This is a genomic window from uncultured Maribacter sp. (genome assembly GCF_947495965.1).
In the GTDB taxonomy this organism is placed as follows: Bacteria; Bacteroidota; Bacteroidia; order Flavobacteriales; family Flavobacteriaceae; genus Maribacter_B.
Genome location: NZ_CANMBB010000003.1, coordinates 288,357 through 341,403, shown reverse-complemented (window position 1 = coordinate 341,403; position 53,047 = coordinate 288,357). Strand labels below are relative to the sequence as shown.

Sequence of the window (53,047 nt, the reverse complement as noted above, 5' to 3'; positions counted from 1 at the left end):
AGGTACAAACGATATAACCGTTACTAATGATGGAAATGGGAACTACACAGTAGATTATACCGATGGCGATAGTGATGATGAGAACGAGATTCAAGATTTAAATTACGATGCTAGTACACAGATATTAACCATTACGAATAATGGAAGTGCTACGAATATAGATTTAAGTGGGTTGAATGATTCAGGGACAGACAGCCAAACATTATCAACAAATGGAAACCCTGGTCATATAGCAATAACAGGAGGTAATGCTATTACTCTTAATGTTAATGATGCCGATTCAAATATTGGAAATGAATACAATACAGCTTTTGGAATAGTTGGTAATAATTTAAGATTATCAGATGGTGGTGGAGACAGAGATGTACCATTAGCTTCTTTAGGTTCGGACGATCAATTTGATGATGAAGTAGAGTTAAGAGCTCCTATTGATGTAGATGATGCAGGAAAATCTGCAGCACAAGGATTTACAACAGAAACTAATGTTCAAGAAGTTATACAGGCAATAGCACCAATTACTTCTAAAGCAGCTAGAATTTTCTATCCGCCATCAATAGAAGTAGATGCTTCTACAACAGGTACACAAACAATTGATTTATATGCACAATATACAGCTCAGTTTGGAACACCTTTAAGAGGAAGTACAGGTGCACCAACAGCAGTGCCTACTTATGGTGCAACAGAATTATATTATTATGTTACGTACGCGGATCCAACTGTTTTTGATACCACATCTACAACAGGTCCTACGGCTATGGTAATAACTGCTGATGGAAAATTAACACTAACTGTAGACGCTCCGCCAACAGATTACAATTCCTTAATCAACGTGGTATTCGTAGTTAAATAATGTATAGAGAAACGACCCAAATCCAATTGAAACATAACCTAACATATAAGTCGTTATTCTTAAGTATTGCTTTTGCATTACTAGGAATGGTTACATCTAATGCACAATATGTATTACAAGCTCCTAATACTACCGATGAAACTAATTATCGCTGGTATGAAGCTTCGGATACAAGTACGGTATTAGGAACAGATTCTTTTTTAGAAGTAACAGAAAGAGGGGTTTATTTTGCAACCTATGATGGTACTATTTGTGGATCTAATGCAACAGGGTATTTTATTGTAACCAACTGTAACTCTCCTTTTAATGAAGTTACCTTAGATGTTTCTAATAATGTTTCGCCAAATGCCACAATAAGTTGGAATCCGCCATTACCAGGAGATCAAAATAGACCAACAGTAATTGCAACACAGACAGTAGAAAAATATACAGCAATAATTACAAAAGCAGGTAATGATAGCGCATTACCAAATTTTACAGTAGTGTGTATTAACGAAGCAGCCAATTTAGTAGATGATGTTGTAAGTACAGATGAAGACCAATCGGTAATAGTTCCTATCTATGATAATGATTCGGACTTACCAACAACAGGAAATTTAACAATAAGTACAGAACCTACTAACGGAACTGTTGCCATAAATAATAATGGCACCCCAAATGATCCATTGGATGATATAGTTACCTATACACCCAATGCAGATTATAATGGACCAGATACTTTTAACTATACGGTTTGTAACACTTTTGGAGATTGTAGCACAGCAACTGTAGATATAACAGTGCTGCCAATAGTAGATGCAATAGATGATTCTATTGCTACAGAAGAAAATACACCAGTAGCTATTGCTATACTAGATAATGATAATGATTTACCTAGTATTGGTACATTAACTATTGCTACACCGCCAACGAATGGTACTGTAGTAATAAATGATAATGGTACGCCTAACGATCTATCAGACGATACGGTAACCTATACTCCAAATGCAGATTATGTTGGTAATGATACTTTTGATTATACGCTGTGTGATAACGCAGGAAATTGTAGTACAGCTACAGTTACAGTATTAGTAACAGATGCTACCGATTTAGATGCCGATAATGATGGAATTTTAGACAGTTTTGAAGATTTAAATGTTGATGGCGATAATGATCCGGCAACCAACCCAACAGATACGGATAATGATGGTTTTGCAGATTATTTAGATATAGATGCGGATAATGATGGTATTCCAGACAATTTAGAAGCACAAACTACAGCAGATTATATTGCGCCTAGTGGTGTAGATGCAAATGCAAATGGTGTAGATGATGCGTATGAACAAAACGGAAATCTAGGTATTATACCAGAAGATACGGATGGCGATTTAATCCCAGATTATGTAGATGAAGATAGTGATAATGATAATGTCCCAGATTATATAGAAGGTAATGATCACGATCATGATGGTATACCAGATGTAGTATTAATTGGTTCTGATAAAGATGATGATGGTTTAGATGATGGTTTTGAAGGTGATTCTACCATAGATTTAGATGTAAATGATGAATTAGATGATCCATATAATGATTTACCAAATACAGATGGCGATGCAGAGTCTGATTATAGAGATACTGATGATGATGATGATGGTATAGAAACTATAGACGAAGATTTAAATGGTGATGGAGACTATGCCAATGATGATAGTGATGGCGATGGTACCCCTAATTACTTACAACCAGATTTAATAGTTAATGAAAATGAAGTAGAAGTATTTAATGTACTTACACCAAATGGCGATGGAGTGCACGATGTGTTAACTATTTCTGGGTTAGAAAATTTCCCAAATAATTCTATTCGAATTTATAATAGATGGGGTGTATTAGTGTACAGTACAAATGCATATAATACCGAAGGAAATATTTTTGATGGTACATCATCAGGTAGAGTTACTGTTAATGTAGATAATAAACTACCAGTAGGTACTTACTTCTACATATTAGATTATGAACAATCAACTGGAAATATGAAATCTCTGTCAGGTTACATATATATAAACAGATAAATGATATTTATGAATAATATCCATAAAGAAATTAAAATTCCTCTCTGGATTGTTAGGGGTATGGTGGTGTTAGTATTTTTGGTTACAGGAATATTACAATCACAACAAGATGCGCAGTATACACAGTATATGTATAATACGGTAAGTGTAAATCCGGCTTATGCAGGATCTAGAGGGCAAATGAGTATTGCTGCTTTGTATAGAGCGCAGTGGGTTGGTCTAGAAGGGGCACCTACTACACAAACTTTAAATGCACATTCTCCTATTGGATATAGGGGAGTAGGTTTGGGGGTATCTATTGTAAATGATAAAATAGGACCAACCTCAGAAACCAATTTTGATGTAGATTTTTCATATACCGTATGGACCTCTACAGAAGGCAGGTTAAGTTTTGGACTTAAAGCAAGTGCAAATTTATTAGATGTTCGTTTTTCAGAATTAAATCAATTTACTACAGATCCTAATTTACAACAAAATATAGATAATAGATTTTCACCTAATATTGGTGCAGGAGTATACTATCATACCCAAAAGTTTTATGCAGGTTTATCTGTTCCACGTTTTTTACAAACCTCTCATTTTGATGAGTCTACCTTATCAACAGCAAAGGAGCAAATGAATTTTTATTTAATTACTGGATATGTTTGGGATTTAAATCCTAATTTAAAATTTAAACCAACAATACTAGCAAAATTAGTGCAAGGAGCTCCATTACAAGTAGATTTATCGGCAAATTTTATGCTAGTAGATAAGTTTATTGTAGGTGCTGCATACCGTTGGGATGCTGCTTTTAGTGGTATGTTAGGGTTTAATTTGTCTAACAAATTTCTTATAGGATTGGCATACGATCGTGAGGTAACGGAGTTGGGAAATGCAGCCTTTAATGATGGCTCTTTTGAAGTTATTTTAAGGTATGACTTTATTCATACAAAGGATAATTTAAAATCTCCAAGATTCTTTTAAAAAGCATATTCTCTTTATATATTCTGTAAAGATGTTATTTTTACAAAATGAAAGAGGAAGAAGTTATATTAGTGAATACTAATGATGAGCCAATTGGTACTATGCCAAAAATGGAAGCGCATGAAAAAGCGGTTTTACATAGAGCATTTTCTGTTTTTATTATGAATAAAAATGGAGAAACAATGCTCCAACAACGTGCCGCGCATAAATACCACTCTCCTTTGCTATGGACAAACACATGTTGTAGCCACCAAAGAGTAGGAGAAAGTAATATACAAGCAGGAAAAAGAAGATTGCAAGAAGAAATGGGATTTTCTGCAGAACTACAAGAAGTAACTTCTTTTATTTACAAAGCCCCTTTTGATAATGGTTTAACAGAACATGAACTAGATCATGTTATGATAGGTAGTTATAATGGAGAACCAAAAATAAATCTTGATGAAGTAGAAAGCTGGAAATGGATGAAGCCAGTTGATATTAAAAAAGATATTGCAATTAACCCAGAAATTTATACGGTGTGGTTTAAGATTATTTTTGAAAAATTTTATACGCATATAAATCAAAATAGAGAAGAACTATGAAAGTTAAAGTGAGTAGAAAAGCACATTTTAATGCTGCACATAGACTTTATAGAAAGGATTGGGATAATGCAAAAAATGCCGAAGTATTTGGTAAGTGTAATAATCCAAATTTTCATGGTCATAATTATGAATTGGTGGTAAGTGTATATGGAGAAATAGACCCAGAAACAGGATTTGTAATGGATATGAAGGTTCTAAAGAACCTTATAAAATTACACATAGAAGATGCTTTAGACCACAAAAATTTAAATATTGAAATTGCAGCTTTTAAAGAGGTAAACCCAACCGCAGAGAATATAGCCGTTTTTATTTGGAACACTTTAAGACCTTTTATAGATAAGGAGAAAGATTTAGAGGTAGTTTTATATGAAACGCCCAGAAATTACGTTACTTTCTGTGGATAGTATTAAATTTTTAATTTAAAGTTTTAATACTATTTTGTAAGAAAAATCGTTCAAGTTAAGATAAGATAAATATAATTGTAATTATGAAACTTTACCCTTTAAAATTCCAACCAATATTAAAAGAACGTCTTTGGGGCGGAACAAAGCTAAAAGATGTTTTAGGGAAATCTAGTGAAAGCGAAATTACAGGAGAAAGCTGGGAACTTTCTGGCGTGCCTGGAGATATCTCACAAGTGTCTAATGGAGAATTACAAGGAGTTTCTTTGCAAGAGTTAATTAACGATTACCCAGAAGAGTTATTAGGCAAGAGTGTTGTGCAACGTTTTGGTAAAGAATTTCCTATTCTTATTAAGTTTATAGATGCTAAACAAGATTTGTCTATACAATTACATCCAAATGATGCTCTAGCAAAAGAACGCCATAATTCTTTTGGAAAAACAGAAATGTGGTATGTTATGGATGCAGATAAAGAAGCTAACTTAATTGTTGGTTTTAATAAAGATGTAACCAAAGAGGAGTATAGTAAAAGCTTAGAAGATAATACTTTATTAGATTTATTAAACTATGAAGATGTGTCAGAAGGGGATACGTTCTTTATAAATACCGGAAAAATTCATGCTATAGGAGCAGGAGTTTTACTTGCAGAGATACAGCAAACATCGGATGTTACGTATAGGGTTTTTGATTTTAATAGAAAAGATAAAGAAGGTAACTTAAGGGAATTACATACAGAAATGGCTTTAGATGCTATGGATTATAAGAAGAAGGATGATTTTATTGTAAATTATGCTACCCAAAGTGACCAAATAAATACCATGGTAGATTGCCCGTATTTTAAAACTAATTTTATTGAAATAACAGAAGATTTAACCCAAGAAGTTACACAAAGAGATTCCTTTACAATATATATGTGTGTTGGCGGAAAAGTTGAAGTAACTACACAAGTAGGTTCTGCTATAATAGAAAAAGGAGAAACAGTATTAGTACCAGCAAGTAGTAACATGATAACCTTGAGTGGTTCTAATGCTAAATTATTAGAAGTAACTATTTAAGATATTCTTTTATATAGGTTAATTTTAAAACCTTTACTTTTGCTAAAAAAATAGAATAATGGCAAGTATTAAAGATTTAAAAAAAGATATTAATTACGTTTTAGGAGATATTATAGAAGCTGTTTATATCGTAGAAGCTGCAAATAATAAGCAAGATTCTAAAGAAGGAGCTTCAATAATAGATAATGCAATTGCTACTTTTGATGATTTAATTGCAAAAGTAAACAAAAGAGGTGTTGAGGATAGAAAAGCGCATCTTAAAGCGGTAAAAGAAGAATTAGAAACTAAAGCAAAAGGTTTGGTAGAAGAACTAAACAAATTGGGTTAGTAAGAAAAATGAATATTAATGAAAAAGTCCACCATTGGTGGACTTTTTTTATGCTTTTTATTTAGGCAGTTTGTCTAAATATTTTTTTAAGGCTTTACCGTATTTTGAGGAAGACACCTCTGGAGTTAAAGAGTTATAGATAGAATCTAAATATATTCTATTTGCATCAGGGACTTCATATAACGCTACATATGGAGCTACTGTAGAATTTGTATTTGTAAGCGCAAAGTTAATGGCATATGCATAACTTCTTTTAATGGTTTTATCACTTAGTTTCTGTACAGAGTCTATTTGTAAGGAATCTAAAGCAACTTTGGAGTTTTGTGCATTTTGTATAATTCCAATATTTTTAATACTAAAATCAGACATGATTTTTCGGTATTCGTTGTACTTTATATTACTCTCAGAACCAGTAATTTTAGCATTACGATCAAAAGTATCCCAAGAAGTATTTATGGTTACAACTCCAGGTTCACCAAAAAAAGTAATACGGTCATTGTATTCATTAAAATCTTCTTTTTTTAAATATAAATTATATATTTCTGGGCTTTCCACTTCGGTTTTAAAAGTGAAAGAACCGTTACCATCAACTTTTAAAGAATCTAAAGTAATTAATAAGGAATCTTTAAATTTTTGAAGATATAAATTTCCTTTTTTTAAACCTTTTACATTTCCAGTTACGGTCATTGTATTTTGTGTGTCGCCACCACAAGAAATTAAGAATACGGTTAAAGTAAGTGCAAGTGCTATTTTTTTCATGTAGTAATTTTATTGCGGCAAATATCTTTATTTTTTTTTATTTGCACTTATTAAAGAATAGAAATTAAAAATATAAAATAATGTTTTTCTTTAGAGGGTAGATGCTATTTCCATAAGGTAAGCACATAAAAGTGCACCGCCAGTACCCACTACATAACCAAAAACGGCAAGCAATACACCTACCGATGTTAAAGAAGGATGAAATTCTGCTGCAACAACAGGAGCAGAAGCTGCGCCACCAACATTGGCTTGGCTGCCTACTGCTAAGAAAAAATAGGGCGCTTTAATTAGTTTTGCAACTACTATTAATAATACGGCATGTATACTAATCCAAATAAAGCCTATGGCTATAAGTCCAGGATTTTCTAGAACCCTACCTAAATCTACCTTCATACCTATGGTAGTAACCAGAATGTATATGAACATACCACCAATTTTACTGGCCCCAGCTCCTTCATAATTTTTAGCTTTTGTAAAAGATACTACTATGCCAACAACAGTAGCAATTACTACCATCCAAAAGAAACCAGAACCAAGAAAGGATAAAAAATTAGTTGTATCAGCAATTGCAGAGACATTTTCTTTAAGATAAGTACTTATATTACCTCCTAAAAAGTGTGCAATACCTACTCCAGTAAAGGCTAAACCTAGCATTAGCATATAATCTCCTAAAGTTGGTACTCTTGTAATTTTTTCTGTAAACTCTGTTACTTTAATTTTTAGTTTTTCAATAGCTGAAGTATCTGCCTTGAGCCATGCATCAATTTTTTTAGTCTTACCTACACCTAATAATAGTATAGCCATCCATACATTTGCAACAAAAATATCTACCAATACCATACCTCCATATTTTTCTGGAGTGTATTTAAATATTTCATACATAGCAGCTTGGTTAGCATTACCACCAATCCAACTTCCTGCAATAGTAGAAAGTCCTCTCCAAATAGCATCAAAATCATTACCTCCTACAGATTCTGGTGAAAATATAGAAACAATTAAAATAGCTATTGGTCCGCCTATAATTATACCAGTACTACCAGTTAAAAATAGGATTAAAGCTTTAGAACCAAGATTGCTAATAGCTTTTAGGTCTATACTTAAAGTCATTAGTACTAATGCCGCAGGTAATAAGTATCTACTGGCCATATAATATAATCTAGAACTATGCTCCGTAACATTTCCTAAGGAATCTACTACATGCCATTTTTCGGCAACTACACCAAAGGAAGATAATAGAGCAGGTAATAGGTAGCACATTAGCACTGCAGGAATAATTGAATAAAATTTTTTCCAAAATCCAGTTTTTATAGAAGAGGTATAGAAAATAAAACCTAAGCATAAAGCAAGTAAACCAAATATAACAGTATCCTCTGTAATAAGCGGTTGGGGTAATAACTTTTGAGTCATAAATAAAGGGTTACATCTTTTTCAAATATAACCAAATTAAAGATGTTGTTTTATATAGTGTGCAACACCATTTTCCGTATTTTTTAAGGTAGTTGCATTTGCTATTCTTTTTACTTCTTCTCTTGCATTACCTACAGCAATACCACAACCAGTATGTTGTAACATATCTATATCATTATAATTATCTCCAAAAGAGATAACATTTTCTAGAGTCTCATTTTTCTTTAGAAGTTCTTTTATAGCCGATAGTTTAGAAACGGATTTAGGAGCAAGTTCTATTAGTGTATCATTAGAGCGGTATATGTTTAGTACCTTAGAAAGAGTTTTTTGCAATTGAGAAAAGGCAATATCTGCGCTTTCTTTTGTTCCCATTAGCATTACTTTATGTGCTCCTGCTTCCTTTTTTTGCCATTCCTTAAGAACAGTGTCTATATTTTTAAAAACTGGGGCTACTTTAGTGTGTTTTTTTTCTTTTTGTACACGTTCAGAATCCTCCTCTACATACCATTCATCTTTATAATAAAGACCTAGTTTTATTTGTTGTTTTTTGGCTAAGGTGTAAATGACTTCTAATTGGTTGGTAGTTATTATTGTAGAAGAAATTTCTTTATCGCCCTCTAAAATTAAAGCACCATTATAACAGATAATAGGTTCTTGTATAATACCAAGGTCTTTTTGGATATACCGCATAGCTTTTGGCATACGAGCAGAAACAAGAATAATTTGAGTTTTGTCTTTTATTCTTTCTATTTCTGAAATAGTTATTTTTGATACATCACTTTTTGTTGTAAGTAAAGTACCATCTAAATCGGAACATAATATGGTATAAGTCATATATTTTATATCTGTTAAAATACAAATTTATGCTATATAGGATTGCAAACCTATTAAGGTTAAATAGTAACAATGCCTTAATCTTGTAATTCTTAATTTTGAAAAAATTTATAAAATGAGAAAAATTACAATTCTATTCTTTTTTATAGTTCAGCTTTCTTTTGGAAATTCTATTTTTTGGTCAAAAAAAGGGCATAGGGTAGTAGGAGAAGTAGCTCAGAAGTACCTAACAAGAAAGGCTAGGAAAGAGATAAGTAAGTTATTAGATGGTCAAAGTTTAGCTTCTGTTGCTAACCATGCAGATTTTATAAAGGCAGATAAAAGATTTAGAGAGTTTAGTGCTTGGCATTATGTTAATTTTCCGGAAGATAAAAAATATACCGAAGTAGAGCCTAGTAAATATGGAGATGTAATACAGGGAATAGAAAAGTGTGTGTCTATTATAAAGAATAAAAAAAGAAGTAAAGAGGATAGGGCGTTTTATTTAAAACTATTAGTTCATTTTATTGGAGATTTGCACCAACCATTACATGTTGGTAGGCTAGAAGATAAAGGAGGGAATGATATACAAGTGCAATGGTTTTCTAAAGGAAGTAATTTGCATAAAGTTTGGGATACTAATATGATAGAAGATCATGGTATGAGTTATACTGAGCTTGCAAATTCTTTACCAAAAATTAATAAAGAAAAAAGGAAAGCTATACAAGAAGGTACTATTTATGATTGGGTAGAAGAATCTCAAGACCTAGCAAATAAGGTTTATGAATCTGTAGAGATAGGTGAAAAACTAAGTTACAAGTATAGTTATGTATGGTGGACAACGGTAGAAAAACAATTACAAGTGGGTGGTGTTAGACTTGCAAAGGTTCTAAATAACTTGTTTTAAAAGTTTGGCATGAGGTTTGATTTATAATATACAAATAGTCTTACATGAGAATATTAATAGATTTTACCTAGCTATTAAAGATAGTGTTTGGTTATTATAAGGTATAAAAATCGGTTCCCACGGCCGATTTTTTTAATGTAGTAAAGTTTTTAATTCATTTCTATAATCAGAAGGACTTTGCCCAGTAAACGCTTTGAATGATTTATTAAAATGCGAAAAGTTATTAAAGCCACACTCAAAACAAACCTCTGTAATGCTTAATGGTTTTTCTGCAAGTAATTTAGAAGCATGAACCAAACGATATTCATTTACAAACTGGGTAAACGTTTTATTCGTTATTTTTTTAAAATATCTACAAAAAGAAGGAACCGTCATACTAACCATATTAGATATTTGGTCTAAGGTAATTTCTTCGGTAAAATTATTTTTTACATGGTTAAAAACAATATTAATACGGTCATTGTCTTTAACATCTGTCTGTAAAGAAAAGCCTTCTGCATTTAAAAATATAGTTTCTGTAGAGTTTGCTAATTGGTTTAATATACTAAGGATAGATAATAATCTTTGAAAATCTGTTTGGTATTCTAAGACTTCAATTTTTTCTCCAAGTTGTTTTTTTGTTTTTCCAGAAAAAGCAATACCACCATTTGATGCATCAAAAAGGCTCTTTATTTTTTTCATTTCTGGAATTTTAAAAAAATCATTCCCTAAAAAGTCTAACTTCATTTGCACAACGGTTTCACTGGTATTTCCAGTTAAACTATCTGTAAGTCCGCAATGTGGTAAATTACTACCTATAAGTATTAAGTCGCCATCCGAGTAATAAGATACATGACTTCCTATTTGCCTTTTTCCAGAACCACCGTTAACATACACCAATTCTATTTCTGGATGGTAATGCCATGAAGTATTATTATTTACATGATCTTCATCAAACTTCTGGTAGGTAAAAGAGTTCCCAAAATTAGGTTCTATAGCTTCAAAAGCAGGTTTTTGTGTAAACATTTTATTTTATTTGGTAGTGTAAATATAAGTAACTAAAAACAACAATTGTTTGCTAAATTAACTATAAAATATGGTAAATTACCTGTTAACTGTAAATTAACTTTCTAGATGGGTAAAATAAGACATAAATAGGAAAAATGAGTTGTAGTGTATGGGGTAAAGCTGGTGTATGTTTGTAGTGTCGTTAATTAGTAATTTAAAATTAGACATTATGAAAGCACTTTTAAAAATCACAACCGTAGTTGCCTTTATGTTTATTGCAGCAATAAGCATGGCAAAAGAGCCAAAATTAATTTTGACAGCTTACAGTGAAGCTAAAATGTTAGTGTTAGAATTAGAGAATGTATCTAATAACACCTACATTAAGTTTAAAGATGCCCAGGACAATGTCATTTATGCAGAGAGCGTATCTGATGATTTGTATTTTAAGAAATTTAATCTTAAAGAGTTAACAGATGGTACTTATTTCTTTGAAACCGATGGAGCGTTTAAATCTACAATTTATTCCATTAAAGTAGAGAATAATAAATTAATTATTCTTGATAAAAAAGAAATAGTAAAGCCATTTTTTAGAGAAGTAGATTCAAGAGTTTTTCTTAACCTATTAAATTTAGAGAAGAAAGATGTAATGATAAAAATTCATGATCAAGAAAGTAGGTTAGTTTTTGAAGAAAAAGTAACAGAAGAAATGATAGTAGAAAAAACTTTTAATTTTTCTGATGCTTATGAAGGAAACTATACAATATCTGTATTATACGGAGATAAAAGTTATGATAAAGACTTCGTAGTTAATTAATACTTAATTATATTAAACTAATAGGGGAGGCCATAGGCCCAGTCATGGTCGGAAGAAATTCCGACCATTTTTTTTTATGTTTCAAGATGGTCTAAATTTCCATCACAAATGACCACGATCATAGCGATAGCTAAATTCCTGAGTTCTATTTTAAATCTTCTTTTGGCAGTTTTATAGCCAATATTGTTAGCTTTTTTATAGATTAAGATTAGCATAGCTACAATTAAAGTCATGTATAACATAACTTCTATTCCGTTTTTATTTAATGATACAAGATGACTTACGTTTAATTCTTGTTTGATAAAACGAAAAAACACCTCAATATCCCATCGTTTTCTATAAGCTTGAGCAATTTCTTTTGCTGATAAATCAAAGTCATTTGTAATAAACCAGAATTCTTTTGGATTGTCTTGTTTTGTTCTCGCTACAATTAAACGAAAAGGAGATTCTACCAACTCTTCTCTATAATGAATGTTTCCTTTTTTATTATGGATTGGTTTTCCTGTATAGAGTTGCACTTTACTATCTTTGATAAGTGTTAATTCTCCTAGATCTAAATTTTGGGCTTGCTTAATTAAAGATTGTAACTCTATATGTTTTCGATTTTCTTTTGCTCTAGCAATAAAAGTAATAGCATCATTAGTAAATGAGTTCATCGTTCTTGTAGATTGAAGCCCTCTATCTATGACATAGATATTTTGATGATGTCTTTCTTGCTTTACATGATTCATTATAGCCTCAGGTAAAGCTATATCTTCACTAGAATACTTGACCTTTGTAAATACTTCTAAATGACAAGGCAACAAACCATCAAAAGCCATACTGTATTTAACAGACTTCTTTCCGTTTTTATGGTCAATACCCTTTAATAATTTCGAAGAAGCCTCACTGACCATAGAGCTATCTACATGAATTAAATGATGTTTTTCCTTGTCCTTATCAGGATAGGCATCTTGAAATTGCTGATAAACACACTGGTATATTTGACGGAAGTAATCGGAATCGATTTTAGATAATCTTTCAGAGATAGAACTTCGTCTTATGGTTTCGGATTTATCTAAATCAAAAAGCGTTTTAAATAGATAGTCATTAAAAGTATCCTCTAAAGTGCGTTGACTTAATTTTTCATTCTCTATAATGCCATAAAGAAGTAAATAGAACATTTTCTTACCATGAAGAACTTTGGTATAGTAATCAACTTTAGTTGTTAATGATAATTTGGATAAAAGTGCTTCTGGTATAACACCTAATAATTGATTTACAGAAATTTTGTGGCCTTTAAACACTGACATAATTAGTTGATTATCAGATAAAAAGATACAAAAAATTAATCGCAAAAACAATATAAATAACTGACAATCAAACAACTAAAACAAAAAAGTCGGAAGAAAAATCTTCCGACCATGACTGGCCATAGGCCTCCCTTTTTTGTTTAAAAGGTTTGTTTTATTATACATCTTTTTTATTAGTATTTAGTATTGTTTTAGATGAAGCTAAAAAGTATGGTTTAAAGAATAGTCGTAAAGTTCATTTTTTTAATAGTATTATAGGTGCTTAGTATTAGATAGTAATTTATAAATTTCATTTTATAGGTTTATTAATAGGGAATACTATCTATGAAATTACCTTTTTATTATGTACCTCTTCATAGTGTATACAGGAGCTAAATCCTTTAATTGTTTGGTAAATTGCCTGTTAACATTAAATTAACCTACTACTAGGGTAATATAGCACATAAATAGGAAAAATGTGTTGTAGTATAGGGTATAAAGCTGCTGTATGTTTGTAGTGTCTTTAATAAGTAATTAAAATATAGACATTATGAAAGCATTTTTAAAAATCACAACCGTAGTTGCCTTTATGTTTATTGCAGCAATAAGCATGGCAAAAGAGCCAAAATTAATTTTGACAGCTTACAGTGAAGCTAAAACGTTAGTATTAGAGTTAGAGAATGCATCTAACAATACATACATAAAGCTTAAAGATAATCAGGGGAATGTTATTTATGCAGAAAGTGTATCTAATGATTTGTATTCTAAGAAATTTAACCTTAAAAACTTAGAAGATGGTGTTTATTTCTTTGAAACAGAAGGAGATTTTAAATCTACCTCTTACTCTATTAAAGTAGAAGATAATAAGTTGGTAATTCTTGATAAAAAAGAAGTTTTAAAGCCATATTTTAAAGAAACAGAAGAAAGTATTTCTATTAATCTTTTAAATCTAGATAAAGAAGACGTAATGATAAAAATCTATGATGAAGATAATAGAGTAGTTTTTGAAGAAGATGTAAAAGATAAAATGGTAGTAGAAAAATCTTTTGATTTTTCAAAAGCATACGAAGGTAACTACACATTATCTGTTACATACGGTGAAAAGAGTTATGAAAAATTTTTTATAGTTAATTAAGTTGGTTTAAGTTAATTTTTTTAGGGAGGCTGGAGAGTCTCCCTTTTTTGTTTTAAAATAATATAAGTTAAAGATATTTCTTTAACTTTTCTTTTTTGTATTCAGGAAGCGTAGAATTACTAATTGCTGTTTTTATAATTTTTTTATCTTTAACTTTAGCATATAATAAATTATAAAACTGTTGTATGGTTAAAGAATTATCTGATTCTTCCACTAACTCAAAACTATCACCAGTTTTTACATTACCTTCTTTTAAAACTTTAATGTAGGTTCCAGGGGATTGGTGTTCAATAAATTCTTTTAAAACTTTTTGAGTACCAAATCTAATACCAAGTTTATAGCAAGGCTCTCTAGGTTGCGTAATTTGCACTTTGCATTCTCCTACTTTATAAATATTTCCAATCCTTAAGGTAGATTCATTTAACCCCTCTACGGTAATGTTTTCTCCAAACATACCCCAGTTCCAATCTAAATTAGGGTATAGGTTTTTCCAATACTCATAATTATCGGCAGAAAATAAATAGCAGGCTTTGTTTACACCACCATGGTGTTTTCTATCTATAACAGTATCCTTTTCAACATCAGACTTTCCTAAAAAAATAGGTTCATTTACAGGATATTTATAAATACCTGTTTGTTCTTCTTTACCATTCCAAACAATAGTAGTGGGTTTAGATATATTTGTAGCAATTACTTTCATATTTTAAAGATAAAAAACCCCTTAGAATAATTATTATCCTAAGGGGTTTTATTTTTACGTGTTAATTGAGATTATTTACAAAAGAAATAGCTTATTTCACCATATCATAACTTCGTTTTATAAACTCAGTTAATTCGGCACCTTTTAATAAACCTTTAGATAGTTTTGCTAAATCTAAAGATTGATTAATTAAGCGTTCTTTTTTCTTAGCTGTTTTGGTGTTTAGAATTTCGCTTACCAGTTCATGGTTCGTATTTACCACTAAGTTGTACATTTCTGGCATATTACCCATTCCAAACATACCGCCACCACCGGTTTGTTGCATCTCTTTCATTCTGCGCATGAATTCTGGCTCTGTAATAATAAAAGGAGAGGCAGAACTATCCATAGCTTCTAATTGAATAGTATAACTTTTACTTTCAATAGTCTTTTCTAAATCGGTCTTTAAAGTTTCTTTTTCCTCATCAGAAAGCTTAGAAATTTGATTTTCCTCTTTTTTAATTAAGTTATCTACATGATCAGAATCTACTCTAACAAAAGTGATATTTTCTTTAGAGCCTTCTAATTTTTGCATTAAGTGCGCAATAATTGGAGAGTCCATTAAAAGAACTTCATACCCTTTAGTTTTTGCAGCTTCAATATAACTGTGCTGTGCTTCTTTGTCTGATGCGTAAAGGATAACTAATTTATCATCCTTATCTGTTTGGTTCGCTTTAATTTTCTCTTGTAACTCATCAAAAGTAAAGAAAGAACCATCTACAGTTGGGTAAAGAGCAAACTTGTCTGCTTTGTCAAAGAACTTATCTTCAGAAAGCATACCATACTCAATAACAATTTTAATATCGTTCCATTTTGCTTCAAAATCTTCTCTATTATTTTTAAATAAAGAAGAAAGTTTATCAGCAACTTTTCTAGTAATGTAAGAGGATATTTTCTTTACTGCACCATCTGCTTGTAAATAAGACCTAGATACATTTAAAGGTATATCTGGAGAATCTATAACACCACGTAACATGGTTAAAAACTCTGGAACAATGCCTTCTACATTATCCGTAACAAATACTTGGTTTTGGTACAGCTGAATTTTATCTTTCTGAACGTTAAGATCGTTTGTTAATTTTGGAAAATAAAGAATACCAGTTAAGTTAAATGGGTAGTCTACATTTAAATGAATATGAAACAAAGGCTCATCAAATTGCATAGGGTACAATTCTCTATAAAAACCTTTATAGTCTTCATCTTCTAAGTCTGCAGGTTGTTTTGTCCATGCAGGGTTAGGATTGTTTATAATATTATCTACCTCTTGTGTAGGCGCTTCATCTTCTTCTTTAGCACCTTCAGGCTTTGGTAAAGTTTCTGTTTTTGTTCCAAATTTTATTGGAACAGGCATAAACTTATTATATTTATTAAGTAACTCTGTAATTCTACCTTCTTCTAAAAACTCAGTAGAATCTTCAGCAATATGTAATATTATTTCGGTTCCGCGATCTTCTTTTTTACTTTCTTCTAAAGTAAAGTTTGGAGACCCATCACAAGACCAGTGGGCAGCAGGTTCCTCTTTAAAACTTTTAGTTATAATTTCTACTTTTTCTGCAACCATAAAAGCAGAGTAAAAACCAAGACCAAAATGACCAATTATACCTGTATCTTTTGCACCGTCTTCATATTTATTTAAAAACTCTTCTGCACCAGAGAAAGCAACTTGGTTTATATATTTTTCAACTTCATCAGAAGTCATACCTAAACCTTGGTCAATAATATGGATTTTTTTACCTTCTTTATCTACTTTAATTTCAATCTTAGGATTACCATATTCTACTTTGGCTTCACCAATAGAGGTTAAGTGTTTTAATTTTAAAGTAGCATCTGTTGCATTAGATATTAATTCACGTAAAAATATTTCGTGATCACTGTATAAGAATTTCTTTATAAGTGGAAATATATTTTCTACGGATACATTAATTTTACCTTGTGACATTTCTATATCTCATTTTAATTGTTAATGATTGTAGCTAGTCAAAAAAAATACCATTCTACATTATAGTGACAAAGTGGCATTATTATTTTTGTTTAAAAATAATTAAAAAAAGTTAAACATTTTGTATTTTTGTATTGTAAATCAAACATTTAATGTATGGCAACAAAAACATCAAGAGAAGATATTATTATAGAAAAGTATATGAATTTTGTTTTAGAACATGAAATGGTTCCTAAATCCATATATAAATTTTGTAAAGCAAATAAAATTAAGGAAGAGGAGTTTTATAATTTTTTTGGTTCTATAGATAGTATTCAAAAAACTATTTGGAGTAAGTTTTTATCAAATACAAGAGAAGTTATTGATAGAAACAAAGACTATAAAGAATTTTCTAATAGGGATAAACTTTTAACTTTCTTTTTTACTTTTTTTGAAATGTTAACATTAAACAGAAGTTATGTATTATTTATTTTAAATAATCGTAATGGCGTTTTAGAGAATATGTCTCAGATTAAGGATTTAAGAGTAGGTATTAAGGCTTTTTCTAAAAGTTTAATTACGAATAGTGCTAAAAAGAAAAATCCTATTTTACTACCTAATTCCTCAAAAATATTTTCGGAAGGAATATGGTTTCAATTTTTATTTCTTTTAAAATTTTGGATGAAGGATACTTCTGCTGGTTTTGAAAAAACAGACATTGCAATAGAGAAATCTGTAAATACCATTTTTGATGTTTTTAATACTACACCCCTTGAAAATATACTAGATTTTGGTAAATTTTTATACAAGGAAAAGTTTGCTTAAAAAAATTGGTGCTATTAATCTTTAGAAAATTTAAATGAAAACATTAGATAAGATACCTACAGGAAAAATTGAGCGTGCTAGTAAACTTTTAAAAACTGGAGTTAAAGTTGGAGGTAACTACGTAAAATATTACAGTGAACGTTTAATAAACTCGGAATTAACTACAGATAAGCTAAATAAAGAAAATGCAGAAGATATTTATGATGGTTTAAAAAGTTTAAAAGGTAGCGCTTTAAAAGTAGCCCAAATGCTTAGTATGGAGAAAAATATGCTTCCTAGTGCATATGTTGAAAAATTTTCGCTTTCACAATTCTCTGTGCCACCATTATCAGCTCCTTTGGTTAGGAAAATATTTAAAAAATATTATGGTAAATTTCCAGAACAAGTTTTTGACACTTTTGATAAAAACTCCATAAACGCGGCAAGTATTGGTCAAGTTCATAGAGCAACAAAAGGAACTAAGAAACTAGCAGTAAAAATTCAATACCCCGGAGTTGCAGATAGTATAAGTAGTGATTTGTCATTGGTGAAACCAATAGCAATTAAAATGTTTAATATTAAGGGTAAAGACTCTGATAAATATTTTAAAGAGGTAGAAAATAAATTAGTAGAAGAAACAGATTATTTATTAGAAATAAAACAAAGTAAAGAAATAACAGAAGCTTGTAGAGCAATACCTAATATATTGTTTCCGGAATATTATCCTGAATTATCTAATGAAAAGGTAATAACTATGGATTGGATGTCTGGACAGCATTTAAGTGAGTATACTAAAACAAATTTTGATACTAAAACAGGAGATAAGTTAGGGCAAGCATTGTGGGATTTTTACATGTATCAAATGCATGGTTTAAGAAAAATGCATGCAGATCCACATCCAGGTAATTTTTTGGTAAGTGATGATGGATTATTAATAGCCATAGATTTTGGTTGCATAAAAGAAATTCCTAGTACTTTTTATGTTCCTTATTTTGAATTAGCGAAAAAGGAGAATATTGAAAATGAAGTTATTTTTTTAGAGAAATTGTATGAATTAGAAATCTTATCGGATAAAGACTCTGAAGAAGAAATAGAATATTTTAAAGAACTATTTAAGGAAATGCTATCCATTTTTGTTAGCCCTTTTTTAAATGAAGAGTTTAATTTTGGAGAAGAAGATTTTTGGAACAGAATTGCAAATTTAAGTGAACGATATTCTAAAGATCCCAAGATTAGAAAAATGAATGGTAATAGAGGTTCAAAACATTTCTTATACATAAATAGAACATTTTTTGGCCTATATAATTTGTTACATGACTTAAAGGCTACTATAAAAGTTAACAGCTTTATGAGTTATATGTAATTACAGTTTTATTTGCCTAAATAAAAATCAATTCTTTTTTACTTATATTACATTTTTAAATTTTTTAAGTAAATATTAAAAGACTTAATTTTGGAGTCTTTTTCAATAAAATTTATATGTACAATTCTAAAATTACTGGGTTAGGATATTACGTTCCAGACAATGTAGTAACTAATGACGATTTATCTAAGGTAATGGATACCAATGATGCTTGGATACAAGAAAGAACAGGCATACAAGAACGCAGGCACGTAGCTTCTAAAGAAGACACCACAACGTCTATGGGAGTAAAAGCAGCTAAAATAGCTATTGAAAGAGCTGGAATAGATAAGGATGATATTGATTTTATTGTTTTTGCTACTCTAAGCCCTGATTATTACTTTCCTGGTCCTGGAGTTTTGGTACAGAGAGATTTGGGAATAAAAACAGTAGGAGCTTTAGATGTTAGAAACCAATGTTCTGGTTTTGTTTATGGTATTTCTGTAGCAGACCAATATATAAAAAGTGGTATGTATAAAAATATACTAGTTATTGGTTCTGAAGTACACTCTCGTGGTTTAGATATGACAACAAGAGGCAGAAGTGTTTCTGTAATATTTGGAGATGGTGCTGGAGCCGCAGTTTTAAGTAGAGAAGAGGATACTACTAAAGGAATACTTTCTACGCATTTACATTCTGAAGGACAGCATGCAGAAGAACTAGCATTACTTGCACCGGGAATGGGAAAAAGATGGGTTACAGATATTATTGAAGAAAATAACCCTAATGATGCATCTTATTTTCCAGTAATGAATGGGCAGTTTGTATTTAAAAATGCAGTAGTTCGTTTTAGTGAGGTAATTATGGAAGGACTGTCTAAAAATAATTTAGAACCAACAGATATTAATATGTTAGTGCCGCACCAGGCTAATCTTAGAATAGCACAATTTATTCAGAAAAAATTTAATTTGAGTAATGATCAGGTATTTAATAATATAATGAAGTATGGTAATACAACAGCTGCTTCTATTCCAATAGCTTTAACAGAAGCATGGGAACAAGGTAAAGTTAAAAAAGGAGACCTTGTTGTTTTAGCTGCTTTTGGCAGTGGCTTTACTTGGGGTAGTGCTATTATTAGATGGTAAGTTTATTAGATTATAAAGGTTTATAAAATTCGAAACCCCAACATTGCTGTTGGGGTTTCTTCGCTGATAGACTATACTAAACACTAACCATTAACTATAAACATATAGCGTAATCAACGACATAGCTTTTATTTATTTTTAAACAATCCAGGTATTTATTAACTAATAGACGCTTTTTTATCGAAAAAGTTACAATTTAACAAATATTTAACTCTCTAATAAAATTCCTTCCATGAAGAAAACATTAGTAATAGGAGCATCATTAAATCCTAACCGCTATAGTAATATAGCTATTCATCGTTTAGTTGAAAATGGAACTCCAACTGAGGCCTTCGGTTTAAAACTTGGGACTGTTTCTGGTGTCCAAATTAAGACTAAATTTATTCATTTTCAAAATATTAACACTATAACTTTATATTTAAATCCAAAACGGCAAGAAGCGTACTACAAAAACATAGTGGATTTACGTCCAGAACGTGTAATTTTCAACCCGGGAACTGAGAACCCTGTGTTTTACTCTATCTTAGAAGAAAATGGTATAAAAGTAGAAGTAGCTTGCACCTTAGTATTGTTAGCTACAAATCAGTATTAATTAAAACTTATTTTTTTATTCTAATAAGCCATAATCCAATAAAAGTTAAAAGGCCGTTTATTGGTAAAAGTTCATACCCAACTTTATAACCTCCTAAACTTTCTGAAGGAATATTAGAAAAACTATAAATTAGAGCTACAGATAGTATAGCAACTAGCCAAACATATTTGTCTTTTACTTGGTGATTAGTGAAAATGCCAAAAGAAAATAAACCTAATAAAGGGCCATATGTATATGCGGCTACCTGTAAAAGACCATCTATTACATTGGTGTCTAATACATGTTTAAAAATTATAACCACTATAATTAGTAAAACACTCATTCCAACGTGTACAAGTTTTCTTGTTTTTTTTTGATTTTCTTTCTTTTCTAATTCTAAAAAATCTACACAAAAAGAAGTAGTTAAGGAGGTTAACGCGCTATCTGCGCTACTGTAAGCTGCAGCAATGAGTCCCAGCATAAAAGTAATGCCTATTACAGAGCCTAGACCACTATTTAAAGCAATTTCAGGGAAAAGTAAATCGGTTTTAGCTTTGCCGTCTAAAAGAGGTATGGCAATATTCATTTTACTAGCGTAAATAAATAAAAGAGCACCCAAAAGAAGAAATATAAAATTTACAACAACAAGAACTATACTAAAGGAAACTACATTTTTTTGCGCATCTTTTAAAGATTTGCAAGTTAAGTTCTTTTGCATCATGTCTTGGTCTAAACCAGTCATGCATATTGCAATAAATAAACCTCCTAAGAACGATTTTATAAAATAATTTTTACTATAAAAATCTTCTGAGAATATAATTTTATTGTAGTTTGTTAACTCTTTAGAGTTTAAAAAGTCTATAAAACTCCAGTTTAGTTTATCTGTAATAAAGTAGATAGATAAAATCACAGAAGTTAGCATAAAAAGAGTTTGTAAAGTATCGGTCCAAACAATAGTTTTAATCCCTCCTTTAAAGGTATATACCCAAATTAATAAAACAGAGAGTGCTACAGTAATTTCAAATCGAATATTTAAATCATCAAAAACAAATTGCTGTAAAACAAGAGCCACTAAGAATAAACGAAAAGAAGCTCCTAGTACTCTAGAAATAAAGAAAGAGATTGCACCTACTTTATAGCTGGTAGCTCCAAAACGCTGATTTAAATATTCATAAATAGAGGTTACGTTTAATTTGTAATAAATAGGAAGAAGAACGTAAGCAATTACAAAATACCCAACAAAATATCCAAAAACAACTTGCATATAGCTAAATTCTGAAGCAGCTACCCATCCAGGAACAGAAATAAATGTGACACCAGAAAGAGAGGCTCCAATCATGCCAAAAGCAACTAAATACCAAGGAGATTTTTTGCCCGCTTTAAAAAAATCGGTATTAGTATCATTTTTACCAGTGAAATAGGAAATTACTAAAAGAAATAAAAAGTAAATTGTAATAAGAATAAGTATATAGGAGGCGGTCATAGAAATAAATTTCCAATGCAAAGTACAAAAAGTAAAAATAGTATGTAATTTTGTAGGTATGGATTTTTCTTCTAAACTTTTAGAGAATGCGGTGTATGAAATGTCTCAATTGCCGGGAATAGGTAAGCGCACGGCATTGCGTTTGGTTTTGCATTTGTTAAAACAACCAGACCAAAGAACAGAGAGTTTGGCTAGTTCTTTATTAGACCTAAAAGAAAAGATACAGTTTTGTAGTAATTGCCATAATATATCAGATACATTGCTATGCGAAATTTGTGCAAATACAAAAAGAGATTCCTCATTAGTTTGCGTGGTAGAAGATATTAGAGATGTAATGGCAATAGAGAATACAGGACAGTTTAGAGGAACTTACCATGTTCTTGGTGGTAAAATATCTCCAATGGAAGGAATAGGGCCGCAAGATTTAACAATAAACGCATTAGTTACTAAAGTAAAAAAAGGAGAAATAAAAGAACTCATTTTTGCGTTAAGTTCTACAATGGAAGGCGATACCACTAATTTTTATATTTACAAACAAATTTCGGGATTAGGAGTAAGTACCTCTACAATTGCAAGAGGTATAGCAGTAGGAGATGAGTTAGAATATGCAGATGAGGTAACTTTAGGAAGAAGTATACTTAATAGAGTACCTTTTGAAGGTTCTTTAAAGTCTAATTAATAGGTTAAATATATTAAAAATTCAGTTTTTTGCTTTAATTTTTGTTATTTTTGCAAAAAATTTAGCTAAATAAGCTTAGTAGATAGGAATATGGCAAAGTTTGAATTAAAGTTACCGAAAATGGGAGAGAGTGTTGCGGAGGCAACATTAACAACTTGGTTAAAAGAGGTAGGAGATGAAATTGAAATGGATGAAGCTGTTTTTGAAATAGCTACAGATAAAGTAGATTCTGAAGTGCCGAGTGAGGTAGATGGGATTTTAGTAGAGAAACTTTTTAATGTAGATGATGTTGTTAAGGTAGGACAAACAGTTGCAATAATTAGTACGGATGGTGATGCTCCTGAAGAGGTTTTTATAAAAGAAGAAGCCGAAGAACAAATAGAAGCATCTGTACAAGAAATAGAAGAAACTATTGTGATTGCTAAAGATTCTGTGCAAGCACCAGTACTAGGGCAAAGCTCTACAGATCGCTTTTATTCTCCACTAGTAAAAAATATAGCTAAACAAGAGGGAGTTACCATTGAAGAATTAGATGCAATTCCTGGAACAGGTAAAGAAGGAAGGGTTTCTAAAAATGATATAATTAACTATGTAGCTTCTAGAAAAACTAAAAATAAAGCTCCCGAAGTTGTTTTAGAAAAAGTTTCGAAAAGTACGGAGTCTATTCCTGTTTCTAAACCACTAGTGAATGTTGTTAAACCAGCGGCAGCAGAAACTAATAAAGCAGCAGAAACTAATAAAATAGAAAGCTCTAGTGGGCATGAGGTTATAGAAATGTCTAGAATGGGAAAACTTATAGCTAAGCATATGGTAGATAGTGTTTCTACATCTGCACATGTTCAAAGTTTTATAGAGGTAGATGTTACAAACCTTGTAAACTGGCGTAATAATGTTAAAAAAGCTTTTGAAGAACAAGAAGGAGAAAAATTAACCTTTACACCAATATTCTTAGAGGCAGTAGCAAAAGCTCTTAAAAAATATCCTTTAATGAATATTTCTATTCAAGGCGATACTGTTATAAAAAAGAAAAATATTAATATAGGTATGGCAGCTGCTTTGCCAGATGGTAATTTAATTGTGCCAGTAATTAAAAATGCAGACCAATTAAATTTAGTTGGTATGGCAAAGGTTGTAAATGATCTTGCAGTACGTTCTAGGAATAATGCTTTAAAGCCAGATGAGGTTCAAGATGGTACGTACACTGTAACAAACGTAGGGACTTTTGGTAGTGTTTTTGGAACACCAATTATAAACCAGCCTCAAGTTGGTATTTTGGCATTGGGTGCAATACGTAAAATACCATCTGTTATAGAAACTTCAGAAGGAGATTACATAGGTATACGTAGTAAAATGTATTTATCGCATAGCTATGACCATAGAGTGGTTAACGGTGCGTTGGGAAGCATGTTTGTAAAGGCTGTTGCAGATTATTTAGAGGCTTGGGATATAAATAGGGATTTTTAAATTGTAATTAATTATAGGTTTCCATTTTGCTTAATCTTTCTAACACGTATCTTTGTTAAAATTTTAAACAAAACCATGGAGTTAAAGCTAACAAGGCCTATTTGTTTTTTCGATTTAGAAACAACAGGAGTAAATGTTGCAAAAGATAGAATAGTAGAAATTGCAATCCTTAAAATTTTTCCAAACGGAAATAAAGAAAGTAAAACTTGGTTAGTTAATCCAGAAATGACTATTCCTGCTAATGTAGTAGAGGTGCATGGTATAACTAATGAACAAGTTGCTAATGAACCTACATTTAAAGAACTTTCCAAAGAAATTTATAATATGATAAAGGATAGTGATTTGGGTGGGTTTAATTCCGACCGTTTTGATATTCCTTTATTGGCAGAAGAATTACTACGTGCCGATATAGATTTTGATATGAAAAACACAGTTTCTGTAGATGTGCAAACCATTTTTCATAAAATGGAAAAAAGAACTTTAGAAGCAGCGTATAAATTTTATTGTGATAAAAATTTAACGGATGCCCACAGTGCAGCAGCAGATACAAATGCTACTTACGAGGTATTATTGTCTCAATTAGATAGGTATCCAGAATTAGAGAATAATATAAAAAAACTGTCAGAATTTTCAAGAAGAAAGCAATCTGTAGATTTTGCAGGTTTTATTGCTTTAGACGAAAACGGAGAAGAAATTTTCTCCTTTGGAAAGCACAAAGGAAAAAAAGTACATGATGTTCTGGAAAAAGAGCCTGGTTATTTTGGTTGGATTTTAAATGCAGACTTTCCATTGTATACTAAAAAGGTTCTTACGCAAATTAAACTTAGTAAGTTAAATAATAAGTTAGGTTAACAAATGCGATATATATTTTTTTTGTTTGCTGTTTTTCAGTTGCAAGCTCAGGAGGTTTTATTTGAAGGTCATGTTTATGATCATAAAACAAAAGAGCCTATTCCATATGTAAACCTTAGTTTCTTAAATACCTTAAAGGGAACCTCTACAGATGATGATGGTCACTTTTATATAGATGTTCCTAAGCCATATTTAGAAAAACAATTACATATATCCTCCTTGGGATATAAGGACACAATTGTGGTAGCAAATGATATTCATAAAACAAAAAAGTTTCATTTAGTAGAAGAGTCTTTTGAGTTAGATGAGGTGGTTGTTACACAATCCTTAGGTAACTCAGATGTTTTAAATCCGGTAAGTAGTTACAGTTTAACAAGCGGGTTCTCATCTTCATCAACTCCTTGGGTATTGGCTTTGTATTTTCCAAATATTGGAGCGCAAAAGAAATTTGTAAATAAGGTAACTGTATTTTTTCAAAAAAATAAAAACTTTAAAAGACCAAGTTCTAAATTTAGAATACGAATATATGGTGTGGATAGTAAGACCAAAAAGCCAAGTATAGATTTATTAAGAAAAAGTATTGTCTTGGAAACGCGAACAGATAAAGATTATGTTTCTATAGATTTAAAAGCATTAAATATAAAAGTGCCTAAAGAAGGTGTTTATGTTGGTTTAGAATGGTTGTTTGTGCCTTATAATTGGTATACTACAACTACAATTCATCCATTAACTAATAAGAAAATTGTAGAAGATCGTTTTGCTCCAACCTTTGGAGGAGTGTATAATAAGAATCAGAATTATAAGGCAATGGTATATGGAATGGGAGATTGGACAGATTTCACTGTAAAATCTAAAGACAAGTCTAAGAATTTTATCCCAGCTATTAGTCTTAAGGTTTCTAAAGAATAATTATTATGAAAATAATATGTATTGGTCGTAATTATACAGCACATATAGAGGAACTCAAAAATGAAAGACCAGAAGATCCAGTAGTTTTTATTAAACCAGACTCTGCAGTTTTACCTAAGGAACAAGATTTTTATATTCCAGAATTTTCTAACGATGTGCATTATGAAGTAGAAGTACTAGTGAAAATAAAAAAAGTAGGAAAACATATTCAACAGAAATTTGCACACAAATATTACGATGAAATTGGTTTAGGAATAGACTTTACAGCAAGAGATTTGCAGTCTAAATTAAAAGAAAAGGGACTGCCTTGGGAAAAAGCGAAAGGTTTTGATGGTGCAGCTGTTGTTGGTAATTGGCTTCCAATAAATACTTTTAAGGATATAAATGCAATAAATTTTGAATTGCAAAAGAATAAGGAGATAGTCCAGAAAGGAAATACAAGTTTAATGTTGTGGAAAATAGACGAACTAATAGCTTATGTGTCTCAATATTTTATGTTAAAAAAAGGAGATATAATTTTTACGGGTACACCTGCGGGTGTTGGTAAAGTAGAGCCAAATGATTATCTTACAGGAGCAATTGAAGGTAAAGAACTTTTTTCTTTAAAAATTAAATAATAATAATGATATACAGTTTAGATAAAATAAATGAAATGGCAGAAGGTGATGAGGAATTTATTGTTTCTGTAATTTCTGTTTTTTTAGAAGAAGTCCCAGTAGATTTAGAAGCTTTAGAAAAAGCTTTAACAGAGATGAATTATGAACAAGTTTACCAATTAGCGCATAAAATAAAACCTAATGTAGATTTATTAGGAATGGAACAAACAAGAGCTGCTGCATTAGAAATAGAAACTCTTGGTAAAAATGAAGCTAATATGGAAGAAATAAAAAAAGTATTTCCAATACTTAAAACCGATGTAACACAGGTAGTTTCTGAACTTAAAAAAGATTTTAATCTTTAATGAATGCAGAAATAATTACTATTGGTGATGAAATTCTCATTGGACAAATAGTAGATACTAACTCTGTTTTTATTGCTAAAGAGCTTAATAAAATTGGAGTATCGGTATACCAGATAACATCTATACAAGATGATAAAGAGCATATTCTTAACGCTCTTAAAGAAGCAAAAAGTAGAGCAAAAATTGTAATAATAACTGGGGGTTTAGGGCCAACAAAAGATGATATTACAAAACATACTTTGTGTGAATTTTTAGAAGATACCCTTGTAGAGAATAAACAAGTTTTAAAGCATGTAGAAGGGTTATTTGCTAAATATTATAAAGATAAACCACTTAGTCAAATTAATAAAAACCAAGCATTAGTACCATCTAAAGCAGAGGTGCTACAAAATGATTTTGGAACAGCACCAGGAATGTGGATGGTACATGAGGGAACTGTTTTTGTTTCTCTTCCTGGGGTGCCTTTTGAGATGAAAAATCTTATAAGCACCCAAGTTGTGCCTAGGATAATTGAGCAATTTGAGTGTCCGTATATAATGCATAAAACAATTGTTACTTACGGTATAGGAGAAAGTGCTTTAGCAGAGAGGTTAGAAGATTGGGAAGTTAATTTGCCAGACTTTGTTAAGTTAGCATATCTTCCAAGTTTAGGTAAGGTTCGTTTGCGTTTAAGTGCAAAAGGAGAAAATAAACAAGAGTTAATAGATGCTATAGATAAGGAGTGTGCAAAGCTTAATCGTTTAATTAATGATGTTGTTTATGGGATGGAAGATGAAGAAAGTGTAGAAATGGTTGTAGCATCATTATTAACAAATAAAAAAAGGTCTTTAGCAACAGCGGAAAGTTTTACAGGAGGAAAAATAGCTAATGTAGTAACCTCTGTACCAGGAGCATCTTCCTATTTTAAAGGAAGTGTTGTTAGTTATGCTACAGAAGCAAAAGAAAATGTTTTACAGGTGCCTAAAGAGGTAATAGAAAAACATTCTGTAGTTAGCGAAGCGGTGGCAAAAGAAATGGCTTTAGCTGCAAAAAAAATGTTTAATTCAGATTTTGCAATTGCAACAACAGGAAATGCTGGGCCTACTAAAGGGGATTCTAATGCGGAGGTAGGAACTGTTTTTATAGCCATTGCTACACCCAAAGAAGTGGTTTGTGAAGAATTTATGATGGGAGCTCAACGAGAAAGGGTGGTAGAGAAGTCTGTAAATAAGGCTTTTGAGATGCTACAAAAAGAAATTTTAAATTTCTGAAAAAGAAGTTTGCCAGTACCATAAAAAAGATATAAATTTGCACCCTGTTTAAAAGAAAAATTCTGCGCAATGTCAAAAGTTTGTGAAATTACTGGAAAAAGGGCTATGTTTGGGAACAACGTATCGTTCTCAATTAATAAGACCAGAAGAAGATTTAATGTAAACCTTTCCAAGAAAAGATTTTACATTCCTGAAGAAGATCGTTGGGTAACCTTAAAGGTTTCCGCTAAAGCGTTGAAAATTATCAACAAAAAAGGTATTTCGGCTGTTTTAAAAGACGCCAAAGCTAATGGATTAGTTAAGTAATCCTAAAATTCAACAAAAATGGCAAAAAAAGGCAATAGAATTCAGGTTATATTGGAGTGTACAGAGCATAAAGAATCTGGACAACCAGGTACATCTAGATACATAACAACAAAGAACAAGAAGAATACTCCGGAAAGGATGGAAATTAAAAAATTCAACCCTATCCTTAAGAGAATGACAGTTCATAAAGAAATAAAATAGTAAGTCATGGCAAAGAAGACGGTAGCAAGTTTACAAACAAGTTCTAAGAGATTGACTAAAGCCATTAAAATGGTAAAGTCACCTAAGACAGGAGCATATACTTTTGTAGAATCTGTTATGGCACCAGAATTGGTGAACGAATGGATTGCAAAAAAGTAACTAACTAACTTAAATTATTTTTTAAAGCCTCTTTCTTATGAAAGAGGCTTTTTAATTTTTTATATTTGAGTAACTATAGGTAAGATATGAGTTTATTTAAAAAAATATTTTCTTCTAAAAAGAAAGAAACCCTAGATAAAGGGTTAGAAAAGAGTAAAACTACTTTTTTTTCTAAATTAGGAAAAGCAGTTGCTGGTAAATCTAAAGTAGATGATGATGTTTTAGATAATTTAGAAGAAGTTTTAGTTTCTTCGGATGTAGGGGTAGATACTACATTAAAAATAATTGATAGAATAGAAGCTCGTGTTTCTAAAGACAAATATTTAGGTACAGACGAATTAAATGTAATTTTAAGAGAAGAAATTGCAGGACTATTATCAGAAACTCACTTAGGAGAAGAAACAGAATATAGTATTCCAAAAGATAAAAAGCCATATGTAATCATGGTTGTAGGAGTTAATGGGGCAGGTAAAACTACTACTATTGGAAAACTAGCGCATCAATTTAAAAAACAAGGTTTAAAAGTTGTTTTAGGAGCAGCAGATACGTTTAGAGCAGCAGCGATAGACCAGTTGCAGGTTTGGGCAGATAGGGTAGATGTGCCAATTGTAAGGCAAGATATGGGAAGTGATCCTGCTTCTGTAGCTTTTGACACCTTAAGTTCTGCAGTAACGCAAGATGCAGATGTTGTAATTATAGATACTGCTGGGCGTTTGCATAATAAGGTGAACTTAATGAATGAGTTAACTAAAGTAAAGCGTGTTATGCAAAAAGTTGTAGCCAACACTCCTAATGAAGTACTTTTGGTTTTAGATGGTTCTACTGGGCAAAATGCTTTTGAACAAGCTAAGCAGTTTACAAAAGCAACAGAGGTTACTTCTTTAGCAATCACAAAATTAGATGGTACTGCAAAAGGTGGTGTTGTTATAGGTATATCGGATCAATTTAAAATTCCAGTAAAATATATTGGAGTTGGGGAAGGAATAGAGGATTTGCAAGTTTTTAATAAATTTGAATTTGTAGATTCCTTCTTTAATTTAAAGTAGCTTTCCTAAAAGAATACTATAAAAGCCCTTTAAAATAATGCTATTTTAAAGGGCTTTCTTAATATAATTTTTTTTACCAACAGCAAACTACTCAATAACAGCATTAATTTTAAGCCATAATTCATTGTCAAAACTAGAAGGGCCTAATTGCATTTCTTCTGCGCTATCTCCACATCGTACAACAACTAAATCTTGGCTTGGAATAACATATATTTTTTGGTCATCTGCACCTAAAGCAGCAAACATATCTTCCGGAGCACTAGGTACTAACGATCCTTGTTTTACAATTTGCGAGGTAGTACCCATATAGCTTTCCTTCCCATTAAGCCACCATAAATAACCATAAGATTTATTTAGGTCTTGAGAAGTATTTACCATTGCATCATAATAACTTTTGCTAATAATGGTTTCGGAGTCCCAAACACCTTTGTTTTCAATTAATAGCCCCCAACGTGCCATAGTTCTGGTGTTACTAGAGTAAAGAGTTAGTAAGGTTTGTTCGTTCCAAGAGCCAGTCATGCCTATTTTATCTCTTATTTTAGAATAGAAGTAGGTGTTAAAATTTATACCCGTAGCATTGGTTACAATATCTTTTAATTTTGTAAATGCACCCTGGTGGTATGCCCATCTAGTTCCGGCATCTGCTTCATAATCAAAACAAGAAGGAGAAGTGCAAATCCATTTTAGAGTTTGTCCCACATAATCATTTAAACCAGTAGACATGCTAAGGTGGTCTTTAACGGTTATTAAATCTTGCTTTTCTTTAGTTAAAGATGACCAATTAGCTCCTAAATAATCAGAAGATTTGTTGGTAATAGATAAAAAACCTTCTTCCTGTGCAATGCCAATAGTACTAGAGACTAATGTTTTTCCAGCAGAATACCAGTTCCATTCCTCATTTTCAGAATGCCCATTAAAATATTTTTCAACAACAATCCTACCATTTTTAAGAATAATAAAACCCTTCGAATTTTTAGTTTTTAAATAATCATATAAATCTGGTAAATTTTCTTCCTTCCAATTTAATTGTTCAGGAGTAATAGTTTCCCATGTAGTACTACCTATTTCTGGAAAATATATTCCGCTAGGAATTATGCTGTCTTCTGTTTTATTATCATTGTCTTTTGAACAAGATATTATTAATAGACTAATGATTATAATAAAGATTCTGAAGTGTTTTTTCATCTATTTAAATCGTTTTTATTTAATCTTAGACAGGTGTAAATGGTATAGGTTTAACGTTTTTGGGTAAGAAATCGTATGAAAACAATATTGTTCGTTATGCTTATTGTATTTTTGCGCACTATTTTACAGTTATGAGAACAAAATCACTTAAAAAGAACAAAATCAATGTAGTAACTTTAGGTTGCTCTAAAAATGTATACGACTCTGAGGTGTTAATGGGGCAACTTCGTGCTAATGATAAAGAGGTAGTCCATGAAGAAGAGGGTAACATTGTAGTTATTAATACTTGTGGTTTTATTGCAAATGCAAAAGAAGAGAGTGTAAATACTATTTTAGAATATGTAGAAAAGAAAAATGCTGGGGATGTAGATAAAGTTTTTGTTACTGGGTGTTTAAGTGAAAGATATAAGCCAGACTTACAAAAAGAAATTCCAAACGTAGATGAGTTTTTTGGAACAAGTGAGTTGCCTAGTTTATTAAAAGCTCTAGAAGCAGATTATAAGCATGAGTTAATAGGGGAACGATTAACTACAACGCCAAAAAATTATGCTTATTTAAAGATTGCAGAGGGTTGTGATCGTCCTTGTTCTTTTTGTGCTATTCCAATAATGAGAGGAAAGCATAAAAGTACTCCTATTGAAGATTTAGTGGTAGAGGCAGAAAAGTTAGCTGCAAAAGGTGTAAAAGAATTAGTTTTAATAGCTCAAGATCTTACGTATTATGGATTAGATTTATATAAGAAGAGAAACTTAGCAGAGTTATTAAAAGCGTTGGTAAAGGTTGAAGGAATAGAGTGGATTCGTTTACATTATGCATTCCCAACTGGTTTTCCTATGGATGTATTAGATGTAATGAATGAGGAGCCTAAGGTTTGTAATTATTTAGATATTCCATTACAGCATATATCAGATTCTGTTTTAAAAAGTATGCGTAGAGGAACTACACATGCTAAAACAACGCAGTTAATTAAAGATTTTAGAGCAGCGGTACCAAATATGACTATAAGAACAACACTAATTGTTGGATACCCGGGAGAGACAGAAGAAGACTTTTTAGAGCTTAAAAATTGGGTAGAAGAAATGCGTTTTGAGCGTTTGGGTTGTTTTACTTATAGCCATGAAGAAAATACACATGCTTATACTTTAGAAGATAATGTTCCTGAGGATGTAAAGCAAGATCGTGCAAACCAAATTATGGAAATACAATCTCAAATTTCATGGGAGTTAAACCAACAGAAAATAGGAGAAACTTTTCGTTGTATTATAGACCGTAAAGAAGGGAATTATTTTATTGGTAGAACAGAGTTTGATTCTCCAGATGTAGATAATGAAGTACTTATTGATGCTACAAAATACTATATTAAACATGGTGAATTTGTAGATATAAAAGTAAATGAAGCTGCCGATTTTGATTTGTATGGCGAGCCAGTAGAGCAATCAAACTTTATTAGAGAATAAAAGGCGGACTTATTATTTTTTTAGTTCACCATAAAGATTGCATTTGCAAAAAATAGTTTTCCATTTTCCCAAAAGCCCCTAAATAAAGGGTTGTCTACCATATATGTTACATTTCCCTTTTTTAAGGATTGTGTACCATAAATTAGCGTGTTTTGTACTTTTTTCTGAGCATTACTACCCGCAAATCCAGATACAGGTTTTGAGTTTTGTTCTTCTAAATATACAGCGTTTCCTTTTTCTAAAAATTCGTAAGCATCACTGCCTAATTTAAGAGTAAAATAAGTGTTGCTGTAGCCATAAGAAAGTGGGTGGGTTGGGTCTACTTCTGTTTTAAAAATAGCTCCGGTAATTGCATTTTTAATTTGTTCTCTTTCATTTCTTTCGTAAGATTTAGGGTTTTTTATACTGTCTTGTTCTATTACCTTTTTCTTTATTTTAAAATCCTGTTTGTTAATAAAACTTTGCAAAGCTTTTCCCATTACAATAAGGTTGCCACCATTTTCTACCCAGTTGTGTATTGCAATTACTCTTTTACTAGTCATGAAGGAAGAATAATTAGAGCCGCTAGGTAAAATTAATATATTGTAATTAGATAAATTAACCGTGTCAAAATAATTGGCATCCAGAACAGATATAGGGTAATTAATTTGTTCTTCAAAAAAGTGCCAAATTTCACCAAAACGTAAGGTAGAAGTTGGTTTTCCAGAAAGAATAGCAACTTTAGTATCAGAAATTATTTGCACCGAGTTAGACCCAAAATCTTTTCCAGAATCTACAAAACCAGTTTTTGTAGCAAAAAGTTTTTTTTCATGGGCATTAGCAATTTTTTCAAGCTCATCTGCAAAACTCTTATGATTAGAGTTGTCTAATTTGGTAATTATTAAACTTCCACGATTATACGTTTTTCCTTCCATCTTAAAAGGAGTTTTACTATACCTAACTTTAATTTTTTCTTGTAAAACTGCAGCTAAAAATTTTGCATCTTTTATACTGTTCCAATCTGTAATGTAGGCGTATGCATTGGGGTCTAGAGAATTGGTTTTTAAGTTGTTTTTTTCATAAGTTTTACTTGGGGCTATAGCAGTGGTTGCTACACCATTTAGACCATACGCATAAGGTAAAGACCATGCAGTAATATCATACGTTAAAGAGTCGGTTAATTTTGTTTTTGGCTCAAACAAAACTTTAACTAGTGTACTTTTAGGTTGCTTTGTAGATACTACTAAACTACTAGTGGTACTTTTAAAAGTCCCTGTTTTACTGGTATTAAAAAGGTATCCCTTTAAATTTGCATTTTGCCCTTGTTGGTATTGTATTTGGTGTTGGTCTAATAATTTAGTTAGGGCTGTAATTTTATCTTCTGAGCCATTTAAAACATAGCTATTGTATTTGTAATTTTTAGTTTCATAAAACTTCTTAAATTCTTCATTAAGTTTTTTTCCGTTTTTTGATGCAACCTCAATAGTAGATATTCCTGTAGTTAAATGATGGCTATAACGATCTTGTAACGTTAATATGTCTCCAGCGTATGTTTTTATAGCTAAGCCAGCTCTTCCGCTGCCACCTTGTTCGTAGGTCATTCCAATACTACCGTTGTAGGTAGGGTAGGTATCTCCATAGCTAGGATACAATAAGTCAAAAACTTCTTTTGTAAAATATAGCCATCCATTTTTGTTAAAATATTTTGCGTGGTTTTTTCCAATGGTGGTCTGAAAGTCTCTTTGAAATTTTGTAATGGCTTCATGATAAGGTTCTGCAGCAGGAGCAAAATAATAAGGACTATCCACGCCTTGTTCATGAAAATCTACATGTATATGCGGTAGCCATTTATTGTAAAACTTTAGTCGCTTTATGCTTTCAACTTGTGTTAACCAAGCCCAGTCTCTATTTAAATCGAACATATAATGGTTGCTTCTGCCGTTCCACCATTCTTCATGGTGTTCTTTACTATTAGGGTCTATGGTTATGTCTTTATTTTTATATTGGTTATACCAATTTACATACCTATCCCTTCCATCTGGGTTAACACAAGGGTCCAAAATAATTATGGTATTTTCTAAGTAAGTTTTTTTGGAGGTAAGTAGTTCGTATATGGTTTGCATTGCAGCCTCTGTTCCAACACTTTCGTTTCCATGAACATTGTAACTTAACCAAACAATAGCTTTATTATTGGCGCCACTTCCAGTTGTGTTTTTTAAATGTTCTAAACGTATGTTATCTAAATTTTCAATATTTTCTTTAGAAGATATGTATGCTAAAACTAAGGGTCTTTTTTCGTTAGTTTTACCATACTCTACTAATTTTACATTAGAAGCTGCAGCTGTAGAAACATGTTTAAAATAATCTATTACTTGATGATGCCTTGAAAAATGGGAACCAATTTTATAGCCTAAAAAGTTAGAAGGGGATTGTAGTTTTTGAGCAAAAGAAAAAGTAGAAAAGAATACTATTAAGGCAAGTAAAAGCTTTTTCATTAACAGTTAGTTTAAGTACTAAAAAATCAAATCTAACAAATATTAATGAATAAGGGGTTTCGTTATTATTGATTTTATAAATGTGTCTTTTTTAAAACCTGTGTAATTAACTTATTTTTAGGAACTGTAAAATAGTAGAGTTTTATCTTTACAAGATATTTTTTAATGTATGGATGTAGATTGTATTTCTTTTAGAAGCACAGGTTTTTTTTCAAAATTAATTTTAGATTACTTAGATCAGGAAGAATCTGTAGAGAGTTTGTATTCTAATTTTCCCAATGTAGATGGTATAAAAAATCAAATAAAAGAAAAAGAAAATCATTTTCCTACAGCAAATAGAGAGGTGTTGTCTTGTGTTTTAAAAAAACAATATAAAAACATAAAAGCATCCGAAAGCACTATGCAAAATATTGATGCTTTAAAAGAAACTAAAACGTTTACTATTGTTACAGGGCATCAATTAAACTTATTTACAGGGCCACTGTATTTCTTGTATAAGATTATATCTACCATAAATCTTGCTAAGAAAATAGAAGAAGAAAACCCTGGATATAAGATTGTTCCCGTATACTGGATGGCAACTGAAGACCATGATTTTGAAGAAATAAATTATTTCAATTTTCGAGGTAAAAAAATACAATGGAATAAAGAGGCAAGTGGAGCTGTTGGGAAGCTAAATACTGATGGCTTAGAAGAGGTGTTTGCAATTTTAGAAAATGAATTAGGTACAAGTAAAAATGCGAGTTATTTAAAAGAAGTTTTTAAAAATGCGTATTTAAAACAGGATACTCTTACAGAGGCTACAAGATATTTAGCAAATGAGTTTTTTAAGGAATATGGTTTGGTTATTGTAGACGGAGATGCTAAAGAATTAAAACAAAACTTACTACCGTATGCTAAGAAAGATATATTTGACACCATAGCTTTTAAAGAGGTTTCAAAAACCATAGAACATATTCAACAATCTTCTGAGCAGTATACTATACAAGTAAACCCTAGAGAGATAAATTATTTTTATTTATTAGATGGTGTTAGAGAGCGAATTATTGAAAAAGAAGGACAGTTTTATATAAATAATACAGAGATACTATTTAGTAAAGAGGAACTAGAAAAAGAACTAAATACATACCCAGAAAGGTTTTCTCCAAATGTAATTGCAAGGCCATTATACCAAGAAGTAATTTTGCCTAACCTTTGTTATATTGGAGGAGGAGGAGAAATAGCATATTGGTTAGAACTAAAAAATATGTTTAAGGCAATGGAGGTGCCTTTTCCTACACTATTACTTCGTAACTCTGTCTTGCTCATGAAAGGGAAACAAAAGAACAAAATGGATAAGATGAATTTGTCTATTCCAGATTTATTTTTAAAACAGAATAGCTTAATCAATAAGAAAATTAGAGAAATATCTAATATTAATATAGACTTTACAGAACAACGCAACCATTTGCAAGAGCAGTTTGCTAATATTTATAGTTTGGCAGAACAAACAGATAAATCTTTCTTAGGAGCAGTAAAAGCACAAGAAATTAAGCAATTAAAAGGGTTAGATGCATTGGAGAAACGTCTTTTAAAAGCACAGAAAATTAAATTAAAGGATCATGTAATTAGAATGTCTGATTTGCAAAATGAACTTTTTCCAAACCATTCTTTGCAAGAGCGTAATGCCAATTTCTCAGAATTTTATTTAGAATACGGGGAAGAACTTATTCCTAAACTAATAAGTAAACTTAACCCATTATCGGGAAATTTTTCAGTTCTTGTAATGGATTAATAGTAAAAAATGCAAACCTATAATGTGTCTAAGAAGGTTGTAATACTTGCTTTGTTAAGTGGATTAGCAATTATTTGTATTAGTTACATGAAAGCTGCATTAGAGTTAGAAGATGCAGAACAGGCATTTTATTCCCAGTGGTGGCGATTAACCTATGATGATCAACCACCCGTCTATACATGGCTACAAATATTAGTAAATAAAGTGTTTGGAGTTACAAAACTTTCATTTTCATTTTTACGAGCTTTATTATTTAGTAGTACAATAGGTAGTGTGTATTTTTTTGGAAAGCAATATTTAAAAAATAAAGAACAAGCAGCTTTAGCGGTTATTCTATTAGCCCTATTTCCGGTATTTATAGACTTTACATTTAGAAGGTTATCACATACATCACTATTGTGTTTGTCTGTTGTATTGACTTTTATTTTTATACAACGTTTAATTACTCATAAATCTACATTTAACTATGTTTTATTAGGGTTAGTAATTAGTTTAGGAATCTTAACAAAGTATAATTATTTTTTAATGTTAGGGGCATTACTATTTGCTATTCCTTTTAATGATTCTTTGAAGAAAATAATTTTAAATAAAAGAATAATAGGAACTATTGTCTTAATAGTGATTCTTATTTTTCCTCACTTTTATGACTTGTTCTCTAGTTCTTATTTTGTTGATGAGCTACATAAAAGTGTAGCTTTAAAAACTAATACAGATATTGAAAACACTCTACCTATAATTTCAAGTTTTTTAGCTTTTTTTAATAGCATATTTAATTTAATTCTGCCTCTTTTTTTATTTTTTGGATTTCTTTTTTGGAGAAAAAAAGTTGTGCTAAAAACTGCTAAGAGTAGTTGGTTAAAGCACGTATTTATAGCACAAGTAATAGTTTTATTGGTAGTATTTGTAAGTATGAGTATAGTTAAGGTGCATACCAGATGGCTCTTGCCTTTATTTATTCCATACGTAGTCCTTTTTTTATCTCTAGTTAAAGTAAAGGGTCTTACTAAATATGTGAACTATGGTTTCGGCTTTTTTCTTTTTATAATTTTTGGGCAAACAATAAGAACGCCAATAGAAAAAGTTTTAAAAATACCATCATCAGTACATTATAGTTTTAATCAAATTTCGGAAGATTTAAATGCCAATTTTAAGAAAAAGCAATGGGTTTTACCAGATGTTACCTATGCAGGCAATATTAGATTTTTAAACCCAGAAAGAGAAGTTTTATCTTTAGATGATTTTACGTTGCCAAAATCTAAAGAGAAAAAAGGACAACGTGTTGTGATTAAAATTAATTCAGATTCTTTAAAATCTAGAGATGCAAAAGAGGTTCATAGCATTGATAAGTTTGGAAAAGAAAAAAAGAATCTAAGTTTTTATTTAGATTAAGAACAATTTAATTTTTTGTGAGCCCATGGAATGGTCTAGCCAATAGTGTAACTTTGAGTTGTTAAATTAAAAATATGCATAATATAGATATTGGTTTGGTAGAAATGACATTGGATGTTGTAAAGTATGCTATAGATAGGATAGCAAAAACAAATCCAGAGTTTGGGAAGCCCAAAAAAGAAGAGGAATTAAGGGCAATAGTAGGAGAAACCATAACACCTGAAGGAATAGGGGGAGAAAATGCGTTTAATTTATTTAAAGATGTTTTAATTAAAGCTACAGTTCCTATAGATCACCCTAGACATTTAGCATTTGTTCCTGCCGCACCAACAAGAGCAGCTATTATGTTTGATCTAGTTACATCGGCATCTAGTATACATGGCGCTTATTGGATGGAAGGAGCTGGTGGTATTTTTGCAGAAAACGAAGCTATGAAGTGGTTGGTTTCCTTAACAGGCTTACCTGATAAAGCTTTTGGGGTGTTTACAAGTGGTGGTACTGCTGCTAATTTATCTGCAATGGTAACAGCTAGAGAAAACTGGCGTAAAGACATTCAGAATTTAAATCAAAAAGGATTAATAATAACTTCTATTGGTGCACATTCTTCTATTAAAGCTATGGCAAAAGTTATAGATGTAGATGTTTTTTTAGTGCCTACAGAGGATTTAATGTCTAGGAATGATTTGGAAAAGGCTATAAATAGTTTAGATACTATAGATCGTAAAAGGCTTTTTTCTGTAGTAGCTACAGGAGGAACAACAAACGCAGGAATTATAGATGATTTAAGTGGAATAGCAGATATTTGTGAGAAGGAAAGTCTTTGGTTTCATGTAGATGCGGCATATGGTGGTGGGGCTTTAGCGGCAGACTCTGTTCGTCATTTATTTAAAGGTATAGAAAAAGCAGATAGTATTACGATTGATCCTCACAAATGGTTGTTTTCTCCTTATGATTGTGGAGCTATAATATATAAAAACCCAGAATTAGCAAAAGAAGCACATTCACAAGAAGGAAGTTATTTGGATATTTTTAAAGACGAAGGAGCTCATGGTTTTAATCCATCTGACTATCAAATTCAATTAACAAGAAGAGTAAGAGGGTTGCCTCTGTGGTTTTCTTTAGCAATGCATGGAACAGATTTGTATAAATCTGCAGTAGAACGGGGTATTGCACTAGCTAATTTAGCTGGAGAAATAATTACAAAAAATCCAATAGTAGAATTAGTTAGGGAACCTAGTTTGTCCTGTGTTTTATTTAGGAGAAAAGGTTGGTCTCCTAATGATTATAGAGATTGGACCTATAAAAACCATAAAGAAGGTTTTGCACTTGTAACCCCAACAAAATGGAAAGTAGGAAATACTTTTGAGACAGTATCCCGTTTTTGTTTTATAAACCCAGATACTACAGAGGAAGACATAAATGCTATTTTAAAAACTATGGAGTAGTTTAAGGAACAAGAAATTCACTAACCCATCCATTTATATCTTTATGAAATTGAACTTTAAAATGGCTCGTTTCTTTTAATTTTAGATATTCTATGGTTTCAGCTTTTATTTCTATACTAGAAAAAAAGTTTTTTTCTTTAAGGTATGTTATTTCTTCAGGGCTACCTATTTTACTGCCTGGAGCAAACATTGTGGTGTAATCTCTTTTTGCTTTTTCATTTATTTTTAACCACTGTTCTTTTAGTATACCGCAGTCCCTAATAACATTAGCAATTCCTTCAATTTTTATTTGTAATTTTTTTACAGGATGATAAAATAATAAACTAACATTATTATTTTTTGTTATTTGAGATATTTTGGCAGAACGCCTATCGGTATATAAAGTAAAACTAAAATCATCCGTGAACTTTCTAAGCCCAATGATTCTTAATTGAGGAGTATTTTCTGAACCAATAGTACCAAGAACACAAAATTTTAGGGGATGGTTTTTTTTTGTTAATGCTAATTTTAGCTCAGACTTAATTTCTTGTAAATAGAGATTAGTCATAATATGTTTTAAGTTAACATAAAGGTAAGAAAAATCTCATAAAGTAGGGTTTTTATTTTTTCAGTTGTTATATATAAAAATTCCTATGAAAAAGAATTTTATATAAAATCTTTATGGTTTTATGTGTTTAGGTTGGTTTTTAATTTCGATGTAAAGCTTAGGGTGGTTCCTAAGCTTTTTTTATTATAAATAACTTTTTTAATTAAGTCTCTTTTGATAAATTTTAAAATACTTGAATAAATATCTTTTGAAGATGCTTTCTTAAAATTTTCAAATTACTATTTTTGCGCATGCAAAATAACGTCCTAATACTAGATTTTGGTTCTCAGTACACACAACTTATCGCCAGACGAGTTAGAGAACTAAATATTTTCTGTGAAATAAAACCTTATAACAACCTTCCAAAAGACCTTTCTGGATATAAAGCGGTAATACTCTCAGGTTCTCCCTTTTCGGTGAGAGCAGAGGATGCTCCACATCCAGACCTATCTGAGATTAGAGGAAAAAAACCGCTTTTAGCAGTGTGTTACGGTGCGCAATATTTAGCACATTTTGGAGGTGGTAATGTAGCACCTTCAAACACAAGAGAATATGGTAGAGCAAATTTATCTTTTGTAGAAAAGGATGAGCTTTTTTTAGAAAACATATCAGAAGGCAGCCAAGTTTGGATGAGTCATAGTGATACAATTAAGGAGTTGCCTACAAATGCAAAGAAATTAGCAAGTACGCATGATGTGGAAAATGCAGCATATAAAATTGAAGGTGAAGATACCTATGCTATCCAATTCCACCCAGAAGTTTACCATTCTAAAGATGGTAAATTGTTACTAGAAAATTTTTTAGTTAAAATAGCGGGATTAGCGCAAACTTGGACACCAGATGCTTTTGTAGACACCACTGTTTCAGAGCTAAAAGAGAAAATAGGAGAAGATAGAGTAATTTTAGGGTTATCTGGTGGAGTAGATTCTACTGTAGCAGCTGTGCTTTTACATAAAGCAATAGGAAAAAACTTGTATTGTATTTTTGTAGATAATGGTCTTTTACGTAAAAATGAGTTCCAAAGTGTATTAACACAGTACGAAGGTATGGGACTAAATGTAAAGGGAGTAAATGCTTCGGCACGCTTTTTGGATGAACTAGCAGGGGAGAGTGATCCAGAAAAGAAAAGGAAAATTATAGGAAGAGTTTTTATAGAGGTTTTTGATGATGAATCTCATCTTGTAGAAGATGCTAAATGGTTAGCTCAAGGAACTATTTACCCAGACGTAATAGAATCTGTATCTGCAACTGGAGGGCCATCAGCAACTATAAAAAGTCATCATAATGTAGGCGGTTTACCAGATTATATGAAGTTAGATGTGGTAGAGCCATTACGAATGTTATTTAAAGATGAGGTTCGTAGAGTAGGTGCTAGCATGGGGATAGACCCTGAACTACTAGGGAGACACCCTTTTCCAGGCCCTGGATTAGCAATTCGTATACTTGGAGATATAACTCCAGAAAAAGTTTCTATCTTACAAGAAGTAGATGCTATTTTTGTGAACGGATTAAAAAAATGGGGCTTGTATGATAAAGTTTGGCAGGCGGGAGCAATGCTTTTACCAGTAAATAGTGTAGGTGTTATGGGAGATGAGCGTACCTATGAAAAATGTGTAGCTTTACGTGCTGTAGAAAGTACAGATGGTATGACGGCAGATTGGGTAAATTTACCGTATGAATTTTTACAAAAAACATCGAACGACATAATAAATAAAGTAAGAGGTGTAAACAGAGTTGTTTATGATATTAGCTCTAAACCACCAGCAACTATAGAATGGGAATAAATATGAAATTAATACTTAAAAACATTTTTTTTGCAGTTCTTTTTGTTTTCATAAGCAATACTATTAGCGCTCAGAAATTTACAACTCATGCTGTAAAAAGGGGGGAGTCTTTAGAGGCTATTGCTAAACAATATAAAGTTTCGCAAGAAGATATTCTTACTTATAATAAAGAATTAAAAAAGAATAAGCCACTTATAAAAAGTACTATTCTAGTTATTCCTTTGGATCCCCAAAAGGTTCAAGAAATTGTAAAAACAAAAACAAAACCAAGAACTACTACCAAAAAAGAAGAAAGTCCTGCTCAAGAACAACCAATAGGATTTACTAGTTATAAAGTTAGTAAGAAGGAAACATTGTATGGTATTGCGAAACGATTTCATATTACGGAAGAACTTATAAAAAAATATAACCCAGCTCTTTATTCTTCTCCATTAAAAAAGAAAATGGTTTTACGTATCCCTAAATATAAAAGGGTAAAACCAACTGAAATTGAAATTAATGAGGATGATTTTGAGACGTACCTTGTTTCTGCAAAAGATACACGCTGGAGTATAGCTCATAAGTATGGTATTACTATAGATAGTTTACTAGTGTTAAACCCTAGACTTTCTAAAAATAATACGCATTTATCTGAAGGAAGTGAACTAAAGCTTCCTAAAATAGCTGGTAGTAGCTTAGGGGAACAACAAGTGCAATTATATACTTCTTATACCGTTCCGGCTGGACAAACTTTTTATAGTTTAGAGAAGAAATTTGGCTATACCTCTAAAGAATTAACAGATTTAAACCCTGAGATTAAAGAACGAGGAGGGTTAAAAGAAGGAATGATTCTTCGTATTCCTGAAAAAAAGGTAAATACAGGTATTGTTAATACCGATAATTTTAATTTTTATGTTGTAAAGCCAAAACAAACCGAGTTTTCTTTAACTCGTAAATTAGGAGTTAGTTATAGAGAATTACTAAGTTTAAATCCAGATTTAAAAGATGGATTAAAAGCTGGTATGGTTTTAAAACTTCCTAAAAATAAAACTGGAGATTTTGAAGTAAAGAATTCGTTAGTTTTAGATAAAATGAATCTTTTGGATAGTATTGCTGTAGGTAATACTTCCAAAATTTTATTTCTTTTACCTTTTAGATTAGATAAGGTAGATGTGTCTAATAAACAAGATGCAATTAAGAAAATTAGCTCTAGAAACGATTTAAAATACAGCTTAGGTTTATATTCTGGAGCACTTGTTGCGTTAGATTCTTTAAAGAAGTTAGGGGTAACAGTAGAGGTAAAAACCCTTGATAATCAGTTAGATTTACAAAAAACAAAAGATATTTTAAATGCAGAAAATTTGGGAGACTATTCTGCAGTTATTGGCCCTATAGATGGAGCTTCTTTAAAGGAGGTTTGTAGCCAGGCTAATAGAAGAAATGTTCCAGTAGTAGCACCTTTTCCTGTTAAAAACAATATGGGACATAATAATGTTTTCTTTTCTTATCCTTCTGATGAAATTCAGAGAGAGCGTATGCTTACTTACTTAGAAAGTAAAGTTGAAGATGAAAATATAATTATAATAGCAGATGGTGATAATAAACCTATAGAAGGTAAAATAGTAGCAAGATTTCCAGAAGCTAAAATTGTTGAAATAAAAGAGGAAAAGAAAAATGTTGCAATTAATATAGAAAAGCTTACAGCATTATTTTCACAAGAGACGGTAAACTGGGTGTTTGTAGAAACTGCTAACCCTAAATTAATATCTAGTGTAAGCTCTATTTTAAATTCAATAAATACAAAAGATGTAATAGTAAAAATGTTTACTACAAATAGGAATAAAGGATTTGAAAATGATGTTATTTCTAATGTACATTTATCTAATTTGAATTTTACATATCCTTCTGCTTATAAAGAAGTGTCCAATAATTCTTTTGTAAAACAGTATAGAAAAAGATTTGGAGATACTCCAGATAAATATGCGGTAAGAGGATTTGATTTAACGTATGATATATTGTTAAAATTAGCCTATAAGAATGATTTATTTGCAGTTTCGAAGGTTATTGGGTCTACAGAGTATAATGGTAATGGTTTTAATTATATTAAGAAAGGAAACCAAGGCTATTATAACAATGTATCTTATATCATGAGTTATGATGATATGCGAATAAAACAAATTAAGGAAGAGGAATAGTTTGAAATAAAAACAACATATTTAATTGGGTACACTAAGATTTTTTATTTTATTACTTTTTAGTGTATCTATAGTAAGTGCACAAGAGTATTCTACAATACTATGGAAAGCACAAGATAAGTTAAACTGGAAAGATTTTAAAGGAAAGGTTCCTGTACTCAGTAGAGCAGCTGCTACAACCGCAAGTGGTGTTACCTATAAGTATTCTGCTCAGAAAATAAGGGGAGAACTAAAAGTAAGTTTTACTGTTAGTGCTTATTTTTATCCTGAAAAATCTTGGTACAACCCTTCATTGTGCGATTCTCTTATTTTGAGCCATGAGCAATTACATTTTGATATTTCAGAACTTTATGCTCGAAAATTAAAGAAAAAACTAGACACTACAAGCTTTACTCATGGTAGCCTAAAAAAAGAAGTAAAGTTTATCTATAATGTGGTTATGAATGAGCTTAATGATTATCAAAACCTTTATGATAAAGAAACTAATTTTTCTAGAGACTTAGAAGAACAGTTACGTTGGAATAAAAAAATAAGAGAGGTTTTGAAGTAGTTTTATTCTAGTCTTGCAGATACTACGGTGCTTTTTTCTGTAGTATAGTAAATTTCATCACCAAATATTCTAAAATATTCTTCACCATAACCATCTTCTAATCTATTAACTGCATAAGAAACAGTAGCAATTTCAAAAGGGAGTAGCACCTTTATTTCTTTTTCAGAAATGGTAGTACCATTTTCTGTGTTAAGCTCATATAGATTGTTGTTTTTACTATACAAAAACAATCTATTAGATACTAAGAATAATTGGCCAACTTCTCTACTTTGTATTTTAGATTCCCAAATGATAGTTTTAGTGAACCAATTAAAAGCAAATACTTTTCCGGTAATAGTATCATGAAAAAATAAGACACTTTTATTTTTGTCATGAAGCATATGTGTTATTTTAAGATTATTAGCAGCATCTAATGGAAATTTAAACTCAGCTTCACCAGTATTGGGAGAGCGAATAATAAAATAACTTGCACCTGTGCTTAAAATTTTGGAACCTAAATCTACTGCGAATGAAAAATAGTTTAGGTGTCCGTAGTTTGCTTCATCCCCTTCTTGAATTTCCCAAAAAATACCGCAAGTATTTGGGTTTATAGAGAGTAGGCTTCTCGAGCCTCTTCTAACATCCATTAAGACTAATTTATCCTCTTTAACAAGAAAATTTCTAATATTATCAACCCTAAATTCATCGCAAACGGCAATATCATTTCCTGTTTCTAGTTCCATATTATATAGCGCGGTAGATTTTTTTCTTAATCCAAACCAAGAGTTGTTAGATGCTATTGAAGGATATACACCTGATTTTTTCGAGAATAATACAGAGCCATTTTCAGGGTTTATTTTTAAAATTGTGGGGTCGTTTATATCAAGAGCTAATACCCATAAATAATTTCCAATTTTTTTAAGAGCATAAGGAGGAACAGAAGTTTCGTCTTTTAAATTCCATAAGCTTGCGCCATTTTCCTTATTAAGTCTTAAGAATCCATTTTCTCCTACGGGATTATAATAATATAAACCATGGTCTGATACATGAAGAAAACTTTTAAAAGCGTGTTGTATTTGCTGTTCGGTTCTATTTATAGACCATTTTACTTTAAAAGGCAGCCCAGAGGTATCTTCCAGTTCCTGTTCTTTTAGCTCTTTTTCCTGTTCCTCTTCTTCTTCAAGATTTGTAATTTCACTGCAATTCTGAAAAGAAATTAGTAAACATAAAAATAATATTGTTTTTTTCATTTTATCAGCAATCAAAAAAGAACGGGTTTTTAATTAGCAATTTTTAGTATTCTTAAAATCTTATAGATGCTCCAAGGTTTAAATATGCAACACCATAACCAGCTTCGGCAAAAGCTGCAAAAGTTTTAGAAAAATACCATCTACCACCAGCAAAAGCTGTACCGCTAGGTTTACTTCCAAAATTTCCAGGAGATCCTTTGTAAGAAAGAATATTGTAAGAGAACATTGCTCCTGCGTATATATCTAAATTTTTTATTTCTAAACCATTATAATGGTATGCACCTCTAATACCAATTATAGTATAATTCCATTTATCATTTCCAAAGGTGTAATTATATTTATAAGTTTTAGTCCCTAAATATGCTCCTAAGCTTACGACTCCTGGTCCTGGAACTTCCCAAATACCTCTTTCATAGGCAATACTGTAGCTGGGACTTTGGGAAGAGGTGGTGTAATTTCCAAAATTACCACCAAAACCTATTCCGGCATTAATAACATTAGTTCCTGTGTTAAATTCTTGTGCGTAACTTTGAGAAACTATAATAAAGAATAGTATGTAAATTATTTTTTTCATGATTCTGTACTTTAGTTTGCTTCACAAGATTCTCTTAATTCTGCAATGCTTTTTTTGTTTTCTTCAGACAAAAAACTGCCACAAGAATTTTCTAATTCATTAATTAGTTTTAATAGTTCTGTACAGTCATCAGAATCATCATCGATTATCTTAGATAATTTATTTGCACATTCTATAGCATCGAGACTGTCGAGTATTCCTAAAGGGTCACTTTTAGAGCAGTTAATAAAAATAAAACTTACCGCGATGAACGCAATAATTGTAAAAGGTTTTTTCATGATTTTTAGTGGTTTTAGTGATTGGTTAATTGTCCTCATAAAATTGAACAACGATATTGTTATCGGAGATTTCTACCATTTTAAATGATTTTCGTTCTTGCTTAGGAATGCTTTGCCATAACATATCTGCAGTTTCTTTGTAATTGACTGTTATCAGTGCTGTTCCATTACTAAATTTTTTAATTGGTTTTTTAACTCCTTTACTTTTTGTAATACGGCTGTATAAGGAATTTAGTTGCTCCGTGTCATAACTAACCTGCTGCACAGTTATAAGAACAATGTCTTCTCTTTTTTTATTTTCTTTGTTCTTTTTAGAGCCAAAAAGGGAGCCGATAGTTGCTATAGTTTCTTTAGAACTATCGACAGTATTTTTTACGGACTGGTTTGTGCTTTTTATAGAAGAGTTTGCATTTTCTATGGTTTTGTTGGCATTATCAATCTCTTTTATTCCATTAGTATTTGTATTGTCTTGGCTATGTACTAACCCTATATTTAAAAACATGCATAACAGAGCGTGTAGTGGTAGAACTTTCATTTTCCGTATTTTTTTAGTTGTAATTCAAAAATAGTGTTCCTTCTATGAGAAACAGATGCACGTTTGTTAAATGCGTTCATTTGGAAGATTAGTGTATGGAAATCAATTATAACTGTTTTATTGACTGATTTTAAGGAAGTTATTTTTTTATTGCTTTAATTGAATTTTATTAAATAGTAAGTGTTTATGTAAAAGTTATGGCGCAAAACTATTACATTTGAAAAACCACTTCCCCCCTACATATTCTGATATAATTTATGAAAACAAGTTTTTTCACTTCCATTTTCTTTTCTTTCATTTTTTTTGGATTTAGTCAGCAGAAAAAAATTGATTCATTAGAGCTTTTTTTAAAAAATTATCATCCGCAAGATTCTGTAAAACTTAATGCATTAAATGAGTTAGGTTATTTTTATTATGCAATTAATCCGGAAAAGGGTATAGAGGTTTTAAAGGAGGCTATTTCACTGGCTAAAGAAATAAAAGATTTTTCAAAATTGGCAACTGCATATTCTCATAAAGGCCATAATCATAGCGCAAAAGGAGAAGATTCTTTAGCTATTAAGTTATACGATAAGGCTATTGAAATCCATAATCAAGAAAATAATAAAAAAGCAGTTGCCAGATTAGTGTATAATAAAGGATTGGTATATTTTAATCAATCAAATTATATAAAAGCTATTGAAAATAATAGGAAAGCTTATGAGGTATTTAAAGAAGAAAAGGATAGTCTTTTAATGGCGAAAATGCTTAATAGTATTGGTGTTAATCAAATGTACCTATCAGCATATCCAGATGCGGTGGATAGTTATTTAGAAGCGTCTGAAATTTATGAAAATTTGGGTTTGTCGAATGACATGAGTTATGCTAATATGTGTAATAACATTGGTTTGTTATATACTAGGCTTGATAAGTTAAGCCTGTCGATGGAATATTATGAAAAGGCAAAAAAAATCTATGCAAAAATAGATTTTTCTGAAGGTTTGGCTAATACATTGGCTAATATTGGTTTAATATATAAAGAGAAAGGAAATAAGAAAAAAGCAATAGAGCAGCTTAAGTTGGCTTTTGAGATAATGAAGAAAATTAATAATGAAAGAGGGGTTGCTAATGCGCTTACGAATATTGGAGGGGTCTATGCAGATGATTTAGAATATAGTAAAGCACTTCCTTACTTTTTGCAAACTAAAACTATTTATGAGAAATTTAAGAATAGTAATAATTTGTCTGAGGTGCATAATTATTTAGGTCTATGTTACTTAAATATTAATAAAGATTATGTTTTAGCAGAATCTCATTATCAAAAAGCTTTAACGTATGCAGAACAAGTGAACAATATTGAAGCGCAGTATAGAACTTTAGAAAAAATTTCTAAGATTAATGCAAGTGTAGGTCGTTATAAAAAAGCTTATGAAACTAAAATCAAGGCATTTGTAATGAGAGATAGTTTTTATTCTGTGGAGAAAAAGGAAGAAATTGCTCGTATAGAAACAACATATAAGTATAGAAAAGAAAAAGATTCACTTAAAGCTATTTATAATCAAAAAGAGGTTATTACTAAGGCTAAAATTGAAAAAGAAATATTAATCAAAAATGTATTCTTGTTAGTTGCATTTGGGGTCTTTTTAGTGTCTATAATTGGTTATTTTTTATATAAAAGAAAAAGAGATGCAATGGAACAAAAAAGCATTGCGGAATTTAAAGCTAAGGTTGCTGAAACAGAATTAAAAGCCTTGCAATCTCAAATGAATCCTCATTTTATTTTTAATGCCATGAACTCTATAGGAGATTATATGGCAAAAAATGATATAGAAAAGGCGAGTGAATATCTAATAAAATTTTCAAAATTGGTGCGTGCGATTCTGGAAAGTTCAGAGAAGAAACGAATAAGCTTACAAGAGGATTTAGAGTTAACTCGGTTGTATATAGAAATAGAGTCTTTAAGATTGAAAGAAAGAATAAAATGTGTATTTCACATAGATAAAGATATTGATTTGCAAAACACAATGTTGCCTCCTCTTATTTTACAACCATTTATAGAAAATAGTATTTGGCATGGAATAGCTCCAAAAAAAGGAGAAGGAAATATACAAATAGATTTTTGTAAACAAGGTGAGGTTGTTATTTGTAGTGTTGATGATGATGGAGTTGGAAGAAAAAATATGCTTGGTAAATTATCAAACCACACATCAATGGGGGTGAAAATCACAAAAAATAGATTAGCTATTCTTAATCAACTTAAAAGTTCTAAAAGTAGTGTTGCAATTGTAGATAAAGAAGAGGGTGTAAGGGTTGAAGTAAAATTACCATTAGAGTTAAAATTTTAAATATATGATGAGAGCAATTATTGTTGATGATGAGCAACATTGTATCGATAGACTTTTAAAACTACTTTTAAAGTATGTTAATAGTATTACTGTGGTTAAAGTAGTTACTACGGTGGAAGAAGCGAAGATTAGTATTGAAGAGGAATTGCCAGATGTAGTTTTTTTAGATGTCCAGATTTATGAGCAAACTGGCTTCGATTTATTAAGACAGCTTTCTGCTATAAATTTTGAGATTATTTTTACAACTGCTTATAATAATTATGCGATAGAAGCATTTAAATTTTCAGCTTTAGATTATCTGTTAAAGCCAATAGATAAAGAAGAGTTTGGTAAAGCTATTGAAAAGTTAAAGCAAAAATCTTCTCTAAAAGAACTATCTAAAAAAATGGAAGTATTGTTTCATAATTTAGAAGAAAAACAGAATAGTGGTTTAAGGAAAATTGCAGTGCCTACAGTAGAGGGTTTAACTCTTGTTGATGTTTTAAATATAATCCGATGTCAATCAGATACCAGTTATACCCACATATATCTTAAAGGGAATAAAAAAATAACAGTGGCAAAAACTTTGAAATATTTTGAAAATCTTTTGGAGAGGCATAATTTTTTTAGAATACATCATTCTCATTTAATTAATTTATTGATGGTAGATAAATATGTAAAGGGCAAGGGAGGGTATGCTTTAATGAAAGAAGGTGCTTATGTAGAAGTTGCAGTACGGAGAAAAGAAGAATTTCTTAGGAGACTTTCTAATATCTAGAAAAACCCTTTGTAATAAAATTTTTAAGTGTATGGTTAAAAAAAAGCAAGCACAAATAGCAATTGTTATATGTGCTTGTTAGTTTAAATTTTAAGCTCCACCAGCACATAAACGAATTCCTCCTGAACTGGCATTTGTTGTGTTTTTTATTTCAGAAGAAATATCGTGCTCTTTTCTATCTTTAATATTGGAATTAGTAGTTTCCTCATAAAAACTAGTATCTTCTTGTTCGCAAGCTGTCAAAATACATAAAGCAAAACAAATCAACATTATTTTTGTAATTGATTTCATAATCATTGTATAAGTTAAACATCACAAATTAAAAAACCTTGTTTTAAGGAGTCTAATTTACCTTCCCTAGCAGGAATAAATTCTTGTGCAACATATCCTTTATAACCAGTAGCTAAAATGGCTTTCATAATTGCAGGGTAATATAATTCCTGACTTTCATCTATCTCATGCCTTCCAGGAACGCCAGCAGTATGGTAGTGGCCAAAATATTGGTGATTGTCTTGTATAGAACGTATAATATCACCTTCTTGAATTTGCATGTGATAAATATCATAAAGTAATTTAAAATTTTCGGAACCTAATGCTTTACATAGTTCTATACCCCAGGCAGAAGTATCGCACATATAATCTGGATGATTAATTTGATTAAATAGTTCCATTTGTAAAACTACACCATGTTTTTCTGCCAAAGGCATTATTTGTTTTAACCCGTTAACACAGTTTTGTAAACCAGTTTTATCGTCCATTCCGTCTCTATTTCCACTAAAGCAAATAAGATTTGTGTAACCAGCCTCAGCTACTTTTGGGATAATATCTGTGTAGTTTTTAATTAATGTTTCATGATATTTAGGATTGTTCCAACCTTTTGTAAGCCCTATTTCGGCACCATTACACATAGCACTATGAATATTATATTTTTTTAATAACGGCCATTCCTCAGGCCCCATTAAATCTACAGCAGTTACTCCTAACTCATTTAAAGTTTTTAAAAAATCTTCTAAAGGAATATCTTTAAAACACCAATGGCAAACGCTGTGGTTAATGTTATTTTTAAGTTTAAATCCCATATCTTGCTTTTTTTCTTGCGCACTAGCTGTTTTGCAAGCAACTAAGCCAACAGATGCCGCGGCAGATGTGCCAATAAATGTTCTTCTTTTCATGTTGTTAATTTACTGGTTTGTAATTGTTTATTTGTAAAATAGTTATAATAAATGTAATAAGTACGTGAATAAAGATATGGTAATAAATAAGAAAATGAAAATAGAACCAGATAAAAAGAAACTTATAGAATTAGCTCATTATAGAATGCCTTACGGAAAATATAAAGGGCGTTATTTAGTAGATATACCAGAACCATATTATACTTGGTTTTATCAAAAAGGGTTTCCAGAAGGAAAATTAGGGAGCTTACTTAGTGCTATGCATGAAATTAAAGTAAACGGTCTAGAATCTCTAATTCATAAAATACAGAAAGATTTTCCTAAGGATTATCTTTAATTTCCTTTAGCAATTTGTATTTTTGCTCGCGTTAAGAAATCAACCTAACGCTTCATGTCACAGACTAAATACATTTTTGTAACCGGTGGGGTTACATCTTCTCTAGGAAAAGGAATAATAGCAGCCTCTCTTGCAAAGTTATTGCAAGCTCGTGGTTATAGGACTACGATCCAAAAGTTGGATCCCTATATTAATGTAGATCCTGGAACACTTAATCCTTATGAACACGGAGAATGTTATGTTACCGATGATGGTGCAGAAACAGATTTAGACCTTGGGCATTACGAACGTTTTTTAAATGTTAGAACCTCACAAGCTAATAATGTTACTACTGGTAGAATTTACCAAAGTGTAATAGAAAAGGAGAGAAGGGGAGAGTTTTTAGGGAAAACGGTACAAGTAGTACCTCATATTACAAATGAAATTAAGCACCGTATTCAGCTTTTAGGGAAATCTGGGGACTACGATATTGTAATAACAGAAATTGGTGGTACTGTTGGTGATATAGAGTCTTTACCATATATAGAAGCTGTAAGACAGTTATTGTGGGAGTTGGGAGATGATAATGGTATTGTAATACACTTAACATTAGTGCCTTATCTTTCTGCAGCCGGTGAATTAAAGACTAAGCCTACGCAACATTCTGTTAAAACATTAATGGAAAGTGGTATTAAGGCAGATATTCTTGTTTGTAGAACAGAACATGAAATATCGGACGATATAAAAAAGAAACTTGCACTTTTTTGCAACGTTAAAAGAGAAGCTGTTATACAATCTATTGATGCTTCTACAATTTATGATGTTCCTATTTTAATGCAACAAGAAGGGCTAGATACAGTAACTTTAAAAAGATTAGCCTTACCAGATACAGTAGA

The 53,047-nt window shown here is 31.0% G+C and carries 53 protein-coding genes (1 of these 53 running past the window's edge); 36 read left to right on the top strand and 17 right to left on the bottom strand.

Translation table 11 applies throughout. From position 1 onward, the window contains the following. The 7 genes from Q0820_RS09485 to Q0820_RS09455 form a co-directional block, all read left to right on the top strand. On the top strand, positions 1-850 hold an 850-nt coding region (locus Q0820_RS09485), incomplete at its 5' end, for a hypothetical protein (protein WP_298487279.1). Positions 851-936: 86 nt separating this feature from the next. Further along, on the top strand, positions 937-2,898 hold the full coding sequence (locus tag Q0820_RS09480; RefSeq protein ID WP_298487294.1) for a gliding motility-associated C-terminal domain-containing protein: 1,962 nt from the start codon (positions 937-939) through the stop codon (positions 2,896-2,898). Between the two features lie 9 nt (positions 2,899-2,907). Next, positions 2,908-3,861: a type IX secretion system membrane protein PorP/SprF gene (locus Q0820_RS09475; RefSeq protein ID WP_298487277.1), complete on the top strand. Its 954-nt coding sequence runs from the start codon at positions 2,908-2,910 to the stop codon at positions 3,859-3,861. A gap of 47 nt (positions 3,862-3,908) precedes the next feature. Continuing rightward, complete coding sequence (gene idi / locus Q0820_RS09470; protein WP_298487275.1) at positions 3,909-4,442, top strand: isopentenyl-diphosphate Delta-isomerase; 534 nt, start codon at positions 3,909-3,911, stop codon at positions 4,440-4,442. Then, positions 4,439-4,846 carry a 6-carboxytetrahydropterin synthase gene (locus tag Q0820_RS09465; RefSeq protein WP_298487274.1) on the top strand — a complete coding sequence of 136 codons (408 nt, stop codon included), beginning with the start codon at positions 4,439-4,441 and terminating at the stop codon, positions 4,844-4,846. Before idi ends, Q0820_RS09465 begins: the two co-directional genes overlap by 4 nt. A gap of 83 nt (positions 4,847-4,929) precedes the next feature. After that, on the top strand, positions 4,930-5,898 hold the full coding sequence (locus Q0820_RS09460; RefSeq protein WP_298487272.1) for a type I phosphomannose isomerase catalytic subunit: 969 nt from the start codon (positions 4,930-4,932) through the stop codon (positions 5,896-5,898). Between the two features lie 58 nt (positions 5,899-5,956). Continuing rightward, complete coding sequence (locus tag Q0820_RS09455) at positions 5,957-6,226, top strand: hypothetical protein (RefSeq protein ID WP_298487270.1); 270 nt, start codon at positions 5,957-5,959, stop codon at positions 6,224-6,226. Positions 6,227-6,283: 57 nt separating this feature from the next. On the opposite strand, the gene Q0820_RS09450 is transcribed toward Q0820_RS09455, so the two are convergent. The 3 genes from Q0820_RS09450 to Q0820_RS09440 all read right to left on the bottom strand — a co-directional run bounded on the left by Q0820_RS09450 (position 6,284) and on the right by Q0820_RS09440 (position 9,226). Beyond that, a complete protein-coding gene (locus Q0820_RS09450; protein ID WP_298487268.1) occupies positions 6,284-6,985 on the bottom strand; it encodes a DUF4369 domain-containing protein in 702 nt (233 codons plus the stop codon). A gap of 90 nt (positions 6,986-7,075) precedes the next feature. Then, positions 7,076-8,392, bottom strand: a complete 1,317-nt coding sequence (locus tag Q0820_RS09445) for a DUF819 family protein (RefSeq protein WP_298487266.1) — start codon at positions 8,390-8,392, stop codon at positions 7,076-7,078. Between the two features lie 36 nt (positions 8,393-8,428). Further along, positions 8,429-9,226 (bottom strand): HAD family hydrolase, encoded by a 798-nt coding sequence (locus Q0820_RS09440; protein WP_298487265.1) that lies wholly within the window; start codon positions 9,224-9,226, stop codon positions 8,429-8,431. A gap of 115 nt (positions 9,227-9,341) precedes the next feature. Here Q0820_RS09440 and Q0820_RS09435 point away from each other — a divergent pair, with 115 nt between their 5' ends. Then, on the top strand, positions 9,342-10,112 hold the full coding sequence (locus Q0820_RS09435; protein WP_298487264.1) for a S1/P1 nuclease: 771 nt from the start codon (positions 9,342-9,344) through the stop codon (positions 10,110-10,112). A 132-nt stretch (positions 10,113-10,244) separates the two neighbouring features. On the opposite strand, the gene Q0820_RS09430 is transcribed toward Q0820_RS09435, so the two are convergent. Continuing rightward, positions 10,245-11,117, bottom strand: a complete 873-nt coding sequence (locus Q0820_RS09430) for an AraC family transcriptional regulator (RefSeq protein ID WP_298487262.1) — start codon at positions 11,115-11,117, stop codon at positions 10,245-10,247. 211 nt (positions 11,118-11,328) lie between these two features. On the opposite strand from Q0820_RS09430, the gene Q0820_RS09425 reads away from it, so the two are divergent. After that, the gene (locus Q0820_RS09425) at positions 11,329-11,913 is read left to right on the top strand and encodes a hypothetical protein (RefSeq protein WP_298487260.1); all 585 of its coding nucleotides are present in this window, start codon (positions 11,329-11,331) and stop codon (positions 11,911-11,913) included. A 74-nt stretch (positions 11,914-11,987) separates the two neighbouring features. On the opposite strand, the gene Q0820_RS09420 is transcribed toward Q0820_RS09425, so the two are convergent. Beyond that, positions 11,988-13,205 carry an IS4 family transposase gene (locus Q0820_RS09420; RefSeq protein ID WP_298487258.1) on the bottom strand — a complete coding sequence of 406 codons (1,218 nt, stop codon included), beginning with the start codon at positions 13,203-13,205 and terminating at the stop codon, positions 11,988-11,990. A 529-nt stretch (positions 13,206-13,734) separates the two neighbouring features. Here Q0820_RS09420 and Q0820_RS09415 point away from each other — a divergent pair. Continuing rightward, positions 13,735-14,319, top strand: a complete 585-nt coding sequence (locus Q0820_RS09415) for a hypothetical protein (RefSeq protein WP_298487256.1) — start codon at positions 13,735-13,737, stop codon at positions 14,317-14,319. Positions 14,320-14,386: 67 nt separating this feature from the next. On the opposite strand, the gene Q0820_RS09410 is transcribed toward Q0820_RS09415, so the two are convergent. Both Q0820_RS09410 and htpG read right to left on the bottom strand, forming a co-directional pair. After that, complete coding sequence (locus Q0820_RS09410) at positions 14,387-15,019, bottom strand: MOSC domain-containing protein (protein ID WP_298487254.1); 633 nt, start codon at positions 15,017-15,019, stop codon at positions 14,387-14,389. Between the two features lie 91 nt (positions 15,020-15,110). Further along, a complete protein-coding gene (htpG, locus tag Q0820_RS09405; protein WP_298487253.1) occupies positions 15,111-16,997 on the bottom strand; it encodes a molecular chaperone HtpG in 1,887 nt (628 codons plus the stop codon). A 156-nt stretch (positions 16,998-17,153) separates the two neighbouring features. Between htpG and Q0820_RS09400 the strand changes: the two genes are divergently transcribed. From Q0820_RS09400 to Q0820_RS09385, 4 genes are all read left to right on the top strand, one after another. Further along, positions 17,154-17,801 carry a TetR family transcriptional regulator C-terminal domain-containing protein gene (locus Q0820_RS09400; protein ID WP_298487252.1) on the top strand — a complete coding sequence of 216 codons (648 nt, stop codon included), beginning with the start codon at positions 17,154-17,156 and terminating at the stop codon, positions 17,799-17,801. A 34-nt stretch (positions 17,802-17,835) separates the two neighbouring features. Then, positions 17,836-19,143, top strand: a complete 1,308-nt coding sequence (locus tag Q0820_RS09395; RefSeq protein WP_298487251.1) for an AarF/UbiB family protein — start codon at positions 17,836-17,838, stop codon at positions 19,141-19,143. Positions 19,144-19,259: 116 nt separating this feature from the next. After that, positions 19,260-20,267, top strand: coding sequence for a 3-oxoacyl-ACP synthase III family protein (locus tag Q0820_RS09390; RefSeq protein WP_298487250.1), 1,008 nt, complete (start codon positions 19,260-19,262; stop codon positions 20,265-20,267). A gap of 232 nt (positions 20,268-20,499) precedes the next feature. Continuing rightward, positions 20,500-20,859, top strand: coding sequence for a CoA-binding protein (locus Q0820_RS09385; RefSeq protein WP_298487247.1), 360 nt, complete (start codon positions 20,500-20,502; stop codon positions 20,857-20,859). A 7-nt stretch (positions 20,860-20,866) separates the two neighbouring features. Here the strand turns inward: Q0820_RS09385 and Q0820_RS09380 are convergent, their stop codons facing one another. Beyond that, complete coding sequence (locus Q0820_RS09380) at positions 20,867-22,321, bottom strand: sodium:solute symporter (protein WP_298487246.1); 1,455 nt, start codon at positions 22,319-22,321, stop codon at positions 20,867-20,869. A 58-nt stretch (positions 22,322-22,379) separates the two neighbouring features. Between Q0820_RS09380 and recR the strand changes: the two genes are divergently transcribed. From recR to ftsY, 11 genes are all read left to right on the top strand, one after another. Beyond that, positions 22,380-23,000 carry a recombination mediator RecR gene (gene recR / locus Q0820_RS09375; protein ID WP_298487244.1) on the top strand — a complete coding sequence of 207 codons (621 nt, stop codon included), beginning with the start codon at positions 22,380-22,382 and terminating at the stop codon, positions 22,998-23,000. Between the two features lie 90 nt (positions 23,001-23,090). After that, positions 23,091-24,464, top strand: coding sequence for a dihydrolipoamide acetyltransferase family protein (locus Q0820_RS09370; RefSeq protein ID WP_298487242.1), 1,374 nt, complete (start codon positions 23,091-23,093; stop codon positions 24,462-24,464). A 75-nt stretch (positions 24,465-24,539) separates the two neighbouring features. Further along, a complete protein-coding gene (locus Q0820_RS09365) occupies positions 24,540-25,316 on the top strand; it encodes a 3'-5' exonuclease (RefSeq protein ID WP_298487240.1) in 777 nt (258 codons plus the stop codon). A gap of 3 nt (positions 25,317-25,319) precedes the next feature. Next, positions 25,320-26,225 carry a carboxypeptidase-like regulatory domain-containing protein gene (locus Q0820_RS09360; RefSeq protein ID WP_298487238.1) on the top strand — a complete coding sequence of 302 codons (906 nt, stop codon included), beginning with the start codon at positions 25,320-25,322 and terminating at the stop codon, positions 26,223-26,225. Positions 26,226-26,230: 5 nt separating this feature from the next. Next, on the top strand, positions 26,231-26,842 hold the full coding sequence (locus tag Q0820_RS09355; protein WP_298487237.1) for a fumarylacetoacetate hydrolase family protein: 612 nt from the start codon (positions 26,231-26,233) through the stop codon (positions 26,840-26,842). A 5-nt stretch (positions 26,843-26,847) separates the two neighbouring features. Further along, positions 26,848-27,186, top strand: a complete 339-nt coding sequence (locus Q0820_RS09350) for an Hpt domain-containing protein (RefSeq protein WP_298487235.1) — start codon at positions 26,848-26,850, stop codon at positions 27,184-27,186. Continuing rightward, entirely contained in the window at positions 27,186-28,436 is a 1,251-nt protein-coding gene (locus tag Q0820_RS09345; protein WP_298487233.1) for a competence/damage-inducible protein A, read from the top strand. Before Q0820_RS09350 ends, Q0820_RS09345 begins: the two co-directional genes overlap by 1 nt. Before the next feature lie 69 nt (positions 28,437-28,505). Further along, positions 28,506-28,742, top strand: coding sequence for a 50S ribosomal protein L28 (rpmB, locus tag Q0820_RS09340; RefSeq protein ID WP_121069345.1), 237 nt, complete (start codon positions 28,506-28,508; stop codon positions 28,740-28,742). Positions 28,743-28,760: 18 nt separating this feature from the next. Beyond that, on the top strand, positions 28,761-28,943 hold the full coding sequence (rpmG, locus tag Q0820_RS09335) for a 50S ribosomal protein L33 (RefSeq protein WP_099574372.1): 183 nt from the start codon (positions 28,761-28,763) through the stop codon (positions 28,941-28,943). 6 nt (positions 28,944-28,949) lie between these two features. Then, positions 28,950-29,102 carry a DUF4295 domain-containing protein gene (locus Q0820_RS09330; RefSeq protein ID WP_121069344.1) on the top strand — a complete coding sequence of 51 codons (153 nt, stop codon included), beginning with the start codon at positions 28,950-28,952 and terminating at the stop codon, positions 29,100-29,102. 86 nt (positions 29,103-29,188) lie between these two features. Then, positions 29,189-30,148, top strand: coding sequence for a signal recognition particle-docking protein FtsY (ftsY, locus tag Q0820_RS09325; RefSeq protein ID WP_298487229.1), 960 nt, complete (start codon positions 29,189-29,191; stop codon positions 30,146-30,148). An 87-nt stretch (positions 30,149-30,235) separates the two neighbouring features. On the opposite strand, the gene Q0820_RS09320 is transcribed toward ftsY, so the two are convergent. After that, entirely contained in the window at positions 30,236-31,333 is a 1,098-nt protein-coding gene (locus Q0820_RS09320; protein ID WP_298487227.1) for a serine hydrolase, read from the bottom strand. Between the two features lie 131 nt (positions 31,334-31,464). On the opposite strand from Q0820_RS09320, the gene rimO reads away from it, so the two are divergent. Beyond that, the gene (gene rimO / locus Q0820_RS09315; protein WP_298480950.1) at positions 31,465-32,790 is read left to right on the top strand and encodes a 30S ribosomal protein S12 methylthiotransferase RimO; all 1,326 of its coding nucleotides are present in this window, start codon (positions 31,465-31,467) and stop codon (positions 32,788-32,790) included. A 20-nt stretch (positions 32,791-32,810) separates the two neighbouring features. Here rimO and Q0820_RS09310 read toward each other — a convergent pair whose 3' ends face one another. Then, complete coding sequence (locus Q0820_RS09310) at positions 32,811-35,264, bottom strand: M14 metallopeptidase family protein (protein ID WP_298487225.1); 2,454 nt, start codon at positions 35,262-35,264, stop codon at positions 32,811-32,813. Between the two features lie 169 nt (positions 35,265-35,433). Between Q0820_RS09310 and bshC the strand changes: the two genes are divergently transcribed. The 3 genes from bshC (at position 35,434) to Q0820_RS09295 (ending at position 39,872) form a co-directional block, all read left to right on the top strand. After that, positions 35,434-37,038, top strand: coding sequence for a bacillithiol biosynthesis cysteine-adding enzyme BshC (gene bshC / locus Q0820_RS09305; RefSeq protein WP_298487223.1), 1,605 nt, complete (start codon positions 35,434-35,436; stop codon positions 37,036-37,038). 9 nt (positions 37,039-37,047) lie between these two features. Then, positions 37,048-38,427, top strand: coding sequence for a glycosyltransferase family 39 protein (locus Q0820_RS09300; RefSeq protein ID WP_298487221.1), 1,380 nt, complete (start codon positions 37,048-37,050; stop codon positions 38,425-38,427). 74 nt (positions 38,428-38,501) lie between these two features. After that, positions 38,502-39,872 carry an aminotransferase class V-fold PLP-dependent enzyme gene (locus Q0820_RS09295; protein WP_298487219.1) on the top strand — a complete coding sequence of 457 codons (1,371 nt, stop codon included), beginning with the start codon at positions 38,502-38,504 and terminating at the stop codon, positions 39,870-39,872. A 1-nt stretch (position 39,873) separates the two neighbouring features. Here Q0820_RS09295 and Q0820_RS09290 read toward each other — a convergent pair whose 3' ends face one another. After that, positions 39,874-40,419 carry a pyridoxamine 5'-phosphate oxidase family protein gene (locus Q0820_RS09290; RefSeq protein WP_298487217.1) on the bottom strand — a complete coding sequence of 182 codons (546 nt, stop codon included), beginning with the start codon at positions 40,417-40,419 and terminating at the stop codon, positions 39,874-39,876. Between the two features lie 290 nt (positions 40,420-40,709). Here Q0820_RS09290 and guaA point away from each other — a divergent pair, with 290 nt between their 5' ends. The 3 genes from guaA to Q0820_RS09275 are packed head-to-tail and all read left to right on the top strand — an operon-like array spanning position 40,710 to position 44,966. Continuing rightward, positions 40,710-42,242 carry a glutamine-hydrolyzing GMP synthase gene (guaA, locus tag Q0820_RS09285; RefSeq protein WP_298487216.1) on the top strand — a complete coding sequence of 511 codons (1,533 nt, stop codon included), beginning with the start codon at positions 40,710-40,712 and terminating at the stop codon, positions 42,240-42,242. 2 nt (positions 42,243-42,244) lie between these two features. Next, complete coding sequence (locus Q0820_RS09280; protein ID WP_298487214.1) at positions 42,245-44,416, top strand: LysM peptidoglycan-binding domain-containing protein; 2,172 nt, start codon at positions 42,245-42,247, stop codon at positions 44,414-44,416. 25 nt (positions 44,417-44,441) lie between these two features. Next, a complete protein-coding gene (locus tag Q0820_RS09275; RefSeq protein WP_298487213.1) occupies positions 44,442-44,966 on the top strand; it encodes a DUF922 domain-containing protein in 525 nt (174 codons plus the stop codon). 2 nt (positions 44,967-44,968) lie between these two features. Here the strand turns inward: Q0820_RS09275 and Q0820_RS09270 are convergent, their stop codons facing one another. Genes Q0820_RS09270 through Q0820_RS09255 form a run of 4 tightly spaced genes read right to left on the bottom strand, consistent with a single transcriptional unit; the run spans position 44,969 to position 47,582 of the window. Then, positions 44,969-46,195: a PQQ-binding-like beta-propeller repeat protein gene (locus Q0820_RS09270; protein ID WP_298487212.1), complete on the bottom strand. Its 1,227-nt coding sequence runs from the start codon at positions 46,193-46,195 to the stop codon at positions 44,969-44,971. A 52-nt stretch (positions 46,196-46,247) separates the two neighbouring features. Further along, positions 46,248-46,769 (bottom strand): hypothetical protein, encoded by a 522-nt coding sequence (locus Q0820_RS09265; RefSeq protein WP_298487210.1) that lies wholly within the window; start codon positions 46,767-46,769, stop codon positions 46,248-46,250. Between the two features lie 11 nt (positions 46,770-46,780). After that, positions 46,781-47,047: a hypothetical protein gene (locus Q0820_RS09260; RefSeq protein WP_298487209.1), complete on the bottom strand. Its 267-nt coding sequence runs from the start codon at positions 47,045-47,047 to the stop codon at positions 46,781-46,783. Positions 47,048-47,072: 25 nt separating this feature from the next. Then, complete coding sequence (locus Q0820_RS09255) at positions 47,073-47,582, bottom strand: hypothetical protein (protein WP_298487207.1); 510 nt, start codon at positions 47,580-47,582, stop codon at positions 47,073-47,075. 257 nt (positions 47,583-47,839) lie between these two features. On the opposite strand from Q0820_RS09255, the gene Q0820_RS09250 reads away from it, so the two are divergent. Both Q0820_RS09250 and Q0820_RS09245 read left to right on the top strand, forming a co-directional pair. Then, entirely contained in the window at positions 47,840-49,906 is a 2,067-nt protein-coding gene (locus tag Q0820_RS09250; RefSeq protein ID WP_298487205.1) for a tetratricopeptide repeat protein, read from the top strand. 4 nt (positions 49,907-49,910) lie between these two features. Further along, positions 49,911-50,663 carry a LytTR family DNA-binding domain-containing protein gene (locus tag Q0820_RS09245; protein WP_298487203.1) on the top strand — a complete coding sequence of 251 codons (753 nt, stop codon included), beginning with the start codon at positions 49,911-49,913 and terminating at the stop codon, positions 50,661-50,663. 90 nt (positions 50,664-50,753) lie between these two features. Here the strand turns inward: Q0820_RS09245 and Q0820_RS09240 are convergent, their stop codons facing one another. Both Q0820_RS09240 and Q0820_RS09235 read right to left on the bottom strand, forming a co-directional pair. Then, positions 50,754-50,960 carry a hypothetical protein gene (locus Q0820_RS09240; RefSeq protein WP_298487201.1) on the bottom strand — a complete coding sequence of 69 codons (207 nt, stop codon included), beginning with the start codon at positions 50,958-50,960 and terminating at the stop codon, positions 50,754-50,756. Between the two features lie 8 nt (positions 50,961-50,968). Continuing rightward, positions 50,969-51,835 carry a TIM barrel protein gene (locus Q0820_RS09235; protein ID WP_298487200.1) on the bottom strand — a complete coding sequence of 289 codons (867 nt, stop codon included), beginning with the start codon at positions 51,833-51,835 and terminating at the stop codon, positions 50,969-50,971. A gap of 94 nt (positions 51,836-51,929) precedes the next feature. Between Q0820_RS09235 and Q0820_RS09230 the strand changes: the two genes are divergently transcribed. After that, the gene (locus tag Q0820_RS09230; RefSeq protein WP_298487198.1) at positions 51,930-52,172 is read left to right on the top strand and encodes a DUF3820 family protein; all 243 of its coding nucleotides are present in this window, start codon (positions 51,930-51,932) and stop codon (positions 52,170-52,172) included. Between the two features lie 54 nt (positions 52,173-52,226). Then, positions 52,227-53,047, top strand: the 5' portion of a protein-coding gene (locus Q0820_RS09225; RefSeq protein WP_298487195.1) for a CTP synthase. 799 nt of this gene lie beyond the right edge of the window; the window shows 821 of its 1,620 coding nt (coding positions 1-821); it begins with the start codon at positions 52,227-52,229; its stop codon lies beyond the right edge, outside the window.

Excerpts from the sequence above, each read along its gene's own strand:
- Q0820_RS09480 (WP_298487294.1), top strand. The coding sequence starts at position 937 with ATGGTTACATCTAATGCACAATATGTATTACAAGCTCCTAATACTACC.
- Q0820_RS09475 (WP_298487277.1), top strand. The coding sequence starts at position 2,908 with ATGAATAATATCCATAAAGAAATTAAAATTCCTCTCTGGATTGTTAGG.
- idi (WP_298487275.1), top strand. The coding sequence starts at position 3,909 with ATGAAAGAGGAAGAAGTTATATTAGTGAATACTAATGATGAGCCAATT.
- Q0820_RS09465 (WP_298487274.1), top strand. The coding sequence starts at position 4,439 with ATGAAAGTTAAAGTGAGTAGAAAAGCACATTTTAATGCTGCACATAGA.
- Q0820_RS09460 (WP_298487272.1), top strand. The coding sequence starts at position 4,930 with ATGAAACTTTACCCTTTAAAATTCCAACCAATATTAAAAGAACGTCTT.
- Q0820_RS09455 (WP_298487270.1), top strand. The coding sequence starts at position 5,957 with ATGGCAAGTATTAAAGATTTAAAAAAAGATATTAATTACGTTTTAGGA.
- Q0820_RS09450 (WP_298487268.1), bottom strand. The coding sequence starts at position 6,985 with ATGAAAAAAATAGCACTTGCACTTACTTTAACCGTATTCTTAATTTCT.
- Q0820_RS09445 (WP_298487266.1), bottom strand. The coding sequence starts at position 8,392 with ATGACTCAAAAGTTATTACCCCAACCGCTTATTACAGAGGATACTGTT.
- Q0820_RS09440 (WP_298487265.1), bottom strand. The coding sequence starts at position 9,226 with ATGACTTATACCATATTATGTTCCGATTTAGATGGTACTTTACTTACA.
- Q0820_RS09435 (WP_298487264.1), top strand. The coding sequence starts at position 9,342 with ATGAGAAAAATTACAATTCTATTCTTTTTTATAGTTCAGCTTTCTTTT.
- Q0820_RS09430 (WP_298487262.1), bottom strand. The coding sequence starts at position 11,117 with ATGTTTACACAAAAACCTGCTTTTGAAGCTATAGAACCTAATTTTGGG.
- Q0820_RS09425 (WP_298487260.1), top strand. The coding sequence starts at position 11,329 with ATGAAAGCACTTTTAAAAATCACAACCGTAGTTGCCTTTATGTTTATT.
- Q0820_RS09420 (WP_298487258.1), bottom strand. The coding sequence starts at position 13,205 with ATGTCAGTGTTTAAAGGCCACAAAATTTCTGTAAATCAATTATTAGGT.
- Q0820_RS09415 (WP_298487256.1), top strand. The coding sequence starts at position 13,735 with ATGAAAGCATTTTTAAAAATCACAACCGTAGTTGCCTTTATGTTTATT.
- Q0820_RS09410 (WP_298487254.1), bottom strand. The coding sequence starts at position 15,019 with ATGAAAGTAATTGCTACAAATATATCTAAACCCACTACTATTGTTTGG.
- htpG (WP_298487253.1), bottom strand. The coding sequence starts at position 16,997 with ATGTCACAAGGTAAAATTAATGTATCCGTAGAAAATATATTTCCACTT.
- Q0820_RS09400 (WP_298487252.1), top strand. The coding sequence starts at position 17,154 with ATGGCAACAAAAACATCAAGAGAAGATATTATTATAGAAAAGTATATG.
- Q0820_RS09395 (WP_298487251.1), top strand. The coding sequence starts at position 17,836 with ATGAAAACATTAGATAAGATACCTACAGGAAAAATTGAGCGTGCTAGT.
- Q0820_RS09390 (WP_298487250.1), top strand. The coding sequence starts at position 19,260 with ATGTACAATTCTAAAATTACTGGGTTAGGATATTACGTTCCAGACAAT.
- Q0820_RS09385 (WP_298487247.1), top strand. The coding sequence starts at position 20,500 with ATGAAGAAAACATTAGTAATAGGAGCATCATTAAATCCTAACCGCTAT.
- Q0820_RS09380 (WP_298487246.1), bottom strand. The coding sequence starts at position 22,321 with ATGACCGCCTCCTATATACTTATTCTTATTACAATTTACTTTTTATTT.
- recR (WP_298487244.1), top strand. The coding sequence starts at position 22,380 with ATGGATTTTTCTTCTAAACTTTTAGAGAATGCGGTGTATGAAATGTCT.
- Q0820_RS09370 (WP_298487242.1), top strand. The coding sequence starts at position 23,091 with ATGGCAAAGTTTGAATTAAAGTTACCGAAAATGGGAGAGAGTGTTGCG.
- Q0820_RS09365 (WP_298487240.1), top strand. The coding sequence starts at position 24,540 with ATGGAGTTAAAGCTAACAAGGCCTATTTGTTTTTTCGATTTAGAAACA.
- Q0820_RS09360 (WP_298487238.1), top strand. The coding sequence starts at position 25,320 with ATGCGATATATATTTTTTTTGTTTGCTGTTTTTCAGTTGCAAGCTCAG.
- Q0820_RS09355 (WP_298487237.1), top strand. The coding sequence starts at position 26,231 with ATGAAAATAATATGTATTGGTCGTAATTATACAGCACATATAGAGGAA.
- Q0820_RS09350 (WP_298487235.1), top strand. The coding sequence starts at position 26,848 with ATGATATACAGTTTAGATAAAATAAATGAAATGGCAGAAGGTGATGAG.
- Q0820_RS09345 (WP_298487233.1), top strand. The coding sequence starts at position 27,186 with ATGAATGCAGAAATAATTACTATTGGTGATGAAATTCTCATTGGACAA.
- rpmB (WP_121069345.1), top strand. The coding sequence starts at position 28,506 with ATGTCAAAAGTTTGTGAAATTACTGGAAAAAGGGCTATGTTTGGGAAC.
- rpmG (WP_099574372.1), top strand. The coding sequence starts at position 28,761 with ATGGCAAAAAAAGGCAATAGAATTCAGGTTATATTGGAGTGTACAGAG.
- Q0820_RS09330 (WP_121069344.1), top strand. The coding sequence starts at position 28,950 with ATGGCAAAGAAGACGGTAGCAAGTTTACAAACAAGTTCTAAGAGATTG.
- ftsY (WP_298487229.1), top strand. The coding sequence starts at position 29,189 with ATGAGTTTATTTAAAAAAATATTTTCTTCTAAAAAGAAAGAAACCCTA.
- Q0820_RS09320 (WP_298487227.1), bottom strand. The coding sequence starts at position 31,333 with ATGAAAAAACACTTCAGAATCTTTATTATAATCATTAGTCTATTAATA.
- rimO (WP_298480950.1), top strand. The coding sequence starts at position 31,465 with ATGAGAACAAAATCACTTAAAAAGAACAAAATCAATGTAGTAACTTTA.
- Q0820_RS09310 (WP_298487225.1), bottom strand. The coding sequence starts at position 35,264 with ATGAAAAAGCTTTTACTTGCCTTAATAGTATTCTTTTCTACTTTTTCT.
- bshC (WP_298487223.1), top strand. The coding sequence starts at position 35,434 with ATGGATGTAGATTGTATTTCTTTTAGAAGCACAGGTTTTTTTTCAAAA.
- Q0820_RS09300 (WP_298487221.1), top strand. The coding sequence starts at position 37,048 with ATGCAAACCTATAATGTGTCTAAGAAGGTTGTAATACTTGCTTTGTTA.
- Q0820_RS09295 (WP_298487219.1), top strand. The coding sequence starts at position 38,502 with ATGCATAATATAGATATTGGTTTGGTAGAAATGACATTGGATGTTGTA.
- Q0820_RS09290 (WP_298487217.1), bottom strand. The coding sequence starts at position 40,419 with ATGACTAATCTCTATTTACAAGAAATTAAGTCTGAGCTAAAATTAGCA.
- guaA (WP_298487216.1), top strand. The coding sequence starts at position 40,710 with ATGCAAAATAACGTCCTAATACTAGATTTTGGTTCTCAGTACACACAA.
- Q0820_RS09280 (WP_298487214.1), top strand. The coding sequence starts at position 42,245 with ATGAAATTAATACTTAAAAACATTTTTTTTGCAGTTCTTTTTGTTTTC.
- Q0820_RS09270 (WP_298487212.1), bottom strand. The coding sequence starts at position 46,195 with ATGAAAAAAACAATATTATTTTTATGTTTACTAATTTCTTTTCAGAAT.
- Q0820_RS09265 (WP_298487210.1), bottom strand. The coding sequence starts at position 46,769 with ATGAAAAAAATAATTTACATACTATTCTTTATTATAGTTTCTCAAAGT.
- Q0820_RS09260 (WP_298487209.1), bottom strand. The coding sequence starts at position 47,047 with ATGAAAAAACCTTTTACAATTATTGCGTTCATCGCGGTAAGTTTTATT.
- Q0820_RS09255 (WP_298487207.1), bottom strand. The coding sequence starts at position 47,582 with ATGAAAGTTCTACCACTACACGCTCTGTTATGCATGTTTTTAAATATA.
- Q0820_RS09250 (WP_298487205.1), top strand. The coding sequence starts at position 47,840 with ATGAAAACAAGTTTTTTCACTTCCATTTTCTTTTCTTTCATTTTTTTT.
- Q0820_RS09245 (WP_298487203.1), top strand. The coding sequence starts at position 49,911 with ATGATGAGAGCAATTATTGTTGATGATGAGCAACATTGTATCGATAGA.
- Q0820_RS09240 (WP_298487201.1), bottom strand. The coding sequence starts at position 50,960 with ATGATTATGAAATCAATTACAAAAATAATGTTGATTTGTTTTGCTTTA.
- Q0820_RS09235 (WP_298487200.1), bottom strand. The coding sequence starts at position 51,835 with ATGAAAAGAAGAACATTTATTGGCACATCTGCCGCGGCATCTGTTGGC.
- Q0820_RS09230 (WP_298487198.1), top strand. The coding sequence starts at position 51,930 with ATGAAAATAGAACCAGATAAAAAGAAACTTATAGAATTAGCTCATTAT.